38 protein-coding genes and 1 rRNA gene (1 of these 39 only partly in view) are annotated in these 46,573 nt (G+C 71.0%); 9 read left to right on the plus strand and 30 right to left on the minus strand.

Annotated elements, in window-relative coordinates:
* Positions 1–400: the 5' end (the start) of a hypothetical protein gene (locus ACFV9W_RS16385; protein WP_385760812.1), read on the minus strand. The gene continues 461 nt to the left of window position 1, outside the view; the window shows 400 of its 861 coding nt (coding positions 1–400); the start codon lies at positions 398–400; its stop codon lies off the left edge, out of view.
* 102 nt (positions 401–502) lie between these two features.
* Here ACFV9W_RS16385 and ACFV9W_RS16390 point away from each other — a divergent pair, with 102 nt between their 5' ends.
* Together ACFV9W_RS16390 and ACFV9W_RS16395 are read left to right on the plus strand one after the other, a co-directional pair.
* On the plus strand, positions 503–1,297 hold the full coding sequence (locus ACFV9W_RS16390; RefSeq protein ID WP_385760815.1) for an SDR family oxidoreductase: 795 nt from the start codon (positions 503–505) through the stop codon (positions 1,295–1,297).
* Between the two features lie 211 nt (positions 1,298–1,508).
* Positions 1,509–3,077, plus strand: coding sequence for a sodium:solute symporter family protein (locus tag ACFV9W_RS16395; protein WP_385760818.1), 1,569 nt, complete (start codon positions 1,509–1,511; stop codon positions 3,075–3,077).
* Between the two features lie 88 nt (positions 3,078–3,165).
* On the opposite strand, the gene ACFV9W_RS16400 is transcribed toward ACFV9W_RS16395, so the two are convergent.
* From ACFV9W_RS16400 to ACFV9W_RS16415, 4 genes are all read right to left on the minus strand, one after another.
* A complete protein-coding gene (locus ACFV9W_RS16400; protein WP_385760821.1) occupies positions 3,166–4,287 on the minus strand; it encodes an ADP-ribosylglycohydrolase family protein in 1,122 nt (373 codons plus the stop codon).
* Positions 4,288–4,411: 124 nt separating this feature from the next.
* Positions 4,412–4,849, minus strand: a complete 438-nt coding sequence (locus ACFV9W_RS16405; protein WP_385760824.1) for a type II toxin-antitoxin system VapC family toxin — start codon at positions 4,847–4,849, stop codon at positions 4,412–4,414.
* Entirely contained in the window at positions 4,846–5,118 is a 273-nt protein-coding gene (locus ACFV9W_RS16410; RefSeq protein WP_385760827.1) for a CopG family transcriptional regulator, read from the minus strand. Before ACFV9W_RS16410 ends, ACFV9W_RS16405 begins: the two co-directional genes overlap by 4 nt.
* 50 nt (positions 5,119–5,168) lie before the next feature.
* Positions 5,169–5,966, minus strand: coding sequence for a helix-turn-helix domain-containing protein (locus ACFV9W_RS16415; protein ID WP_385760830.1), 798 nt, complete (start codon positions 5,964–5,966; stop codon positions 5,169–5,171).
* Between the two features lie 460 nt (positions 5,967–6,426).
* Between ACFV9W_RS16415 and ACFV9W_RS16420 the strand changes: the two genes are divergently transcribed.
* Complete coding sequence (locus ACFV9W_RS16420; RefSeq protein WP_385760833.1) at positions 6,427–7,425, plus strand: AraC family transcriptional regulator; 999 nt, start codon at positions 6,427–6,429, stop codon at positions 7,423–7,425.
* A gap of 235 nt (positions 7,426–7,660) precedes the next feature.
* Here ACFV9W_RS16420 and ACFV9W_RS16425 read toward each other — a convergent pair whose 3' ends face one another.
* Positions 7,661–10,252: a bifunctional FO biosynthesis protein CofGH gene (locus tag ACFV9W_RS16425; RefSeq protein ID WP_385760836.1), complete on the minus strand. Its 2,592-nt coding sequence runs from the start codon at positions 10,250–10,252 to the stop codon at positions 7,661–7,663.
* A gap of 127 nt (positions 10,253–10,379) precedes the next feature.
* Here ACFV9W_RS16425 and ACFV9W_RS16430 point away from each other — a divergent pair, with 127 nt between their 5' ends.
* Positions 10,380–11,882 carry a CehA/McbA family metallohydrolase gene (locus ACFV9W_RS16430; protein WP_385760839.1) on the plus strand — a complete coding sequence of 501 codons (1,503 nt, stop codon included), beginning with the start codon at positions 10,380–10,382 and terminating at the stop codon, positions 11,880–11,882.
* Positions 11,883–11,898: 16 nt separating this feature from the next.
* On the opposite strand, the gene ACFV9W_RS16435 is transcribed toward ACFV9W_RS16430, so the two are convergent.
* The 8 genes from ACFV9W_RS16435 to ACFV9W_RS16470 form a co-directional block, all read right to left on the minus strand.
* On the minus strand, positions 11,899–13,455 hold the full coding sequence (locus ACFV9W_RS16435) for an APC family permease (protein WP_385760842.1): 1,557 nt from the start codon (positions 13,453–13,455) through the stop codon (positions 11,899–11,901).
* A 219-nt stretch (positions 13,456–13,674) separates the two neighbouring features.
* Complete coding sequence (locus tag ACFV9W_RS16440) at positions 13,675–15,222, minus strand: serine/threonine-protein kinase (RefSeq protein WP_385760845.1); 1,548 nt, start codon at positions 15,220–15,222, stop codon at positions 13,675–13,677.
* 150 nt (positions 15,223–15,372) lie between these two features.
* Entirely contained in the window at positions 15,373–16,833 is a 1,461-nt protein-coding gene (locus ACFV9W_RS16445) for an aldehyde dehydrogenase family protein (RefSeq protein WP_385760848.1), read from the minus strand.
* Entirely contained in the window at positions 16,830–18,569 is a 1,740-nt protein-coding gene (locus ACFV9W_RS16450) for an amidohydrolase family protein (protein ID WP_385760851.1), read from the minus strand. The genes ACFV9W_RS16445 and ACFV9W_RS16450 overlap by 4 nt, the downstream gene beginning before the upstream one ends.
* 121 nt (positions 18,570–18,690) lie before the next feature.
* The gene (locus ACFV9W_RS16455) at positions 18,691–19,809 is read right to left on the minus strand and encodes an LLM class flavin-dependent oxidoreductase (protein ID WP_385760854.1); all 1,119 of its coding nucleotides are present in this window, start codon (positions 19,807–19,809) and stop codon (positions 18,691–18,693) included.
* 119 nt (positions 19,810–19,928) lie between these two features.
* Positions 19,929–20,717, minus strand: a complete 789-nt coding sequence (locus ACFV9W_RS16460; protein WP_385760857.1) for an SDR family NAD(P)-dependent oxidoreductase — start codon at positions 20,715–20,717, stop codon at positions 19,929–19,931.
* 3 nt (positions 20,718–20,720) lie between these two features.
* Complete coding sequence (locus ACFV9W_RS16465; protein ID WP_385760860.1) at positions 20,721–21,677, minus strand: LLM class F420-dependent oxidoreductase; 957 nt, start codon at positions 21,675–21,677, stop codon at positions 20,721–20,723.
* A gap of 131 nt (positions 21,678–21,808) precedes the next feature.
* Entirely contained in the window at positions 21,809–23,077 is a 1,269-nt protein-coding gene (locus ACFV9W_RS16470; RefSeq protein ID WP_385760863.1) for an amidohydrolase family protein, read from the minus strand.
* Between the two features lie 241 nt (positions 23,078–23,318).
* On the opposite strand from ACFV9W_RS16470, the gene ACFV9W_RS16475 reads away from it, so the two are divergent.
* Together ACFV9W_RS16475 and ACFV9W_RS16480 are read left to right on the plus strand one after the other, a co-directional pair.
* A complete protein-coding gene (locus ACFV9W_RS16475; protein WP_385760866.1) occupies positions 23,319–26,297 on the plus strand; it encodes a BTAD domain-containing putative transcriptional regulator in 2,979 nt (992 codons plus the stop codon).
* 214 nt (positions 26,298–26,511) lie between these two features.
* Positions 26,512–26,691, plus strand: coding sequence for a hypothetical protein (locus tag ACFV9W_RS16480; RefSeq protein ID WP_385760869.1), 180 nt, complete (start codon positions 26,512–26,514; stop codon positions 26,689–26,691).
* Between the two features lie 94 nt (positions 26,692–26,785).
* On the opposite strand, the gene ACFV9W_RS16485 is transcribed toward ACFV9W_RS16480, so the two are convergent.
* The 7 genes from ACFV9W_RS16485 to ACFV9W_RS16515 all read right to left on the minus strand — a co-directional run bounded on the left by ACFV9W_RS16485 (position 26,786) and on the right by ACFV9W_RS16515 (position 35,022).
* On the minus strand, positions 26,786–27,958 hold the full coding sequence (locus tag ACFV9W_RS16485; RefSeq protein WP_385760871.1) for a winged helix DNA-binding domain-containing protein: 1,173 nt from the start codon (positions 27,956–27,958) through the stop codon (positions 26,786–26,788).
* Between the two features lie 45 nt (positions 27,959–28,003).
* Positions 28,004–28,996 carry a porphobilinogen synthase gene (gene hemB / locus ACFV9W_RS16490; RefSeq protein WP_385760873.1) on the minus strand — a complete coding sequence of 331 codons (993 nt, stop codon included), beginning with the start codon at positions 28,994–28,996 and terminating at the stop codon, positions 28,004–28,006.
* 310 nt (positions 28,997–29,306) lie between these two features.
* Positions 29,307–30,986, minus strand: coding sequence for a uroporphyrinogen-III synthase (locus tag ACFV9W_RS16495; protein WP_385760875.1), 1,680 nt, complete (start codon positions 30,984–30,986; stop codon positions 29,307–29,309).
* Complete coding sequence (gene hemC / locus ACFV9W_RS16500; RefSeq protein ID WP_385760878.1) at positions 30,983–31,945, minus strand: hydroxymethylbilane synthase; 963 nt, start codon at positions 31,943–31,945, stop codon at positions 30,983–30,985. Before hemC ends, ACFV9W_RS16495 begins: the two co-directional genes overlap by 4 nt.
* Positions 31,942–33,579 carry a glutamyl-tRNA reductase gene (locus tag ACFV9W_RS16505; protein WP_385760880.1) on the minus strand — a complete coding sequence of 546 codons (1,638 nt, stop codon included), beginning with the start codon at positions 33,577–33,579 and terminating at the stop codon, positions 31,942–31,944. Before ACFV9W_RS16505 ends, hemC begins: the two co-directional genes overlap by 4 nt.
* The gene (locus tag ACFV9W_RS16510) at positions 33,576–34,382 is read right to left on the minus strand and encodes a redox-sensing transcriptional repressor Rex (RefSeq protein WP_385760882.1); all 807 of its coding nucleotides are present in this window, start codon (positions 34,380–34,382) and stop codon (positions 33,576–33,578) included. The genes ACFV9W_RS16505 and ACFV9W_RS16510 overlap by 4 nt, the downstream gene beginning before the upstream one ends.
* Positions 34,383–34,734: 352 nt before the next feature.
* Entirely contained in the window at positions 34,735–35,022 is a 288-nt protein-coding gene (locus ACFV9W_RS16515) for a glutaredoxin family protein (protein WP_385760884.1), read from the minus strand.
* 106 nt (positions 35,023–35,128) lie between these two features.
* Here ACFV9W_RS16515 and ACFV9W_RS16520 point away from each other — a divergent pair, with 106 nt between their 5' ends.
* From ACFV9W_RS16520 to ACFV9W_RS16530, 3 genes are all read left to right on the plus strand, one after another.
* Positions 35,129–36,067: an HAD family hydrolase gene (locus ACFV9W_RS16520; protein WP_385760887.1), complete on the plus strand. Its 939-nt coding sequence runs from the start codon at positions 35,129–35,131 to the stop codon at positions 36,065–36,067.
* 358 nt (positions 36,068–36,425) lie between these two features.
* On the plus strand, positions 36,426–37,250 hold the full coding sequence (locus ACFV9W_RS16525) for an ECF subfamily RNA polymerase sigma factor, BldN family (RefSeq protein ID WP_385760890.1): 825 nt from the start codon (positions 36,426–36,428) through the stop codon (positions 37,248–37,250).
* A 262-nt stretch (positions 37,251–37,512) separates the two neighbouring features.
* Positions 37,513–38,742 (plus strand): DUF5667 domain-containing protein, encoded by a 1,230-nt coding sequence (locus ACFV9W_RS16530; protein WP_385760893.1) that lies wholly within the window; start codon positions 37,513–37,515, stop codon positions 38,740–38,742.
* Between the two features lie 57 nt (positions 38,743–38,799).
* Here the strand turns inward: ACFV9W_RS16530 and ACFV9W_RS16535 are convergent, their stop codons facing one another.
* The 9 genes from ACFV9W_RS16535 to rrf form a co-directional block, all read right to left on the minus strand.
* The gene (locus ACFV9W_RS16535) at positions 38,800–39,837 is read right to left on the minus strand and encodes a lysophospholipid acyltransferase family protein (protein WP_385760896.1); all 1,038 of its coding nucleotides are present in this window, start codon (positions 39,835–39,837) and stop codon (positions 38,800–38,802) included.
* A gap of 14 nt (positions 39,838–39,851) precedes the next feature.
* The gene (locus tag ACFV9W_RS16540; protein ID WP_385760899.1) at positions 39,852–40,931 is read right to left on the minus strand and encodes an NAD-dependent epimerase/dehydratase family protein; all 1,080 of its coding nucleotides are present in this window, start codon (positions 40,929–40,931) and stop codon (positions 39,852–39,854) included.
* Between the two features lie 260 nt (positions 40,932–41,191).
* Positions 41,192–41,290: a 30S ribosomal protein bS22 gene (locus tag ACFV9W_RS16545; protein WP_003948845.1), complete on the minus strand. Its 99-nt coding sequence runs from the start codon at positions 41,288–41,290 to the stop codon at positions 41,192–41,194.
* Positions 41,291–41,440: 150 nt separating this feature from the next.
* Positions 41,441–41,650: a helix-turn-helix domain-containing protein gene (locus tag ACFV9W_RS16550; protein ID WP_266711274.1), complete on the minus strand. Its 210-nt coding sequence runs from the start codon at positions 41,648–41,650 to the stop codon at positions 41,441–41,443.
* Positions 41,651–41,779: 129 nt separating this feature from the next.
* Positions 41,780–42,595 (minus strand): phosphatase, encoded by an 816-nt coding sequence (locus ACFV9W_RS16555; protein ID WP_385760903.1) that lies wholly within the window; start codon positions 42,593–42,595, stop codon positions 41,780–41,782.
* 514 nt (positions 42,596–43,109) lie between these two features.
* On the minus strand, positions 43,110–44,285 hold the full coding sequence (locus tag ACFV9W_RS16560) for an acetoin utilization protein AcuC (protein WP_385760906.1): 1,176 nt from the start codon (positions 44,283–44,285) through the stop codon (positions 43,110–43,112).
* Positions 44,236–45,498, minus strand: a complete 1,263-nt coding sequence (locus tag ACFV9W_RS16565; RefSeq protein WP_385760908.1) for an MFS transporter — start codon at positions 45,496–45,498, stop codon at positions 44,236–44,238. The genes ACFV9W_RS16560 and ACFV9W_RS16565 overlap by 50 nt, the downstream gene beginning before the upstream one ends.
* A gap of 79 nt (positions 45,499–45,577) precedes the next feature.
* Positions 45,578–46,222: an HAD family hydrolase gene (locus tag ACFV9W_RS16570; RefSeq protein WP_385760922.1), complete on the minus strand. Its 645-nt coding sequence runs from the start codon at positions 46,220–46,222 to the stop codon at positions 45,578–45,580.
* Positions 46,223–46,296: 74 nt separating this feature from the next.
* Positions 46,297–46,413: ribosomal RNA gene (rrf, locus tag ACFV9W_RS16575) — 5S ribosomal RNA — on the minus strand.
* Positions 46,414–46,573: the final 160 nt, after the last annotated feature.

A 46,573-nucleotide genomic window follows, 5' to 3' on the forward strand; every position in this document is an offset into this window, starting at 1 on the left:
GGTCCTGGTGGACGCGGTCGTCCCGGTTGAGCCGCTTGTTGATGCCGACGGTCCACTTCATGTGGTCGGCGTAGCGGCCCTCGGTGATCCAGTACGTGGAGATGTAGCAGCCCGCGGTGACCGGCTCGGCGACGGCCGACTTCTCGGGGTAGCGCAGGAGCTGGAGGTCGCGGGTGGCGACCCAGCGGCGTCCGGCGTACATCCACGGCATGGCCATGGCACCGGCGTAGTAGTGGTCGTCCTCGTACCAGCGGTTGTACGCGTGCTCATGGCCCGGGTGCGGTTCGACCATGGTGATCAGGGCGTGCCCCGGACGCACCCCGTACGGCCCGACGGCCGCCAGTTCCGCGTACGTCCCGCTGTGCGTGTCCTCGTGTGTTTCCTCGCGTGCTTCCTCCATGCCGCTCACCTTCCGGCCTCCCTCGTGGGCCTTCCATCTCCCGTACGACGCCCATACTCTGACGCCCCGTCAGACAAAGCGCCAGAGCCGGGAGGCGAACCGATGGTGAATGCGGAACTGCTAGTGGGAAAGACCGTGATCGTCTCCGGCGTGGGCGCGGGGCTCGGCCGCCAGGTGGCCGAGGCCGTGCTGCGCGACGGCGGGAACGCGGTGCTCGGGGCGCGCACCGAGGCCCATCTCGCGGCCTGCGCGAAGGAGTTGGACCCGGAGGGCACCCGGACCGCGTTCCGCTCCACCGACATCGGCGACGAGGCGCAGTGCGAGGCGCTCGCGGACCTCGCGCGCGAGCGGTTCGGGGCCGTGGACGCGGTCGTCCATGTCGCGGCCTGGGACAGCTACTTCGGGGGTCTGGAGGACGCCGACTTCGAGACCTGGAGCAAGGTCGTCGACGTGAATCTGCTCGGCACACTGCGGATGACCCGGGCCTGCCTGCCCGCCCTCAAGGAGCGCGGCGGCTCCGTCGTCTTCATCGGGACGCAGTCGGCGATCGCGGCGCCCTCGCAGGTCCGGCAGGCGGCGTACGCGGCGTCGAAGGGCGCCCTGACGAGCGCGATGTACTCGCTGGCGCGGGAGGTCGGCCCGCACCGGGTCCGGGTGAACACCGTGCTGCCCGGCTGGATGTGGGGCCCGCCCGTGCAGGCCTACGTCCAGATCACGGCGCAGACCGAGGGCGTGCCCGAGGACGAGGTGCTCGGGCGGCTCACCGAGCGGATGGCGCTGCCGGACCTCGCGACGGACGGGGACGTGGCGGACGCGGCGGTGTTCCTCGCGTCCGACCGGGCGCGCGCGATCACCGGCCAGCAGCTCCTGGTGAACGCGGGAGAACTCATGCGGTAGCCGCCCCACTCGGCGAAACCAGCGACATCGCAGGTCAACTGTGGTGCGCCCGCTCCTCCCCGAGTTTCGCGACGTTCTGAATTCTGTCCGGGGTTCATATCCATGACTGTAGAACCCTTGACCGGCACTTGGCGCGGAGGTTCAATCCCCCACGTCCCCAACACCCTTGCCGGGGGCAACCGTTGTGCAGCGGAACCCCTGGAGGGGGCACATGAACAGTCTCGACTGGGTCGTGCTCATCGCCTACTTCGGCGTGATGGTCGCGATCGGTGTCTGGTCCCACAAGCGCGTCGACAACGTTTCCGACTTCTTCACCGCGGGCGGCAAGATGCCGTGGTGGCTGTCCGGCATCTCGCACCACATGTCGGGCTACAGCGCGGTGATGTTCACCGGGTACGCCGGCATCGCGTACACGTACGGCGTGACGTCCTTCGTCACCTGGTCCTTCCCGATCGCGCTCGGCATCGCCATCGGCGCCCGGCTCTTCGCGCCGCGCATCAACCGGCTGCGCTCGCGGCTGCACGTGGCCTCGCCGCTCGAATACCTCAAGAACCGCTACAACCTGGGCACCCAGCAGGCGCTCGCCTGGTCCGGGATGCTGCTGAAGATCGTCGACGTGGGCGCGAAGTGGGCGGCCATCGCCACCCTGCTGTCCGTGTTCACGGGTGTGTCCCTGAACCAGGGCATCCTGATCACCGGCGCGATCACGGCCGTCTACTGCACCATCGGCGGCCTGTGGGCGGACGCGCTCACCGAACTCGGCCAGTTCGTCATCCAGTTGCTGGCCGGTGTCGCGATGTTCGTCGCGGTCCTGATGGAGCTGGCGAACAAGAACATCGGCTTCCTGGAGGCATGGAGCAGGCCCGAGCTGGAGGGGCACGGGAAGCCGCTGGTCGGACCGTACGGCACGGTGTTCCTGCTCGCGTTCCTCTTCATCAAGCTCTTCGAGTACAACGGCGGCATGCTCAACCAGGCCCAGCGCTACATGGCGACGAGCAGCGGCCACGAGGCCAAGCGCTCCGCGTACCTGTCGGCGGCGCTGTGGCTGATCTGGCCGGTCGTTCTCTTCTTCCCGATGTGGATGTCGCCGCTCCTGGTGGACGCGCAGAAGCCGGACGGCTCCGACAGCTACGGCCTGATGACCGAACAGCTGCTGCCGCACGGGCTGTTGGGCCTGGTCATCGTCGGCTTCTTCTCGCACACGATGGCCATGTGCTCCTCCGACGCCAACGCCATCGCGGCCGTCTTCACGCGGGACGTGGCGCCCGCGCTCTCCTCGAAGGCGCGTCAGTGGGGTCCGCGCGCGGGCCTGGTCGCGGCCCGCCTCACGACGGTGATCTTCCTGGCGCTGTCCATGGCGGTCGCCACTCAGGTCAACTCGCCCACGTTCAAGGACATCATCACGGTCGTCATCAAGTGGGTGGCCGGGCTGATGGGCCCGATCGCGATCCCGATGATGCTGGGCCTGCTGCGGCAGTTCCGCAGGTCGGGGCCGACGGCCGCGCTCACCAGCTGGGGCATGGGCCTGCTCGCGTTCTGGCTGGTGAACTACCCGATCAGCTGGAGCATCGAGGGCGGCGTGCCGCTCCAGTACCAGGTGTCGATCCCGCTCGCCGTCTCGCTCGTGCTCTACATCCTCATCGGCTTCATCAAGCCGGAGGACACCCCGGAGCGGGACGCGATCATCGCCCGCATCAACTCCGACGACGACGGAGCGGCGGCGGCGGTTCCGGCACCGGCATCGGCACCGGCGGGCCAGTCGAGCGCCACAGGCAATTGAGCGTCTCAAGCCCTCGGCGGCGGGTGAGCAATTCAAGCCCCTGCGGCGATTGAGGCGCGGGGTCCGGGGCAGAGCCCCGGGGTGTGGCCTAGGCCCGCGGATAGCGGGCCAACCACCCCGGGGAAGCGGCCGCAGGCCCATGCAGTGCGGCGCCCTGCGTCATCTCCATCGCGAAGTCGTCCGCGAGCTCCAGGATCGTGGGGCGTCCCTCCAGCTCCGCGACCCACGCGGGCGGCAGCGCCGTCTCCCCGTGCAGCGCCCCGAGCAGGCCCCCGCACAACGCGCCGACCTGTGCGGACGGCCCGTCGTGGTGCACGGCGAGGCCGAGGCCGTGCCGGATGTCGTCGCTGACGAGCGCGCAGTACACGGCGGCGGCGAGCACACCGGGCGCGTCGCCCTCCCCGACCAGCTCGCCGACCCGCGCGGCGGTCGGCATGCCCTGGCGTACGGCGCCGAGCGCGTGCTTGAGCGCGTCCGCGACGGGCGGGTGCCCGGGGCGCGCGGCGAGCAGGGCGAGCGCCCGCTGCACGGCGGTGTCGAGGGAGTCGCCGCGGGCGAGCGCGTGCACGAGGACCGCGTACGCGCCGGCCGCCAGGTAGGCCTCCGCCGCGCCGTGCGTGTGCACGGCGCACTCGACGGAGAGCTGGAGGACGAGCTGCGGCTCCCAGCCCACGAGGAGCCCGAACGGCGCGGAGCGGGTCGCCGCCTCGGCGCCGTTCGCGTCCAGGTTCTTGGGCCGGTCGAGGGTGCCCATGACGTCGTTGCCGAGCCCCAGCAGGCAGGCCTGCGCGGCGCCCCGCCGGGAGTACAGCCACTCCTCGCGGGCCAGCCAGCCGTCCTCCTTGCGGCGCAGGTCGGGACCCCAGTCCCGCTGCGTCGCCACCCACCGCAGGTAGGCGCGGTGCACATCGGTCGGCGGGTGCCAGGCGCCGGTGTCCCGGCGCACCTGGGCACGGATCAGCCCGTCCACGGTGAAAAGGGTCAGCTGGGTCGCGGCGGTGATGGCGCCGGTCCGCCCGTACACGGGCACGAGCTGCTTGAGCCCCTCGTCCCCGTGCTCGGCGTGGATCCCGTCGAGGGTGAGGCCGTCGAGCGGGGCGCCGAGGGTGTCACCGAGTGCGCCGCCGAGCAGGGTCCCGCGCACCCTGCTGCGGAAGTCCTGCTGTTCGGCGCGGCCCCAGACCGCCGCCGCATTGGGCGCTGCGCCCATGGGGCACTCCTCCTGTCACGACCCTCGACCCTTCGGCTTGGAGCACTGTAATCGACCGGCGTCGACCAGGAATGTTCACGAAGTGATGGGACTGTGGACGAGCGTGCGCACCTCGCTCGCACGCCTAGAGGTCGTCGGGCAGGATCCGGAAGCAGCCCGCGCTGCGGCCCAGCGGTCGCACCGTTCGGAAGTCGCGGAGATCCCGCGTGAGCACCGCGTCGGTGTCGTACTCCGCCGCGAGGGCGACGCTCATGGCGTCCACGAGATCGAGGTCGAGGGAGTCGTAGCGGGCCCGCACGGTCAGGGCCATGTCGAGCAGCGCCGGAGTCACCTCGGCCAGAGCCAGCCGCGTCTCCGCCAGGCGCCCCATCAGCACACGCATGACGCCGTCGGCGGCCCGCCTGCCCGCCCTGATGGTGGCCACCTGATGAACCTCGGTGAGCGCCATCGGGCTCGCGACCAGCAGTCCGCACTGGTCGACCGCTTTCCGTGCGGCCAGGTGATCGGGGTCCGACCTGTTGCAGAGCGTGAGGAGCCCCGAAGTGTCGGCGATCACGATCACGCCGCGCGACCCCTGTGCCGCCGCGAGCCCGCACCCGACCCGCCACCGGACCTCGCCTCGCGCACATCGTCGTGCGTCACGGGTCCGCCCAGGTCGACGGTCTCCTCGTCGGCGATGAAGGGCTCGTCCCAGACCCTGCGGGCCATCGCGATGCGATGGATGCCCTCCCGGATCATCTCGGCCTCGGACACTCCGAGGCGCGCGGCGGCCTCTTTGATCAGCGCCAGATCCGCGTCGTCCGCGTAGACGTTCGTACGCTTCAGTGCCATGACATCGATGGTACACAACCTGTACCACGAGGCCGAGGGCCTCATCCGGTTCACGCGGCGCACGCTGTCGCCGCACACGCCCGGCACGCCCCCGGCCCCGCCGCCCGGAACGCCCGGTCGCAGCCGTCGCAGTTCTGGAGTGGCAGGCGACGGGGGGCGGGTGGTCCCGGCAGGGGCTCGGGCTTCGGTGGGAGTTCGGGTGGGAGGAACGCGGTCAGGCGGTGGGCCATGAGGGCCGCGGGGTAGCGGATGGGATCCGTCGGCAGGCCTGCCGTCAGGGCCCGTTTCACGTCGCCCGGGGTCATGCCCCGCGCCAGCCACACCGCCGCGGCGGGCGCGAGGCGGCGCACGTCTCGTTCGCTGAGCAGCAGGCGGGGGTCGTACGTACGCAGACCGATGAGGAGGTCGACGGCCGGGGTGCGGGTGGCCGGGCCTGGTTCAGGGTCCTGGGGGTCGGGCTGCGGCGCCCGGAGGGGTCGGCGCTGCGGGCGCGGGGTGCGGGGCTTCGGCTCGGTGCGGGGCGCCTCCGGCGGAACGGCGACCTCTGGAGGCTCCGGCGGCGGCGCCTGGCCGCGCAGGTGCGGTGGCTTGTCGTACGAGATCGTGCGCGTGACGATCCGCCCGGACGGGAGCCGTTCCTTGATCCGCTCCAGGTAGCCGTGCGCCTCCAGCTCCCGCAGCGCGGCGGCGATCCTGACCTCACCCTCGGGGAACTTCGCGGCCAGGCTCTTGATGCCGACCTTCGAGCCTTCCGGCAGCGACTGGATGTGCGTGGCCAGGCCGATCGCGGTGAGGGAGAGATCGGCGTGCTGGGCCAGGTGATGCCCGACCACGGTGAACTCGGACATGTGGCGCTCCCGGGAGCGGTGAAGACCGCGTGATGGAGTGGCCGAACGGCCGGAAAGGGCGCGCGACGGCGCGCTAATCTGTTGCCCAGACATCGGGAAGGTCTCGCTTCCTTGGTGGTCAGGCCCTCGTCCGGGATGCCAGTCCCGGCGGGGGCCGCTTTGCATATGCGGCAGAGAGTGCACCACGAACTCGCTTGTTCGCCAGTCGAGTTGGCGATCGTCACTCTCGCGGGTGACGCCCCTCCGGCGGCTTACGTCCGGAGGTGAGGTGGGGGGGTTGGTTTTCCCAACCCTTCTTTTACGGGGTGGTGTACCGGATCGCCGGGTCACGCCAACTCGCGTCCTGGTACGTCGAGTTCGGCAGGTCATCCGCGAAACCCACCCCGCCGCCCCGCCCGACGGAGGACCATGAAGGCACACGTCTTCTGGTGCTGAGGGGCGCCGGGAAGGGCGGGACGTCATGGACGCGGGCAAGGGACAGGGCCTTGCGGGCGCGGCCAGCCGCTTCACCACGCGGTCCGTGGACGAGGCGCGCGCCGTGCTGTCGCAGCAGTTCTACGACATGAAACTGGACACCCCCACGGCGGACGACTTCGAGCTCGAAGCCGATGTCGTGGTGCTGGGAGGCGTGACGATCGGGCGCATGTCGTTCGGCGCCTCCATCCGGGCCTACATCCCTGACCTGGACTGCTACCACGTCGTGGCGCCGTCGACGGGCTCCTTCAGCATCGGTCAGGGCCGGGAGCCCGACACCCCCGTGTCGGACCGCACGGGCGGCATGCTGAACCCCACGAAGAGTTTCCGGGTCGGCGACTTCTCGCCCGACTGCGACACCCTCACCATCAAGGTCGAGAAGCTGGCGGTGCACCGGCAGCTGGAGGTCATGCTCGGCGGGCCCGTGCACCGCAATGCCGACTTCAGGCCGGCGTTCGACATCTGCCGGGGCGCGGGGCGCAGTTGGGCCGGGCTCGCCCGCTGGATCGCGCTGGACGCGAACAATCCAGGCGGGCTGCTACAGAGCCCCATGATCTGCGGGCGACTCGAACAGACCTTGCTGGAAGGCCTGTTGCTCGCCACCGATCACCGCTACCGCGACGCCCTCGACGCTCCCCCGCCCGCGATGCCGGCCACCGCCGTCAAGCGCGTCATGGACGCCGTCCGCGACAACCCGGCCGAGCCCTGGGACGCGAACCGGCTGGCCGCGGTCGCCAACGTCAGCCTGCGCACACTCCAGGAGGCGTTCCGGTCGCAGGTGCGTATGACGCCCATGGGGTACGTGCACGAGGTGCGACTGCAACACGTGCGGATGGCGCTGCGCCTCGCCGCGCCCGGCGGGACCACCGTCACCGAGGTCGCCTACCGCTGGGGCTTCGCCCACCTGGGCCGGTTCGCCCGGCGCTATCGGGCCCGGTTCGGCGAGCCGCCCTCCCGTACGCTCGGCGGCGCGCGAACCGGATAGCGGCCGCGCGCGAACCGGCGAGCCGCGACCCCCGCGCGGGCCGTACGGTCCTCGTACCGCCCCGCGCACGGGATGACGCGGACGATGGACGGCGTCGGCGCCGCCCACCCGCCGCTCCCCTCGGTCCCGCGCCCGGCAGCGGACCTGGCGCAGGCAACGCGGGAGCGCCTGCACGCCCTCGGGCCCGGCCGCCCACCCTGTCAGCGGCGCCGGGCCCGGGACCTCCAGGACGCCCCTACGGCTCCAGCACCGGCAGCAGCTCCGGCAGGTGGCCGTCGGACGCCTGCGCCGCGTGGACGCGCTCCTCCGGGACGGACCCGTACAGCGTGGTGCGCGGCTTGGACGGGCGGCCCGCCGCGTCCGCGACGGCGATCAGGTCCTTGACCGACTTGTACGAGCCGTAGGAGGAGCCCGCCATGCGGGAGATGGTCTCCTCCATGAGTGTGCCGCCCAGGTCGTTCGCGCCCGAGCGCAGCATCTCGGCCGCGCCCTCCGTGCCGAGCTTCACCCAGCTCGTCTGGATGTTGGGGATGTGCGGGTGGAGGAGGACGCGTGCCATGGCCGTGACCGCGCGGTTGTCGCGGGTCGTCGGGCCGGGGCGGGCGATGCCCGCGAGGTAGACCGGCGCGTTGGTGTGGATGAACGGGAGCGTCACGAACTCCGTGAAACCGCCCGTCTCCTGCTGGATCGAGGCCAGGGTGCGCAGGTGGCCGAGCCAGTGGCGGGGCTGGTCCACATGCCCGTACATCATCGTCGAGGACGAGCGGATGCCCAGCTCGTGGGCGGTCTTGATGACCTCGATCCAGTCGGCCGCCGGCAGCTTGCCCTTCGTGAGGATCCAGCGGACCTCGTCGTCGAGGATCTCGGCCGCCGTGCCGGGGATGGAGTCGAGGCCCGCCTCCTTCGCGGCCGTGAGCCACTCGCGGATGGACATGCCGGTGCGGGTCGCGCCGTTCACGACCTCCATCGGCGAGAAGGCGTGCACATGCATGCCGGGCACCCGCTCCTTGACCGCCTTCGCGATGTCGAAGTAGGCCGTGCCGGGCAGGTCCGGGTGGATGCCGCCCTGCATGCAGACCTCGACCGCGCCGACGTCCCAGGCCTGCTGCGCCCGGTCGGCGACCTGGTCGAGCGAGAGCGTGTACGCGTCGGCGTCCGTGCGGCGCTGGGCGAACGCACAGAAGCGGCAGCCGGTGTAGCAGACGTTCGTGAAGTTGATGTTCCGCGTGACGATGTACGTGACGTCGTCACCGACCACCGACTTGCGGATGTCGTCGGCGATGCCGCACAGGGCGTCGAGGGCAGGGCCTTCGGCGTGCAGGAGGGCGAGGGCCTCGTCGTCGGTGAGCTTCGTCGGGTCGTCGGCCGCCTGCTTCAGAGCCGCGCGCACGTCGCCGTCGATGCGGGACGGCTCCATGCCGGGGGCCGCCTGCTCGCGCAGCGCCTCCCAGTCGCCGTAGACCACGTCGAAGTCGTCGCGGCGGTCGCTGGTGCGGCCCTCGGTGTCGATGGTGCGGTGCAGGTCGGTGCGGCCGGACGCCGCCACGTATCCCTCGTCCGGCTCCTGCCAGGGGCGGCCGACGACGGGCGCGTCGGGGACCGCGAGACCGTCCGCGTCGGACAGCGCCTGCACGTGCGGGAGGAGGCGCGGGTCCAGCCACGGCTCGCCGCGCGTGACGAACTCCGGGTAGACGCAGAGACGTTCCCGCAGCTCGAAGCCGACCTCCGCGGACTGGCGGGCCAACTCCTCCAGCTTCGGCCACGGCTTCTCGGGGTTCACATGGTCGATGGTCACCGGGGAGACGCCGCCCCAGTCGTCGATCCCGGCGTCGATGAGGCGGGCGTACTCGCCGTCGACGAGGTTCGGCGGGGCCTGGATGTTCCCCGCCGGGCCCATGATGTGCCGGGCGACCGCCACGGTGGCGACCAGGTCGTCGAGTTCGGCGTCCGGCATGCCGCGCATCGCCGTGTCCGGCTTGGCGCGGAAGTTCTGGATGATCAGTTCCTGGATGGCGTGGTACGAGCGGGCGGTGCGGCGCAGCGCGAAGAGGGATTCCGCGCGCTCCTCGTAGGTCTCGCCGATCCCGATGAGCAGCCCGCTGGTGAACGGGACGGACGAGCGGCCCGCGTCCTCCAACACCCGCAGCCGCACGGCCGGTTCCTTGTCGGGCGAGCCGTAGTGCGGCATCCCCGGCTCGGACCACAGCCGCTCGGCGGTCGTCTCCAGCATCATGCCCATGGAGGGCGCGACGGGCTTCAGCCGCTGGAAGTCCGTCCAGGACAGGACGCCCGGGTTGAGGTGCGGCAGCAGCCCCGTCTCCTCCAGGATCCGGATCGAGATGGCCCGCACGTACGCGATGGTGTCGTCGTAGCCGTGCGCGTCCAGCCACTCGCGGGCCTCGGGCCAGCGGTCCTCCGGCTTGTCGCCGAGGGTGATCAGGGCTTCCTTGCAGCCCAGTTCGGCGCCCTTGCGCGCGATGTCGAGAACCTCGTCGGGCGACATGAACATTCCGTGACCCTCGCGGCGCAGTTTGCCGGGGACCGTCACGAACGTGCAGTAGTGGCACTTGTCACGGCACAGCCTGGTGAGCGGGATGAACACGCTCTTGCTGTACGTGATGACACCCGGCCGGCCGGCCGCCTCCAGGCCCGCGTCGCGCACGCGGGCGGCGGACGTGGTGAGGTCGGTCAGGTCGTCGCCGCGCGCCTGGAGGAGGACCGCGGCCTCGGTGACGTCGAGAGCGACACCGTCCCTGGCCCGTTTGAGCGCGCGGCGCATCGAGTTGGCAGTGGGCTGGCTCTGCTGTACGGCGTCCTGATCACTCATGAACCGAGCATACGAGCGCCATCCGGACACTTCGAGGGCGCCTGTCGGAGCCCTTCCCTTGCGCCGTGGTTCACGGCTCAATACGAGGGTTGCACGCGTCACGCCAGCCACCCTTGGGAGCCGCCACATGTGCACTGACGCCGAACACGGAATCGGCAGACGAGCCTTGCTCGTGACCGGCGCCGCAGGCGCGCTTACGCTCACCACCATGAGCTTCGCCAGCGCCGCCGACGGCTCGACCTCCACGAAGACGCTCAAGGGCACCCTGCCGCCCGGCTCCCCCGACTACGTCTACCTCCCGGTCGACGTCCCTGCGGGGGTGCGCGAGATCAAGGTGTCCTACACGTACGAGAAGGCCACGGGCCTCCCCGCCGGACCCCAGAACAACGCCCTGGACATCGGCCTGTTCGACGAGCGCGGCACCGAGCTCGGCGGCGCGGGCTTCCGCGGCTGGTCGGGCGGCGCCCGCACCGAGTTCTTCGTCCGCGCCGACGACGCGACGCCCGGCTACCTCCCGGGCCCGGTCCGCCCCGGCCGGTGGAACGTCGTGCTCGGCCCGTACACGGTGGCGCCGGAGGGCCTCCCGTACGAGGTGACGGTGACGCTCACGCACGGGAAGCCGGACCCGGCGCCCCGCCCGGCGTACCCGCCGCAGCGGGCCCGCGGCCGGGGCCGCGCCTGGTACCGGGGCGACTGCCACCTGCACTCCTGGTACTCGGACGGCCGCCGCACCCCCGCCGAGATCGGCGCGCTCGCCCGCGCCGCCGGACTCGACTTCATCAACACCTCCGACCACAACACGCACGCCGCGCACGCCCACTGGTCGGACGTGGCGGGCGACGACCTGCTGGTGATGCTCGGCGAGGAGGTCACCACCCGCAACGGCCACGTGCTCGCCCTCGGCACCGAGCCCGGCACGTTCGTCGACTGGCGCTACCGGGCCCGCGACAACCGCTGGGCGAAGTACGCGCAGCAGATCCGCCGCGCGGGCGGCCTGGTCGTCCCGGCGCACCCGCACGCGACGTGCATCGGCTGCGGCTGGAAGTTCGGCTTCGGCGAGGCGGACGCGGTCGAGGTGTGGAACGGCCCGTACACGCCGGACGACGAGGTGTCCCTGTCGGACTGGAACAACACCCTGGTCGCGCACGCCCGTTCCAAGGGCCGCACGGGCTGGCTCCCCGCGATGGGCAACAGCGACGCGCACCGCGACCCGGACCGCGTCGGCGGCCCGCAGACCGTGGTCCTCGCGGACGACCTGAGCCGCGAGGCCGTCCAGGCGGGCATCAAGGCGGGCCGCTCGTACGTCGCGGAGTCCAAGGACGTCGAGCTCACCTTCACGGCGACCGGCGGCAAGGGCGGGACGGCGGGCATCGGCGAACGCCTCACGGTGGACCTCGACGCGCCGGTCACGGTGACCCTGAAGGCGAAGGCGCCCGCCGACTGCACGCTGCACATCGTCACCGACCAGGGCACCCTCTTCACGTCGGCGGCGGGCGCGGCCTCGGCGACCTGGCGGACGACGGCGGCCTACGCGGCGTACGTACGGGCGGAGGTCAGGCACGCTCCGACGGTGACCGGTTTCCCCGGGGCCCTGGCCGCGTTCACGAACCCGATCTTCCTGGGCCCGTAAGGCCCGGAGGCATGGGCTAGTCCTCGACGACCAGCACCGGCGTCCGCCGGTTCAGCACCTCGCCGCGGAAGAACGCCGGGCTGCGGCGTCCCATCACCAGCATGATGACCACGCCGACGAGCAGCAGGCCGACACCGATCACGAAGACCGAGCCGACCCCGAACACCGAGGAACCGCTGCCGTACGCCGGGTTCCACATGTCCACGAGGGTCTTGACGAAGACGGCGGACAGCAGGACGCCGCCGAGCAGCGGGAAGAGGCCCTTGAAGGTGAAGTCGCGCACGGAGGAGCGCAGTTCCGCCTTGAAGTACCAGGCGCAGGCGAAGGCCGTCAGCGCGTAGTAGAAGCAGATCATGAGGCCGAGCGCGTAGATCGTGTCGACGAGGACGTGCTCGGAGACCAGCGTCATGACCGTGTAGAAGACGGCCGTCGCGACACCCGCCGTGACGGTCGCGCGGCCCGGCGTGCGGAACTTCGGGTGCACGCGCGCGTACGAGGCCGGCAGCGCCTCGTACGCCGACATGGCGAGGACCGTGCGGGCGACCGGGATGAAGGTCGTCTGGAGGCTCGCGGCAGCGGAGGCGAGGACGGCGACGAACAGGAGGATGCCGAGGGTGGGGCCCATCACCGGGCCCGCGAGCGCCGCGAAGACGTTGTCGGAGGTCTCCGGGTTGGCGAGGCCGAGGCCCTTGTCGCCGGAGCCGACGATCATCTGTGCGGCGATGCCCGTCGCCAGGTAGGAGCCGACGAGGACGACCATCGCGATGAGCGCGGCGCGGCCCGGCGTCTTCTCGCTGCCGACGGTCTCCTCGTTGGCGGTCAGGCAGGCGTCCCAGCCCCAGTACATGAAGATCGACAGGGACAGACCGGCCGTGAACGCGCCGAAGGACTGCACCGAGAACGGGTTCAGCCACGACCAGGAGAAGTCCACCGAGGTCCCGGCGAAGTCCGCGGAGCCGGCCTTGGAGACGGCCATCACGACGAAGACGGCGAGCACCACGAGCTGGAGTCCGACCAGCGCGTACTGCACGCCCTTCGTCGCGGTCATGCCCCGGTAGCTGATCGCCGTGGCGGCCGCGATGAGGACGAGGCACGTGACGATGTGGACGGCCTTGTTGTCGTCGAGCGCCGCCACCGACGTGCTGTTGGTGATCTCGCCCGCGAGCAGCCAGAAGTACGAGGTCGCGACCCCGGCGAGGTTCGAGAGCACGATGATCGTCGCGATCACCAGGCCCCAGCCGCACATCCACCCGACGCGCGGCCCGAACGCCTTCACGGTCCAGGTGAAGGACGTGCCGCAGTCCGGCATGACCTTGTTGAGCTCCCGGTACGCGAAGGCCACGAGCAGCATCGGCAGGAAGCCCGCGAGGAACACCGCGGGCATCTGGAGGCCGACCTCGCCGGCCGTGGAGCCGAGCGTGGAGGTCAGGCAGTAGACGGGGGCGACGGTGGAGACGCCGATGACGGCGCTGCCGAGCAGCCCGACGGAGTTCCCGCCGAGGCCCTTGCCGCCGCCGCCCGCGGTGCTGTCTGCGGCCCGCCCCGTCGAGGGCCCTGCGTCCAACTGAGTCATGAACAGGACGTTAAATCCTGCGGTTTCCACATCTGGCGGGTTTTATCGCGACCCTGGCGGCTGTCAATCCATGGGGAATCCGGGTGGATGCCCGGTGCATCCCAGGGAGACGAGTCGAGTCTACCGGCAGATCGCAGGCCAATGGCCCGACGTTCGATATTCGGTAATCGAAGCCGGGTCCGTTTTCGCCCGTTTCAAAATTTTCCCGTGCCTACTGCGTCACGTGCGTCCCGCCGGGCGGCGCGCGCCACGGAAACGGCCGACGGCGGTGGGCACCGCGTAGATCAGGGCGAGCGTCAGGAGCGCGAGGATCGCCATCAGCGCGGGCGTCCCGGTCGAGATGCAGAGGGCGAGCACGACCGCGGCCGCGAGACCGATCCAGAACAGCAGGTACTCGCGGTCGCCGCCGCCCTGCCGGGACAGCTTCGCCGCCGTGTAGATCAGCACGACGACGGCGGCGCCGACGATCAGCGCCGACACGTTGGGGAACTTCACCAGCGCGGCGAGCCCCGCGGGCACCAGCCACAGCAGGCCCAGCAGGGGACGCCCCGGCAGCCCGGGACCCCCGTCGTGCCGGGCGGCGGTCCCGCGCGGCGCGGGCCCCGACGAGGGTCGCGGAGTCCCGGCCGGGTGCGGCTGCTGCCCGTACGCGGGCCAGGCCGGGGCCGTCGGCTGCTGGGCGAAGTGCGCGCCACCGGGCGGCGTCGAGGACGGGGTGGAGGGCGGGGTGGAGTACGGCGCCGGGGGCGGCGTCGAAGGCGGCGGCGGGGACGCGGGGCCGGCTCCCGGCCCCCTCGTGACCGCGTCGTGGAAGTCTCCGCCGCTCGGCCCGAACACGCCGCCCGCGTCCGGCTGCGTGGCTCCGGGACCGGCCTCGGCCCCGTGCATCACCGTGTCGGCATGCGCCTCCAGGTTGAGCAGCTGCCCGGACTTGCGGGCGATCAGCGAGATGACCTGTCCGGGCAGCCACGCGTCACCCGTCGCGTCGTGCGTGCGCGCCCGGGCCACGAGCTGCCCCACGTCGGGCCGCCGCTCCGGCTCCGGGTCGAGGCACTGCCGGATGAGGTCCCGCAGCTCGTCCCCCACGCCCGGGAGCTGCGCGTCGAGGCTGCCCCGGTGCGGCTGGACGCCGGTGGCGGCGAAGGCGAGGGTGAGCCCGTAGCTGTAGACGTCGGTCGCGGCGGTGACCTTCTCGCCGTACGCCTGCTCGGGGGACATGTAGGCCGGGGTGCCGATCCGGGCCCCGGTCGAGGTCAGTCCCGCCGAGGAGAGCCCGGCGTCGAGCGCGGCGTGCACGATCCCGAAGTCGATGAGGCGCGGCCCGTCGGCGGACAGCAGCACGTTGGACGGCTTGAGGTCGCGGTGCACGAGTTTCGCGCGGTGCACGTGCTCCAGGGTCTGCGCGAGATCGGCCGCGAGCCGCCACAGCGATTCGGCGGGCAGCGGCCCGAACCGGTCGACCGAGTCCTGGAGGGAGGGCCCCGACACGTACTCCGACGCGTACCAGGGGTGCCGCTCGTCGAGGCCCGTGTCGACGACCGGCACCGTGCCCGGCGCGCCGACCCTGCGGACGACGTCCGCCTCGCGCCGGAAGCGTTCACGGAAGCCGGGCTGCGCCGCCATGTCGGAGTGGATGAACTTCAGCGCGACGTTCCGGCCGCCCGTGTTGCGGGCCAGGTAGACCCGCCCCATGCCGCCTTCACCGATCCGCCCGAGCACCCGGTACGTGCCGACCGTGCGCGGATCCCGCGCCTCCAGCGCCTCCATGGAACCCCCGGTTCCGACGTAGTGGTCATCTACAACTGCGCATTTTCACATGTCCAGTTGTAGACACGCAGAAAGGAGGTGCGTGGGTTCCGTGGGGCTGATGATGCAGTCGAGACCGTCCGCCCGTATCTGGCGCGGCCTATCCCGGGCCTATCCCGGCCAGACGATCGACTGCCACTCGCTGTACGCGTGCAGAGCGTACGAACCGACGTCCCTGCCGACGCCGCTCTTCTTGAAGCCGCCGAACGGCGCCTCCATGTTCCGCCCGATGGTGTTCACGCCGACCCCGCCGGCCCGCAGCCGCCGCGCGACCCGGAAGGCCCGCGCGACATCGCCCGACCACACATAGTCGATGAGGCCGTAGTCGGAGTCGTTGGCGAGGGCGACCGCCTCGTCCTCGTCGCCGTCGAAGGGCACCACGGCGACGACGGGCCCGAAGATCTCCTCCCGCACCACCCGCATGTCGTTGGTGCAGTCGGCGAGCAGCGTGGGCGCGACGTAGAAGCCGTTCTCAAAAGCGGGTCGCTCGCCACCGGCGACGACCGTCGCCCCCTCCTTGCGCCCCAGCTCGACGTACGACTCGACCCGCTCGCGGTGGGCCGCCGAGATGACGGGCCCGACGACGGTGCCCTTCGCGCGCGGGTCGCCGACCTTCATGTAGCCGATGTACGCGGTCAGCTTGGCCACGAACTCGTCGTACACGGACCGGTGCACGATCGCCCGCGTGGGAGCCGTGCAGATCTGCCCGCTGTAGAAGGCGTACGTCGTCCCGATCCCGGCGACGGCCGAGTCCAGGTCGGCGTCGTCGAGGACGACCGCGGCGCCCTTGCCGCCCAGCTCCATCAGCTGCCGCTTCATGGACCGGCCGCACACCTCGCCGATGCGCTGCCCGACGGCGGTGGAGCCGGTGAAGGACACCATGTCGACGTCCGGCGAATCGACGGCGGCCTCGCCGACACCGACCCCGGTCCCGCTGACGACGTTCACGACACCGGCCGGGACTCCCGCCTCCTCCAAGGCCGCCGCCATCCGGAACACGGACAGCGGGTCCTGCGGCGCGGGCTTCACGACGACGGTGTTGCCCATCGCGAGCGCCGGGGCGACCTTGCCGGCCGGGTTGGCCCACGGGTTGTTGTACGAGGTGATGCAGGTGACGACGCCGACCGGCTGCCGCACGGCGAGCGCGCCCGTGACACCCGCCTTGCCCATCGGACCGGCCTCGTTGATCTGCGGCGTCATCGCCTCCTCGACCGGTTCCAGGGCCCCCTTCGCGTACCGCCGGAACCGCGCGACGCCGACACCGACCTGCATGCCGCGCGCGGTCCCGGTCGTCGCCCCGCTCTCGGCCTGCGCCAGCTCGGCGTTGGCGGCGAAGTCCCGCTGGATGAGGTCGGCGGCCCGGTCGAGGATCGCGGCCCGCTCCTCCGGCTTCGTGCGCGACCAGGACCCGAAGGCGTCGCGGGCCGCGCGCGCGGCGTCGTGCACCTGCTGCCGCGAGGCCTCGGGGGCGTGCCCGACGACGGTCCCGCTCGCCGGGTCGACGACGTCGTAGTGCCCGCCATCGGGCTCGACCCACTCGCCCCCGACGAACAGCCGCTGGGATTCGGTCACTTGGTGCTCACCGTCCGCGTGTCGGCGCCCGAGCGCAGCACCTTGCCCGGCACGGCGCCGCTCACGACGTCGCCGCGCATGGCCTCAACACCATTGACCCACACGGCGTTTATGCCGATGGCCTTCGAGTCGAGCCGCGGGCTGTCGCCGGGCAGGTCGTGCACGAGGGTCGCCTTGCCCGCGTCGATGGTCTCGGGGTCGAACAGCACCAGGTCGGCGTGCCACCCCTCCTGGATCCGCCCGCGCTCGCGCAGCCCGAACAGCTGGGCCGGGTCGTCGGTGAGCATCTTCACGGCCTGCTCGAGCCCCATCAGCTTCCGCCCGCGCAGACAGTCCCCGATGAACCGGGTCGTGTACGGCGCCCCGCACATCCGGTCCAGGTGCGCGCCCGCGTCGGACCCGCCGAGCATGACGTCCTCGTGGTTCCAGGTCTCGGCCCGCAGCGCCCAGGAGTCGGGGTCGTTGTCGGTCGGCATCGGCCACAGCACGGTCCGCAGCCCGTCGTTGGCGCAGATCTCGACGAGGCACTCGAAGGGCTCCTGCCCCCGCTCGGCGGCGATGTCCCGCACCACGCGCCCGCTCAGGCCCTCGTTGGCCTCGGAGTACGTGTCCCCGATGACGTAGCGCCCAAAGTTCGCGAGCCGCCTGAAGACGCCGGCCTCCTTGCTGTCGGCGCGCCGCAGCATCTCGCCGCGCACCTCGGGGTCCCGCAGCTTGGCGATCCGTTCGTCGACGGGCAGCCCGAGGATATCGCCCCAGCCGGGTATCAGATTGAGCGCGCAGAACGTCCCGAGGCTCATGTTCATCGGCGTCAGGATCGGCATCGTCAGGGCGACGATCCGGCCGCCGGACTTGCGGGCCCGCTCGCTCGCCTCCAGCTGCCGCGGCACCCGCTCGGGGACGGCGGCGTCGATGGTCAGGACGTTCCAGTTGAGCGGCCGTCCGGCAGCGGCCGTCATGTCCACGAACAGCTCGATCTCGTCGTCACTGAACTGGTCGAGGCACCCGGCGACGATGGCCTCGATCTGCGTGCCCTCGTGCTCGCCGACCGCCTTGCTGAGCGCGATCATCTCGGCGGGCTTCGCGTGCCGGGAGGCGACGGGTTCGCCGTCCCCGTCGGAGTGCGAGGACGACTGGGTGGTGGAGAGCCCCCAGGCCCCGGCGTCCATGGCGTCCTTCAACAGCGCGACCATCCGGTCGAGTTGCTCAGGAGTCGGCTGCCCGCCGACGGCATCGGCGCCCATCACGTACCGCCGCAGGGCGCAGTGCCCCACCATGAACCCGGCGTTGACGGCGATCCGCCCGTCGAGCGCGCCCAGGTAGTCCCCGAACGAGTTCCAGGTCCACGGAGCGCCCTCCTCCAGGGCGACCAGCGACATGCCCTCCACCCTGGACATCATCCGCCGCGTGTAGTCGGCGTCACCGGGCTGATCGGGGTTCAACGGGGCGAGCGTGAACCCGCAGTTGCCTCCGGCCACGGTCGTCACGCCGTGATTGAGCGAGGGCGTGGCGTACGGGTCCCAGAACAGCTGGGCGTCGTAGTGCGTGTGCGGGTCGACGAACCCGGGCGCGAGCACGAGCCCCGAGGCGTCCTCGGTACTCCGCGCCTCCTCGGCGACCTTCCCGGGCTCGGCGACGACGGCGATCCGCCCGCCCCGAATCCCGACGTCGGCGACAAAGGCAGGCGCACCGGTCCCGTCGACAACGGTGGCGCCCTTGATGAGGTGGTCGAGCATACGAGTCCGTCTCCCTTCACTCTTCACGTCTCTGCGGCACCCGGGCCCGCATGTGCGGCGCGACGACTGGGCCCCGGCCCTCCCGTCCGGGAGGAGGAGGGCCGGGGCCGGCCCAACCGGACTACACGGCCGACCGGAACCTGGTCGTCCGGTGCACCGGGTCCGTGTCGATCTTCGGAATCACGTGCTCCCCGATCAGCTTGATCGAGTTCAGCGTGTCCTCGTGCGACACCCCGATGGGCAGCCCGAAGGACAACTGGTCCGCCCCCGCCTGCTCCCACCGCTTGCACTGCTGGAGCACCTCGTCCGGGTCCCCGCAGATCATCAGCTCCTCGGCGATGAGCAGCTCGATGATCTCCTCGGAGTAGTCCGGAAGCAGCTCCGGCCACTCGGGGATGCCCTCGGGCCGCGGGAACGTGTCGTGGTACCGGAACAGCAGCGACTGCAGGTAGTTGAGCCCGCCGCCGACGGCTATCTGCACCGCCTTCTCGTGCGTCTCGGCACAGATCGCCGTGGAGGTCACCATGACGTTGTCGTTGACGAAGTCGCCGATGGGGTCCGGGTCCTGGATGGCGGTCTTGTACTGCTCGAGGACCCACTCCATGTCGGAGACCTTCTGCACGCTGAAGCCCAGCACACCGAGCCCCTTCTTGGCCGCCATCGCGTACGAGGGCGGGGACCCGGCCGCGTACCACATGCCGGGGTGCGACTTCCCGTACGGCTTGGGCAGCACCTTGCGGGGCGGCAGCTCCCAGTGCTTGCCCTTGAACCCGACGTACTCGTCCTGGAGCCACATCTTCGGGAACTCGCGGATGGTCTCTTCCCAGATCTCCTTGGTGTAGTTCATGTCGGTCACGCCCGGCATGAACCCAAGAATCTCGTGGGAGCCGGCGCCGCGCCCGCTGCCGAACTCGAACCGCCCCTCGCTGAGATGGTCGAGCATGGCGACCTTCTCGGCGACCTTCACGGGGTGATTGACCGGCGCCAGCGGGTTGAAGATGCCTGACCCGAGGTGGATCCGGTCCGTCGCGTGCGCGAGGTACCCCAGGAAGACGTCGTTCGCGGAAAGGTGCGAGTACTCCTCCAGGAAGTGGTGCTCGGACGCCCAGGCGTACTTGAAGCCGGACTTGTCCGCCTGGATGACGTACTCGGTCTCGTTCATGAGCGCGCGGTGCTCGGCCGTCGGGTCGGTCAGCGCCTGCTTGCCCAAGTATCCCTGCACAAAGAGCCCGAATTCCAAGGAGGTTCACCGTCCTCGTCAGTTTCTGACGCATCGTCAGATTGGATGGGTCGACTGTTCCACTGCGGTGGTTGAGCGTCAATACCTGACGCAGCGTCAGATAGGGTCGAGGGCTCTGCTCAGAGCACACTGACCCCCGCCAGCCACCCGCCGTCCACCACGAACGGCTGGCCCGTGATGTACGCCGAGTCCTCCTCGGCGCTGAGGAAGAGCGCGAGCCGCGCGACCTCCTCCGGCTTCCCGACCCGGCCGAGCGGCACGAGCTTCTGGTACAGCGCGTCGAGGGCCTGCGCGGCCTCCTCACTGTCCGCCTCGGGGTCGAGCTGGGACGGATTGCTCATGGCGGTGTCGATGGCGCCGGGGCAGACGGCGTTGACCCGGATCTTCTGCGCGGCCAGTTCAAGCGCGGCGACGCGGGTGAGCCCCACGATGGCGTGCTTGGTGGCGGTGTACGCGCCGACGTACGCCATCCCCGTCACGCCGGTGTACGAGGAGGTGTTGACGATCGACCCGCCACCCGCCGCACCGATCTCGGGCGCGACGGTCTTGATCCCCAGAAACGCCCCCACCTGATTGACCTGGATGATCTGCTGAAACTCGTCCAGCGGCGTCGAGACCAGCTCGTTGAAGCGCAGGATGCCCGCGTTGTTGACGAGCCCGTCGATCTTCCCGAAGGCGGCCTTCGCGGTGCCGACGGCGGCGACCCAGTCCTCCTCCTTGCTCACGTCCAGGTGCACGTAGACGGCGTTGCCGTTGCCGAGATCCTTGGCGACGGCCTCACCCTGGTCGTCGAGCACATCGGCGACAACCACCTTCGCCCCCTCCGAGGCGAACAGCCGCGCCTCCTGCTCCCCCTGCCCGCGCGCCGCACCGGTGATGAGGACCACGCGTCCGTCGAGCTTACCCATGCGTCAAACCCCTTGCCTTGTCGGTCGGTTGAGGTCGTTCAGGTGCGGAGCCACTTCGGCGGCGAAGGCCGCCATCTGGTCGGTGAGTTCCTTGCGGGTCCGGCTGCGGAACCGGATCTGGATCTGCTGCACGCCCATCGCGGCGTAGGCCCGCAGCGACTCGGCGACGGCCTCGCCCGGACCGGTCAGGGTGCGCCGTCCGACGTCCCAGGCCGGCTCGCCCAGGTACAGCGGTTCGGTGATGGCGCCCACGGTGAGCGGCGCCTCGATCCCGGCCTCGGCGCGCAGCCGCCGCAACTTCTCGATCTGCGCCGGGAGCCGGTCCCGCGGGTCGCCCTGCGGCAGCCAGCCGTCGCCCTTGAGCGCGGCGCGGCGCACGGCGGGGGCGGAGGAGCCGCCGACCCAGATCGGGACGCGCGGCTGGGCGGGCCGGGGCCGCTGCCCGAGCCCCTCGAACCGGAACAGCTCCCCCTTGTGCACGGGGAACTCCTCCGGCCCGAGCGCCGCTTTCAGCGCGTCGACGCTCTCGTCGAGCACGGCGCCGCGCCGCGCGAAGTCGACGCCGAGCGCCTCGAACTCCTCCTGTACGTGCCCGGCCCCGACGCCGAGGACGAGCCGGCCGCCGCTGAGGTGGTCGAGGGTCGCGTACTGCTTGGCGGTGACGAGCGGATGCCGCAGCCCGACGATCGCGACGTGACTGAGCAGCCGCACGCGTTCCGTGACGCCCGCCAGGAAGGAGAGCGTGGCGACGGGGTCGTACCAGGTCGTCGACATGGCGTCGGCGAGGCGGCGCGGGATGGCGACGTGGTCGCAGCTCGCGATGTAGTCGAACCCGCTCCGGTCGGCGGTGCGGGCGATCTCGACGAGATCCTCGACACCCGCGCCCGCCTCCCACGGTTCGGCGTAGACGGTGCTCTGGGACTGGACCGGGAGTTGCATTCCGTACGCGAGCGACACCATGAGGTCCCCTGCCGATCATCTTCCTGACGGACCGTCACATCCTCACGCCTGACGCCCCGTCAGGCAAGGCCTCCCGCTCCCCCGCCTCGGGGCAGAGCCCCGAGGCCTCAACGCCGGTGCGGGGCAACCGATCAGGGCCTCCAGCAACCGTCCGGGTCCAGACCGAGCAGGTCGATCGCATTGCCCCGGACCAACCGGTCCACCACGTCCGGCGCCAGGTGCCCCATCTGCGCCTCACCGACCTCCTTCGACTTGGGCCACGTCGAGTCGGAGTGCGGGTAGTCCGTCTCGTAGAGGACGTTCCCGACCCCGATGGAATCGAGGTTCTTCAGCCCGAACGCGTCATCGAAGAAGCAGCCGAAGACGTGGTCGGCGAAGTACTCGGACGGCGGCTTGCGCACCTTGTCGGCGACACCGCCCCAGCCCCGGTTCTCCTCCCAGACCACGTCGGCCCGCTCAAGGATGTAGGGGATCCAGCCGATCTGCCCCTCCGCGTACATGATCCGCAGATCCGGGAAGCGTTCGAACTTGCCGCTCATCAGCCAGTCCACCATCGAGAAGCAGCAGTTGGCGAAGGTGATGGTCGACCCGACGGCCGGCGGCGCGTCCGGCGACGTCGACGGCATCTTGCTGCTGGACCCGATGTGCATGGCGATGACGGTCCCGGTCTCCGCGCACGCCGCGAGGAACGGATCCCAGTCGTCCGTGTGGATGGACGGCAGCCCGAGATGCGGCGGAATCTCGGAGAACGCGACCGCCCGCACCCCGCGCGCGGCATTGCGCCGCACCTCCGCCGCCGCCAGCTCCGCGTCCCACAGCGGCACGAGAGTGAGAGGTATGAGCCGCCCCTGCGCCTGCGGCCCGCACCACTCCTCCACCATCCAGTCGTTGTACGCCCGGACGCCGAGCAGCCCGAGCTCCCGGTCCTTGGCCTCGGTGAAGGTCTGCCCGCAAAAGCGCGGGAAGGTGGGGAAGCAGAGGGCGGACTGGACGTGGTTGACGTCCATGTCGGCGAGCCGCTCCGGGACGCTGAAGGACCCCGGCCGCATCTGCTCGTAGGTGATGACCTCCAGCTTGATCTCGTCCCTGTCGTAGCCGACCGCGGTGTCGAGCCTGGTCAGCGGCCGGTGCAGATCCTCGTACACCCACCAGTCGCCGATCGGCCCGTCGTCGCCGGGCGCTCCCATGACCGGCGCGAACTTCCCGCCCAGGAACGTCATTTCCTTCAGCGGGGCGCGGACGATCCGGGGCCCGGTGTCGCGGAACTTCTTCGGCAGCCGGTCGGACCAGACGTTCGGCGGCTCCACGGTGTGGTCGTCGACGGAGATGATGCGCGGGAAGTCGGCCGATTCCAGGGGGTTTTGAGCGTTTCGAGTGCTTTCTGTCTCCGTGGTCTCCATGGGCTCACGGTAGCGCTGATCTGACGACCCGTCAGCTAGTGGGGGCGCAGTGGTTCTCGATGGCTCACGCGTGAGGTCTCTGTGATGGGTGCCTTCCATGGCTGACGTATCCGCCGGGAACAAGGCAAACTGACGGCAGTTGTCTTTGATGTGCGCGCAACACGGCGCGCCGGTTGGACGGCGCGACAGAATGACGTGCGCGGAACGACCCGTGCGGACGTGGCGGCAGGGAGCAGTGAAGATGGTCGGTGGACCGCGGGTACCGGAGCAGCGGCGTGCCGCCCCGCCCGAGGACCCCTCGGACGCGGCCCCGGCCGCAGGCTCCGACCTGCGCTTCAGCGTGCTCGGCCCGGTCAGGGCCTGGCGCGGCGACGAGGCGCTGCCCACCGGTTCCCCGCAGCAGCGCGCGCTCCTCGCCGCCCTCCTGCTGCGTCAGGGCCGCACGGCGACGGCGGCCGAACTCATCGACTCCGTATGGGGCGAGGAGCCCCCTTCGCAGGCGCTGGCCGCGATCCGCACGTACGCCTCGCGGCTGCGCAAGATCCTCGGCCCCGGCGTCCTGGAGACCGAGGCGGGGGGCTACGCGCTGCGGATGGCGCGTCCCGACGCCCTCGACCTGGCGGCGGCCGAGGAGCTGGCCGCGCGGGCCGAGCGTGCGCGGCAGTCCGCCGACCTGTGCCAGGCCCGAGCGCTGGCGAACGAGGCCCTGGACCTGTGGGACGGCGAGCCGCTGGCCCACGTACCGGGCCCGCACGCGGAGACGGAGCGCGCCCGCCTGGAGGAGTGGCGCCTCCAACTCCTGGAAACGCGGCTCGACATGGACCTCGAGCAGGGCTGCCACGCCGAGGCGGTCTCGGCGCTCACGGCCCTGACCGCCGACCACCCGCTCCGCGAGCGCCTGCGCGAACTGCTGATGCTGGCGCTCTACCGCTCGGGCCGGCAGGCCGAGGCCCTCGCCGTCTACGCGGACACCCGCCGCCTCCTCGCCGACGAGCTGGGAGTGGACCCGCGCGCCGGCCTCTCCGAGCTCCAGCAGCGCATCCTCCAGGCGGACCCGGCCCTCTCCGAGCCCTCGGCGCAGCCGCCCGAGCCCTCGCAGACACCGCAGCGCCCGGCCCAGCTCCCGGCCACGGTCCCGGACTTCACGGGCCGCGCGTCCTTCGTGACGGAACTCGGCGAGACCCTCGCCGCCGCGTCCTCCGAATCGGGCGCGGGCTCGGTGATGGCGGTCTCGGCGGTGGCGGGCATCGGCGGGGTCGGCAAGACCACCCTCGCCGTGCACGTGGCGCACGCGGCCCGCGCCGCGTTCCCCGACGGCCAGCTCTACGTGGACCTCCAGGGCACGAGCCCGCGCCCCGCCGAACCCGAGACGGTCCTCGGCTCCTTCCTGCGCGCCCTCGGCACCCCGGACTCGGCGGTACCCGAGTCCCTGGAGGAGCGAGCGGCCCTGTTCCGTTCGACGCTCGACGGCCGCAGGACCCTGGTCCTGCTCGACAACGCGCGGGACGCGGCGCAGGTCAGACCGCTGCTGCCGGGCACGGCGGGGTGCGCGGCACTGATCACGGGCCGGGTCCGGATGGTCGACCTGGCCGGCGCGCACCTGGTCGACCTGGACGTCATGTCCCCCGACGAGGCACTGCTCCTCTTCACCCGCATCGTGGGCGAGGAGCGGATGACGTCGGAGCGCACGGCGGCCCTCGACGTCGTCGCGGCCTGCGGCTTCCTCCCCCTGGCGATCCGTATCGCTGCCTCCCGTCTCGCGGCCCGCCGCACGTGGACGGTCTCGGTCCTCGCCGCCAAGCTGGCGGACGAGCGCCGCCGCCTCGACGAGCTCCAGGCCGGCGACCTCGCCGTCAAGGCCACGTTCGAGCTCGGCTACGGGCAGCTGGAGCCCGCCCAGTCCCGCGCCTTCCGCCTCCTGGGCCTCGCGGACGGCCCCGACATCTCCCTCGCGGCGGCCTCCGCGGCCCTGGACCTCGACATCGAGTCGACGGAGGACGTCCTGGAGTCCCTGGTCGACACCTCGCTCCTGGAATCCGCCGCTCCCGGCCGCTACCGCTTCCACGACCTGGTCCGGCTCTACGCGCGTGCGTGCGCCGAGCGGGACGAGACGGCCGAGGAGCGGGAGGCCGCCCTGTCGCGGCTCCTCGACTTCTACCTGGCGACGGCGACACGGGTGTACGCGATCGAACGGCCGGGAGACCGCCTGGTGGACCACGTCGCGCCGACGAACCACCCGGGCCTCTCCTTCCAGGACCACACAGCGGCCCTGGACTGGCTGTTCGCCGAGTCCGAATGCCTCCTGTCCTGCCTCCAGCAGTCGCTTCGGGCGGACCTGTTGCAGCGGGCGGCGAGCCTCATCCTCGTGGCCAAGGACCTGTCCGAATCGGGGGCGAGCTCGCTGCGGTACGAGCGTGCCGCAGTCGCCCTGCGCGACAGGGCCCGCGAGCTGGGCGACGCCGTCGCCGAGGCGCGGGCGCAGACGACGCTGTCCCAGGTGTGGGCGTTCGCGGGCCGGTTCGACGAGGCGGAACGGGCGGCCGCCGCCGCGATGGACCTGGACGCCGCGTCGGACTCCTGGTCGAACGGCCACGCACCGCACGAGCGCGGCATCATCGCCTTCTACCGCAACGACCTCGCCCAGGCGGACACGTACCTGCGGGTGGCGCTCGAGAACTTCCGCGCGGACAAGAACACCCCGGGCGAGGCCAGCGCGCTGTGCAACCTCTCCCGCATCCACCTCGCGCAGGGCAGGCCCGACAGCGCCATAGAGCTCGCCGAGCAGGGCATCGAGATCTACGACCTGCTCGGCACGGCCCTGCGCCTGGCCAACGGACGGTACGCCCTCGGCCTGGCACTGACCGCCGCCCGCCGGTACGGCGACGCGCTCGACCAACTCACCGCCGCGCTCGGCATCTTCCGCGAGAACCGCCAGCCCCTGTGGGAGGGCGTCACACACCTCCGGCTCGCCGAGGTGCATCTCGCGGCCCAGCGCGCCCCGCTCGCCGCCGCCCACGCGGAACAGGCCATCGCCCTGCGCGGCATCGGCGGGGAGTGGCGGCGCGGCGGCATACTGACCGTTCTCGGCAGGGCGTTGGCGCTGCTCGGCCAGCCGGACCGGGCGCACGCCTGCTGGAGCGAGGCCCTCACCATCTACGAGCGCCTCGGCTCCCCCGAGGCCGCCGAGGTCCGGACGCTGATGAAGCCCGTCGCGGCCTAGAGCCCTCCTGGCCCGCCTTCGGACGGCCGTTCATCATTCGTTTATCGCGGCACGCCACTCTCTTCATTGCCGACCCGTCGCGTCGGGGGGCAGACGGATTGGCGGTCGGGCCGGCCGCTACGGTGACGGCCCGCGACGGCCGCCCGGCAACCCACGGGGGAGTTGCCGGGCGGACGTCCTCCGCACGTACGCCACCTACAGGGAGATCATCGCCATGAGCGACAAGATCAAGCCGCAGGACAGCCACATCTCCAGCGAAGAGCTCGACGAGGTGAAGCCGCTCGACAGCCACATCTCGAGCGAGGAACTCGACGAGGTGAAGCCGCAGGACAGCCACATCTCCGGCGGCACCGTCACCCCGCAGGACTCGCACATATCCAGCGAAAAGCCCTAAGACCACCACGGAGACGGGGATCGGCCGCGGCGGACCGGAGGGGGAACCGCCGCGGCCGAGGTGCGTCCGGAACCAGCGCGGCCGGAGCGGCCCGCTAGCCGCCGAGCACCCGCCCCTCCGCCACCGGCAGCCCCTTGTCCCACCAGTGGTCGTAGCGGCGATACGCCCCCGGGTCCCGCCCCATCAGCAACCGGGCCACACCCCGGGCCTCGGCCTCAAGGCCCGCCCACGCCTCCTCCGGCAGCGGCCGGAACGCGCCCACCTCCACGCCACCGCCGCCCGGAGCGAGCCGCCAGACGCCGGCCACGTATCCGTCCACGAGGACCGTCGGCAGCACGTCCCCGTTCACCCGCGTCACGTGCCGCCGGTACTCCGGCGGGAGCACCCGGCCCCGGTCCGCGTACGCGAGCAGCACGCTGTCCCACATCGCCATGAGGCGCGGCGGCGCGGGCACGTCCGGCTCGGGCAGCGGGCCGCCCGGCACGTCGTACAGCACCTCGCCGCCCGGCCCCGTGAACCGCTCCAGATCCTCGTCGAGCGCCGCCCGCACCCGCCCCTTCTGTACGAGGGCGAACTGGGCCATGTCCGCCACCGACGCGGGCCCGAACCCCGCCAAGTAGCGGCGGATCAGGGCCCGCAGCCCCGCGGCCGTCGCCTCCGGGTCCCGCAGCCGCGGCCGCACGCCCGCCTCCGCCGCGACGAACAGCTGCCGCTTGTCGGAGGCGTACGACCACGGCGACCCGTCGACCGGCGCGTGCCACAGCGGCGCGTACTGCCGCAGCATCCGGCAGGCCGTCACCAGCTTCTCGCCGTCGGGCCCGACCCGCCCCGCGAACCAGTCGGTCAACTCCCCTGCCGTACGCGGCCGTTCGGCAACCCGCAGCAGCTCCGGAAGCAGCGCGTCCGCGTCCTCCGCCACCAGACCCGACGCCCGGAACCGCGGATCCCCGAGCCGCGCACCCCGCACCGTCGGCTCCACCGCCGCCCTGAACTCCCGGTAGTCGTCGGCATGCACCACGTGCAGCGTGATCCGCATCAGCGTCGACTTCACCGCCCGGAACCCGCCGAACACCCCGTCCAGGTCCCCCGGTTCGAAGCCCGCCACCCGGTTCCACAGCGCCACATACGGCGAAGCGGGCTGCTGCGCCTGGAGCGCGACAACCCGCCGTAGTGCCTCCTCGGCCCCGACCGCCGCCCGGCCGAGCAGCAACTGCCGGGCCAGAGTCGATCTGTTGAGGCCCCGCGCGGAGATCGAGTTCGTGGTCATGCCGGAATTCTTCCGGCCCGGCCCACCCCGCGCACGCCGAAAACGTCAGCCCAGCTTGCGAGCCACTTCCGTGGCCCAGTACGTGAGGATCATGTTCGCGCCGGCCCGCTTGATGCCGAGCAGCGACTCCATGATCGACGCGTCCCGCTCGATCCAGCCGCGCTGCGCCGCCGCCTCGATCATCGCGTACTCGCCGCTGATCTGGTACGCCGCGACCGGCACGTCGGACGCGTCGGCGACGCGGGCCAGGATGTCGAGGTACGGGCCGGCCGGCTTCACCATCACCATGTCGGCGCCCTCCTCGAGGTCGAGCGCCAGCTCCCGCAGGGACTCCCGGACGTTCGCCGGGTCCTGCTGGTACGTCTTGCGGTCACCCTTGAGCGAGGAACCGACGGCCTCGCGGAACGGGCCGAAGAAGGCGGAGGAGTACTTCACCGAGTACGCGAGGATCGAGACGTCGTCGCGGCCGATCTGGTCCAACGCGTCGCGGATGACCCCGATCTGACCGTCCATCATGCCGCTCGGGCCGACGATGTGCGCGCCCGCGTCGGCCTGGACCTGCGCCATCTCCGCGTACCGCTCGAGCGTCGCGTCGTTGTCCACGCGGCCCTGCTCGTCGAGGACGCCGCAGTGGCCGTGGTCCGTGAACTCGTCCAGGCACAGGTCCGACATGACCAGCAGGTCGTCGCCGACCTCGGCACGCACGTCCCGCAGCGCGAGCTGGAGGATGCCGTCGGAGTCCGTGCCGACCGTGCCCCGGCCGTCCTTCTTCTCCTCCAGCGGCACGCCGAACAGCATGATCCCGGAGACGCCCGCCTCGGCGGCCTCGGCCGCGGCCTTCTTCAGGGAGTCACGGGTGTGCTGGTACACGCCCGGCATGGAGCCGATCTCCACCGGAGCGTCGATCCCCTCGCGCACGAACGCCGGGAGGATCAGATCGGACGGATGCAGCCGCGTCTCGGCGACCATCCGCCGCATGGTGGAAGTCGTCCGCAGCCGCCGCGGCCGCGCACCGGGAAAAGAACCGTACCGAGTCACACTGATCTCCTCGAACTACGTACACACCGCTGCAGAACGGCCAACCGCAACCGCCCTGGGCAATCTTCCACCCTCGACGGCCGGTCGGCCGCCACCGCCTCGGGCAATCTGCCGCCGGAACGGCTCCCCACCCGTGGCGGTCGGCCGCACCCGACTTGGGCAATCCGCCGCCGGAACGGCTCCCCACCCGTGGCGGTCGGCCGCCACCGCCTTGGGCAATCTGCCGCCTTGGGCGGCAGGGTGGGCAAGGCGGCCCCCGGTGCCGCGCAACGACACCAGGGGGCCCACCCCGTAAGACCTGACCTACGACCTACGGCGCCGCGCGCCGCCGCCGCGACCCCGGCCGCCGCTCGCTGGGCCGGGTGACCGGGTCCCCCGCCTCGATGGCCGCGAGCCGCCGCTTCGTACCGAAGTCCGCCAACGCCGCCGCCAGCTTCAACACCGACGGCTCGGGCGCCATCACATCGACCCGCAGCCCGTGCTCCTCGGCCGTCTTGGCCGTGGCAGGACCGATGCACGCGATCACCGTCACGTTGTGCGGCTTGCCAGCGATACCGACCAGGTTCCGCACCGTCGACGACGAGGTGAAGAGCACCGCGTCGAAGCCGCCCCCCTTGATCGCCTCACGCGTCTCCGCCGGCGGCGGCGACGCCCGCACGGTCCGGTACGCCGTGACGTCGTCGACCTCCCAGCCCAGCTCGATGAGCCCGGCCACGAGCGTCTCGGTCGCGATGTCGGCACGCGGCAGGAAGACACGGTCGATCGGGTCGAAGACCGGGTCGTACGGCGGCCAGTCCTCGAGGAGACCCGCGGCCGACTGCTCACCGCTCGGCACCAGGTCCGGCTTCACGCCGAAGGCGATGAGGGCCTGCGCCGTCTGGTCGCCCACCGCCGCGACCTTGATCCCGGCGAAGGCACGGGCGTCGAGCCCGTACTCCTCGAACTTCTCGCGCACGGCCTTGACCGCGTTCACGGACGTAAAGGCGATCCACTCGTAACGACCGGTCACGAGCCCCTTCACCGCGCGCTCCATCTGCTGCGGCGTGCGCGGCGGCTCGACCGCGATGGTCGGAACCTCGTGCGGCACGGCACCGTAGGAACGAAGCTGGTCGGAGAGCGAGGCCGCCTGCTCCTTCGTCCTCGGGACGAGCACCCGCCAGCCGAACAGCGGCTTCGACTCGAACCAGGACAGCTGGTCGCGCTGGGCGGCGGCACTGCGCTCACCGACCACGGCTATGACCGGTCGGTTGCCCTCCGGCGACGGCAGCACCTTGGCCTGCTTCAGGGTCTGCGCGATCGTGCCGAGCGTCGCCGTCCACGTCTTCTGCCGCGTCGTCGTACCGGCGACCGTCACCGACAGCGGGGTGTCGGGCTTGCGGCCCGCCGCCACCAGCTCACCGGCCGTGGAGCCGACCGCGTCGAGCGTCGTGGACACGACGACCGTGCCGTCGGACGCGCCGACCTCGGTCCAGCAGCGCTCGGAGGCGGTGGCCGCGTCCACGAACCGGACGTCGGCCCCCTGGTCGTCACGGAGCGGCACACCGGCGTACGCGGGCACGCCCACGGCCGCCGCGATGCCGGGCACGACCTCGAAGGTGATGCCGTCCGTCGCGCAGGCGAGCATCTCCTCGGCCGCGTACGTGTCGAGGCCGGGGTCGCCCGCGACCGCACGCACGACCCGCTTGCCGCCTCGCGCGGCCTCCATGACAAGATTGGCCCAGTCCCTCAGAGCCGGGACCGCGACGGCAGTTGACGAACCGTCAGTGGTCGCCGCACGCTCCGGGGCGCCCGTGGCGTCGAGGACGGTCACGCCGGCCTTGGCATGCGTCCGCACGACGTCGAGCACTTCGGGCTCGGCGATCAGCACATCCGCTCGGGACAGGGCCTCCACGGCCCTGAGGGTCAGCAGCCCCGGATCTCCGGGACCGGCACCCAGGAAGGTGACGTGCCCAGATGCCCAGGCGGTCGAAACAGCGGTGGTGGGGCTCATCGTGCTCGCTCCCCCATCAGACCGGCCGCACCCTTGGCCAGCATCTCGGCGGCGAGTTCCCGCCCGAGTGCCAGCGCCTCGTCGTCCGACGAGGGCACGGGACCGGTGGTGGACAGCTGCACCAGCTCGGAGCCGTCGGTCGAGCCGACGACGCCGCGAAGGCGCATTTCCTTGACAATCTGCCCGTCGACCAGAAGGTCGGCCAGTGCACCCACAGGTGCGCTGCAGCCGGCCTCCAGGGCGGCGAGCAGGGCTCGCTCGGCGGTCACGGCGACGCGTGTGAACGAGTCGTCCATCTCGGCGAGCGCGGCGACGAGTTCACCGTTGTTGGCGGTGCACTCGACAGCCAGTGCCCCCTGGCCGGGGGCGGGCAGAATCATGTCGGTCGGGAGGAACTCGGTGACTTCCTCGCTGCGACCGGTGCGGCTGAGGCCCGCGGCCGCGAGGACCACACCGTCCAGCTCGCCCTTCTCGACGAACCCGATCCGGGTGTCGATGTTCCCACGGATCGGCACGGTCTCGATCCGCATGCCGTGGCTGCGCGCGTACGCGTTCAGCTGCGCCATGCGACGCGGCGAACCGGTACCGACGCGGGCGCCCTCGGGCAGATCCGTGAACTTCAGGCCGTCGCGCGCGATCAGCACGTCCCGCGGGTCCTCGCGCACCGGCATGGCGGCGATGACCAGGTCGTCGGGCTGCGCGGTCGGCAGGTCCTTGAGGGAGTGCACCGCGAAGTCCACCTCGCCCCGGGCGAGCGCGTCGCGCAGCGCGGTGACGAAGACACCGGTGCCGCCGATCTGCGCGAGGTGCTCGCGGGAGGTGTCACCGTACGTGGTGATCTCCACCAGCTCGACCTCGCGGCCGGTCAACTGCTTTACGGCTTCGGCCACATGCCCGGACTGGGCCATGGCCAGCTTGCTGCGCCTGGTGCCCAGCCTCAGGGCTTTCTCGGCGGTCATGCCGGGCCTCGATTCTTGCCTTCTTCGTGGGGGGTGGCCCGGGAGACGGCCGCGACCGTCTCCTGGTCCAGGTCGAACAGGGTCCGCAGGGCGTCCGCGTACCCGGCGCCGCCGGGCTCGGCGGCGAGCTGCTTGACCCGTACGGTCGGCGCGTGCAGCAGCTTGTCCACCACGCGCCGCACGGTCTGGGTGATCTCCGCGCGCTGCTTCTCGTCGAGCCCGGGGAGCCGGCCGTCGAGCCGGGCGATCTCGCTGGCCACCACGTCCGCGGCCATCGTGCGCAGCGCGACGACGGTCGGCGTGATGTGCGCGGCCCGCTGCGCGGCGCCGAACGCGGCGACCTCGTCGGCCACGATCGTCCGCACCAGGTCGACGTCGGCGGCCATCGGCGCGTCGGCGGAGGCGTCGGCGAGCGACTCGATGTCGACGAGGCGGACCCCGTCGATCCGGTGCACCGCCGCGTCCACATCCCGCGGCATCGCCAGGTCGAGCAGGGCGAGCGCCACCTGTCGTACGGGCTCGGGGGTGCGCTCGCGGCGCATCTCCGGCACCCGTCCGGCGACGGCGAGGGCGGCGATGGTCTCGGCCTCGGAGGCCTGGACCGGGCGGACCTGCTCGCGGGGCGCGTTGTCGACCCAGGCGCCGTGCTGTTCGAGGGCGGCGGCGTCGAACCCGGCGACCGCGGCCTCGCCCTCGACGGAGAAGCCGCCGCGCACGGTCTCGACGACCGGCGCCGCCTCCCCGGCAGGCTTGCCGGAAGCGGGGGCCACAGCACCCGGCACCTCGGCGCCCGCGGTCGGCGTGCGACCGGCGACGGCGGAGCGTACGGCCTCTGCGGTGAGGACGAGACCGGTCGCGCCGGTGCAGGAGATGGCCACGTCGGCACGTGTCAGTTCGTCCGCGACGGCGTCCATCGCGACGGCCCGCGCCGCCGTACCCGCTTCTCCCAAGATCTCTACGAGCCGGTCGGCGCGCTCCATCGTCCGGTTCGCGACGACGACCTCGGCGACCCCGGCCCGCGCGAGCGTGGCCGCGGCGAGCGAGGACATCGACCCGGCGCCGATGACGAGCGCCCGCTTCCCGGCCGCCCACGCGTCCACCGGCTGCCCGGCGGCGAGCTGCTCCAGGCCGAAGGTGACGAGCGACTGCCCGGCCCCGTCGATCCCGGTCTCCGAGTGGGCGCGCTTGCCCACCCGCAGCGCCTGCTGGAAAAGGTCGTTGAGGAGCTTGCCCGCGGAGTGCAGCTCCTGGGCACGCGCGAGGGTGTCCTTGATCTGGCCGAGGATCTGGCCCTCGCCGACCACCATCGAGTCGAGCCCGCACGCCACCGAGAACAGGTGGTGCACCGCCCGGTCCTCGTAGTGCACGTAAAGATACGGAGTGAGCTCTTCGAGGCCCACGCCGCTGTGCTGCGCGAGCAGCGTCGACAGCTCGGCGACACCGGCGTGGAACTTGTCCACGTCCGCGTACAGCTCGATGCGGTTGCAGGTGGCGAGCACCGCGGCCTCGGCGGCCGGTTCGGCGGCGAGGGTGTCCTGCAGCAGCTTGGCCTGGGTGTCCGCGTTCAACGCGGCGCGCTCCAGGACGCTGACAGGTGCGCTGCGGTGGCTCAGACCTACGACGAGGAGGCTCATGCCGGCATCACGGCGGGCACGTCCCCGTCGGGTCCCTTGCGGTCGTCGTTGTTCTTCACGGCGGCGGGCTTGGTGACCTTGGCGGCCGGGCCCTCGACGCCCACCGCGCCCTCGTCCGCCGGGGCGCCGTCGTCCGGCGCCTCGCCGGCCTTGCGCTGCTCGTGGAACGCGAGGATCTGCAGCTCGATGGAGAGATCGACCTTGCGCACGTCGACGCCGTCCGGCACGGACAGGACGGTCGGCGCGAAGTTCAGGATGGAGGTGACACCGGCGGCGACGAGCCGGTCGCAGACCTGCTGCGCGGCACCGGCCGGGGTCGCGATGACGCCGATGGAGACGCCGTTCTCGTCGATGATCTTCTCGAGGTCGTCGGCGTGCTGCACGGCGATGCCCGCGACGGACTTGCCGGTCATCGCCGGGTCGGCGTCGATCAGCGCCGCGACGCGGAAGCCGCGGGAGGCGAAACCACCGTAATTGGCAAGCGCCGCACCGAGGTTACCGATACCGACCATCACGATCGGCCAGTCCTGGGTCAGGCCCAGCTCGCGTGAGATCTGGTAGACGAGGTACTCGACGTCGTAGCCCACGCCACGGGTCCCGTACGAACCGAGGTACGAGAAGTCCTTGCGCAGCTTCGCGGAGTTGACCCCCGCGGCGGCCGCGAGCTCCTCGGAGGAGACCGTGGGCACCGAGCGCTCCGACAGTGCGGTGAGGGCTCGGAGGTACAGCGGAAGCCTGGCGACGGTGGCCTCGGGAATTCCTCGGCTGCGGGTCGCCGGTCGGTGAGTTCGGCCAGTTGCCACGGTGCTCCTGCGGGTAGAGCGGGGCTGTGGGCGGCACCCTGCTACTCGACCGCCCCGTCGAATGCAGGCTATGTCTTTGTGAACGCGTGCACAAAGATGGTGTCCGATTTGCCCGGCCAACGTGACCGGGCTCACGCACGCCCCGCGCGCATCCGTGGAACCGGCGCGCAGGTAGCTTCGTTGCTCACCTGTGGGGGCCAAAACGGCACACTCTCCTCAACGTTGCCAAGATCCACGCCCCCGAGACCAAAACCGCCCCCGATCCTAAGCGACTTTTGGGACCAGTTGGACTCGTCGGTCAGTGACTTGTACGACCGGACCGGGGCCGACCTGGGGCTTCGTGCGCGGACCGTCACTGCGTGAGCGCACGCCGCAGCCGCTCCTCCTTCACGCGCCAGAAGTCGTGCTGCGCGCCGTCGACGAGAACGACCGGGATCTGTTCCCAGTACTTGCGGTACAGCTCCTCGTCCTCGGTGATGTCCTTCTTCTCCCAGGACGCTCCGACCTCGGCGCACACCTTCTCGATCACCACCTGTGCGTCGTCGCACAGATGACAGCCCGGCTTGCCGATCAGCGTGACGATCCGCGCACGCGGATCCTTCTTCTCGCGGTTGCGAAAAATGGGACTCATACCGGCCATTCTCGCCCCACACACGGCCCTCCCGTCGCCGAGAATTCACACGCGGACAGGCTCCCGAAACCCGCTCGACTCCGGAACCCCCGAACAGACTGGCTATGCTCACGACATGGCCGCTCTCGGATGGCTCACACCCCGTAGGCGCTCCGCCACCGCGCGGAGCGTGCTGGCAGGCGAGGCTTCGGCCGAGGCCGCCCGCAAGTCCTCCCAGGAGCTGGCGGACCAGTCGCCGCCGATCGACGAGGGCCCGCAGGAACCGGAGTTCCCGGTCGCGGGCGACGACAAGGCCGCCGCGTTCTTCGACCTCGACAACACCGTCATGCAGGGCGCGGCGATCTTCCACTTCGGCCGCGGCCTCTACAAGCGGAAGTTCTTCGAGCGCCGCGAGCTGACCCGATTCGCCTGGCAGCAGGCCTGGTTCAGGCTCGCGGGCGTCGAGGACCCCGAGCACATGCAGGACGCGCAGAACAGCGCCCTGTCCATCGTGAAGGGCCACCGCGTCGCCGAGCTGATGTCCATCGGCGAGGAGATCTACGACGAGTACCTGGCCGAGCGGATCTGGCCCGGCACCCGCGCCCTCGCCCAGGCCCACCTGGACGCGGGCCAGAAGGTCTGGCTGGTCACCGCCGCCCCCGTGGAGATCGCCACGGTCATCGCCCGCCGCCTCGGCCTGACCGGCGCGCTCGGCACGGTCGCCGAGTCCATCGGCGGCGTCTACACCGGCAAGCTCGTCGGCGAACCGCTGCACGGCCCCGCGAAGGCCGAGGCCGTCCGCGCGCTGGCCTCCGCCGAAGGCCTGGAGCTCGGCCGCTGCGCCGCGTACAGCGACTCGCACAACGACATCCCGATGCTCTCGCTCGTCGGGCACCCGTACGCGATCAACCCGGACACGAAGCTGCGCAAGTACGCCCGCGAGCGCGACTGGCGGCTGCGGGACTACCGCACGGGCCGCAAGGCCGCGAAGGTCGGCATCCCCGCCGCGGCCGGCGTCGGCGCGGTCGCGGGCGGCACGGCGGCGGCGATCGCGCTGCACCGGCGCCGCCGCTGACGGTCGGCCGACACGCCGCACAGCCGATCGCGGACGGTCACCGGGTGGCCCGGGACGACATTCCGTACGTCATACCCGTGTCCCGCTCCCGCCAGTCCCGCGAGTACCACTCGACCACAACACGTCACCGCCATAGCCGGAACTTGAACGTAATCGATCAACAAGTGGTCACTCTCTGGTACTTGAAACGCCCTCGAGCGACTACAGAAGTGACGTAATCGGTGATTTGAGCAACTGGGTGTAGTGCTCCCTGCACGAAGCGTTATTCTCCTCAGACGCAAACCGGTACCCACGCGTCAGCACGACGGGTGAACGGTCCCGCACTGCACGTGATGGAAGCTCTGCCTCTGGGAGTCCCGTGTACCCACACGTCGGGGTTGACGCCTCGGGCCTGGCAACGCTGCACGCGACGGTCGTGGACCGCTTGCGCGGTTTCGTCCCCACCGCGTACGCCGTCCCCGCCCTCGCCGCTGCGGCAGCGTCGGCCGTGCCCGCCCCTGCCTCGCCATGTTTCGCCATGGCCGATTCGACCGCGGCCACCGTAGGTCGGCGGGCCCGCTCCGGGTCCGCCGGCGCCTCGGGCACCGCGGCCAGGTCGGCCACACCTACGGCCCGCCGTCCCGCGGCCGACAGCGACAGTGCCCGCATGATGGACCTGGTCGAGCGCGCCCAGGGGGGCGAGGCCGACGCGTTCGGCCGGCTCTACGACCAGTACAGCGACACTGTGTACCGCTACATCTATTACCGCGTCGGCGGAAAGGCGACAGCGGAGGACCTCACCAGCGAGACCTTCCTGCGCGCGCTGCGCCGCATCAGTACGTTCACCTGGCAGGGCCGTGACTTCGGCGCCTGGCTGGTCACGATCGCGCGCAATCTGGTCGCCGACCACTTCAAGTCGAGCCGCTTCCGCCTCGAAGTGACCACGGGCGAAATGCTCGATGCGAACGAGGTGGAGCGTTCCCCCGAGGACTCCGTCCTGGAGTCGCTCTCGAACGCGGCCCTGCTCGACGCCGTGCGCCGCCTCAACCCACAGCAGCAGGAGTGCGTCACGCTGCGCTTCCTGCAGGGCCTGTCCGTCGCCGAGACCGCTCGCGCGATGGGCAAGAACGAGGGCGCGATCAAGACCCTCCAGTACCGGGCGGTGCGCACCCTGGCGCGCCTTCTGCCGGACGACGCCCGCTGAGCCGGGGCGCCCTTTCCTCATCCCTGGCGCGGTTACTGCCCGCAGTCCCCAACTCACCTACGGTGAAAGCGAGATGGGATCGCGCCCGGATCATATTTCGCGCGTAACCGAAGTACCGAGCCGCTCGTTGTGCGGGATGCAGGCTCCCTGTGGTCACTCCCGACCGGGATGCACTCACTCGTTGGTGTGCATCCGGGACCGGGGGTGCAACCCCAGGACCCCCTGGGGAGTCGACCGTCATGATTGAGAGGAGGTGCCGCCAGTGATCGCGAACGTATCGGCACACCGGCGGGCGAACGCCTTCGCCCAGGCCCTGGAGGACCAGTCCGACCAGGACCCGGCGGCGCAGCAACCGGAAGAAGAACCGGCCGTCCGGCGCAGCGACGCGGGGGCGGCGGAGGAGGGCGGGCTGCTGTCCCTGGCCGCGGCACTCGGCGAGCTGCCGAAGCCGGAGCTGGACCCGGAGGTCAAGGTGGTGCAGCGGGCGCAGCTCGTCGCCGCCATGGAGGCCATGGTCCAGGAGGGCGGCGCGGCCGCCGCCGTACCGAAGCAGCGCCAGGGCAAGGGCGCGCACCGGGCGAGTCCGCTGCGCAAGCTGCGGCCCCGTTCCCGGCTGACCAAGGGCATCGCCGCGGGCGGGCTCACGGTCGGGGTGGCCGCGGGCGCGTTCAGCGGTGTGGCCGCGGCCTCGTCCAGCGCACTGCCGGGCGACCACCTCTACGGTCTGAAGCGCGGCATGGAGGACCTCAAGCTGGGCATGGCGCACAGCGACTCCGACAAGGGCCAGGCCTACCTCGACCAGGCGTCGACGCGGCTGAGCGAGGCACGCCGGCTCATGGAGCGCGGCCGCTCGGGCCAGCTCGACCACGAGTCGGTGGGCGAGGTCAGGCGCGCGCTCTCCGGCGTGCAGTACGACGCCTCCGAGGGCCACCGGCTGCTCAGCGACGCGTACAAGCGCGACGGCGCCCTCGGCCCGATCCAGGCCCTGTCCACGTTCTCCGACGCGCACAGGCAGAGCTGGACGACCCTGAGCGACCGCCTGCCGGTCCAGCTCGGGGACGTGCGGGACCAGGTCAGCTCGGTCTTCGACGCCATAGACGAAGAGGTCGGCCCGCTGCGCTCCCTGCTGCCGCGGACCCCGGACGAGAAGGGCGCCTCGACGAGCCCCGGCACCAGCGAGGACGGTACGTCGCCGGGGACCCCGGACACCGGCAGCTCCACGCCGTCCGGCTCCGCCTCCCAGGACGACAGGTCGTCGACGAAGCCGAAGCCGTCCACGTCCGACACCGGCAAGGACGAAGAGGGCCTGCTCGGCGAGAACACGGGCGGCCTCCTCGACCCGCCGAAGGACAGGACCACCCCGAGCCCCTCGGACGACAGCCCGGACTCCAACACCGGCACGGGCGGCTCCCCGAAGCCGGACGTGACGGTGCCCCCGTTGCTCCCGGGCCTCCTGCCGGGCCTGGGCGTCGACGGCGAGGACGCGGAGTAGTACCTACGAAGGGGTGGGCGGGGCCGGACCGGTCCCGCCCACCCCTTCGTGGTGCCCTCAGAAGAACACCGACCGCCGCTGCACCAGCAGCTTGTAGAGCGTGTGCTGGATCTGTTCCCTGACCTGATCCGTCAGGTTGAACATCAGCATCGGGTCCTCCGCAGCCTCCGGCGGGTAGCCGTCCGTCGGGATCGGTTCGCCGAACTGGATGGTCCACTTCGTCGGCAGCGGCACGGCGCCGAGCGGCCCCAGCCACGGGAACGTGGGCGTGATCGGGAAGTACGGGAAGCCGAGGAGCCGGGCGAGGGTCTTGGCGTTGCCGACCATCGGGTAGATCTCCTCCGCCCCGACGATCGAGCACGGCACGATCGGGGTGCCGGCGCGCAGCGCGGTCGACACGAAGCCACCCCGCCCGAAGCGCTGCAGCTTGTACCGCTCGCTGAACGGCTTGCCGATCCCCTTGAAGCCCTCCGGCATGACGCCGACCAGCTCGCCGCTCTCGAGGAGTCGCTGCGCGTCCTCCGCGCAGGCCAGCGTGTGCCCGGCCTTGCGCGCCAGTTCGTTGACCACCGGCAGCATGAACACCAGGTCCGCCGCGAGCAGTCGCAGATGCCGGTTCGCCGGATGGTTGTCGTGCACGGCGACCTGCATCATCAGGCCGTCCAGCGGAAGCGTCCCCGAGTGGTTGGAGACGATCAGGGCCCCGCCCTCGGACGGGATGTTCTCGATGCCCTTCACCTCGACCCGGAAGTACTTCTCCGCGATCGGCCTCAGCAGCGACATCAGGACCTGGTCGGTGAGCTCCTCGTCGTAACCGAACTCGTCGATGTCGTAGTCCCCGGTGATCCGCCGCCGCAGGAACGCGAGCCCGCCCGCGATCTTCCGGTCCCAGCCGCCGCCCTGCGAAGGCTCGTCCGGCCCCTTCGGCTCCGGTTCGGACTCCGGCTGCTGCAACGGCCGCACCTCCCGTACGGCCACGGGTTCGCCCTTGCGGCGCGCGCCGCCCCCCGGGCCCCGGCCGCGGCGCGCGGCACCCTTCGCCGCCGACCCTCGCGACCTGTCGTCGTCGAACGGAATGACCTTGGCATCCGCCATCGTTGATGCGCTCCTTAGTTGGCGCTCTGCGTCGGGGGGTGGCTGGGGCCTGTGCGGCGGGCACCGCCCAGGAAGGACAACGCGGCGATCCGGTCCACGGCCCCCGCGAGGGCCTGCGGCGGCAACAGGCCCGGGCCCCGGCCGCGTACGAACTCCGCGAACGCCTCCGCGGTCGTGTACTTGGGTGCGAAGCCCAGTGTGTCGCGCATCTGGGCCGTCGACACCATGCGTCCGTGCGTGAGCAGCCGGATCTGCTCGGGCGAGAAGTCCGTCACCCCCAGCGTACGCAGCGCGCCGCCCACCCAGGTCACGGCCGGCAGGAGAACGGGGACCGTCGGCCGGCCGAGCCGCCGGGAGCACTGCGAAAGCAACAGCACGCCGTCGCCCGCGATATTGAACGTGCCGCTGTTCAACGTCCCCCGGGCCGGCTCGTGCGAGGCGATCCGCAGCACCTCGATCACGTCGTCCTCGTGCACGAACTGCAGCCGCGGGTCGTAGCCGAACACGGTCGGCAGGACCGGCAGCGAGAAGTACTCGGCGAGCGGCGAATCCGCGGTCGGCCCCAGGATGTTGGCGAAGCGCAGCACACACACCGCGACGTCGGGACGGCGCCGGGCGAACCCGCGCACATACCCCTCGACCTCGACGGTGTCCTTGGCGAAGCCCCCGCTCGGCAGCGACTTCGGCGGCGTCGTCTCGGTGAAGACGGCGGGATCGCGGGGCGCCGACCCGTACACATTGGTGCTGGACTTCACCACCAGGCGCTTCACGTGCGGCGCCTTCTGGCACGCGCCGAGCAGCTGCATGGTGCCGATGACGTTGGTCTCCTTGACCGCGCCACGGCCACCGCTGGCCAGCGGGGTGCCGGTCACGTCCATGTGCACGACCGTGTCCACGACGTACTCGGCGAGCACCCGCGCGATCGTCGGCTGCCGGATGTCGGCCTGCAGGAAGTCGGCCCCGCCCAGATGGTGCGCCGGCGGCACCGCGTCCACGCCGATGACCCGGTCCACCTCGGGGTCCCGCTGGATCCTGCGTACGAACCGGCCGCCCAGCTGTCGGGCCACCCCCGTCACGAGCACGACCTTGCCCAAGATCAGCGCCTACCTTCCGTCCCAGCCTCGCCGCGCTCCGCAATCACTGCCTGCGGGCCACGTTAGCGGTTCGATGTTGCGCTGTGATGTCTGCTCGATGCAGGAAGTGACGACGGCCACACGCCCGGGCAACGGGAGGTTCCGAAGTGAACATTTGCCTGTTCAAGGGAGCTGTCGCCGCGACCGGCCCGCACAACGCAATGTGGCCCTCCCACCGGATGGTGGAAGGGCCACAAGACGCGCTGTACAGCAGCGGTCGCTTACTTCTTGTTGCGACGCTGCACGCGGGTGCGCTTCAGCAGCTTGCGGTGCTTCTTCTTCGCCATCCGCTTGCGCCGCTTCTTAATGACAGAGCCCACGACTACCCTCGCTCACTTCTCGGACAACCCCCGCAATGCGGAGACAATCACTCGGTGCGGGGCTGCATTGGGGCCCACACGACCTACGGGGGGCTAGCCTACCCCGCCCCGAGCGCCGAGCAGAAATCGAGGTCCGCGGGATCCTGTGGATCAGCCGGCGTCCACCCCCACGTAAGAGTCACGGAGGTACTCGTGAACCGCGTTCTCCGGGACTCGGAAGGACCTCCCCACCCGGATCGCGGGCAGATGACCGCTGTGCACCAAGCGGTACACGGTCATCTTCGACACACGCATCACCGCGGCGACCTCCGCCACGGTCAGGAACGCCACCTCGGATAGAGGCCTCTGGTCAGCAGCCATGACACACCTGAACCTTCCGCACTCGACGGCCACCGGCTTCCCCTTCCGGTGACTCAACGTCGTTGCGTGCTCACTCCCCAATGTAGAGGCGGGTGATGCGAGTGGGGAAGAGGAGCAGCGATCGGCCGCCTACTGTGACAGACACGCTCGATTGAGTACATAGCGAGTAAGCGGTCGGTAGTAATCAGACCGCACAGCGTCATCAAGTGGAACGACGACGGACACCTGCCCCTCGGCCTCACCGACGAACAGGGCCGGATCGTCCGTATCGGCCAGACCGATGGCGTCGAACCCCAACTGACCTGCACCGCAGACCCATCCGTGGTCCCCGATGACCAGCTCGGGCAGCGGCTCGCCGGCCTCCGAGAGCGCGCCGAGCACCATGCGAACCGGGAGTGGGGAGTGGGTGTGCGCGCCGGTCTCACTTCGCACCGGGTACGCGCCCGGTTCGCGCACCAGCGCGACTCCCCGGTCGTAGTCGAGGTTGTACGTGCGTAGGCCGAACCGGGTCGTTATGTCGACACTCCGGCCCTGCGCGGGGGTGAGGACGGGACAGCCCACCGCCGACAGGGCGTCCGCCAACGCGGCGTAGAAACCGAGCAGCCGGTGCGGATGTCCCGTCCCGAACAGCACCGGGGAGCGAGACTCCGCGGCCCTCCCGAGCCGCTCCGCAAACGCGTCCAGAGCCGCCAACGTCCGTTCCGGATCGATGACATCGTGCCCTGTCCGGTGCCGCGGGTCCCGGGAAACCCCGCACTTGTCCGCCATCAGCGCGAGCAGATCGCGGTGCCCCCACACCCACTCGGGGTCGAGCCCGAGCATCACCCGCGGATCCCGCGCCTCGAACAGGCGGTAACTCCGCAGACTCTCCTCACGGGAGGTCGCCACGGGCCCGGCAAGCCGAGCCGCCAACAGATGCGCACGCAGGGCGCCGACGCTCAACACCCTTGTGATGTTGCTGCATTGCCCCCACCCAAACCCCGAAAACCCCGAAACACCCCACAGTCGGAGTAACCCCGGCATCCGGATCCCACGGCTCGGTCGGCCAACTCAAGCCGCTGCGGCGACCGAGCAGCGGGGCCCGGGCCGGAACCCCGAGTCATCAACACCGACGCCCTCTCGCCCATCTCCCGCTCCCCCGCCCATCTCCCACCCACCCGCCCCCTCCGGGGGCGTCGGCCGCACGGGGCGCAGCCACCACCTTGGGCAATCTGCCGCCACCACGCCTCCCCACCCGCGACGGTCGGCCGCCGCCTTGGGCAATCTGCCGCCTAATGGGGTCTCCCCTGCTCGGAGCTTGTCGGAGAGCTTGGGGAAGGCAGGGTGGGCAAGGCGGCCCCCGGTGCCGCGCAACGAGGCGATGGGCCCGGCCCCGGCCGACGCGAGGTCCCCCGTTGCCGCGTAACGAAGACAGAGGCCCGGCCCCGTCCGGCTCAGGGCCCCCGGCGCCGCCCACCCATCACGGCAACAGCCCCCGCAGGGGATACGCCGACTTACGGGTCGCCAGGATCGCCTGGTCGAGCCGGTCCGCGGGGTCGTACCCCGCCTCCCACTCCCGGTACGACACGGGCCACCGCCCATCCGTCATCCGCTGCGGAGCCAACTGCCGCGTACGCGCGAACACTTCCTGCCGCCACCCGTCGGGAATCACCGACTCGGGCGCGATCTCCCGCCCCGCCGCGATCCCCACCAGATGCGTCCACGACCGCGGCACCACATCCACCACGGCGTAGCCACCCCCACCGAGCGCGACCCACTTCCCGTCCGCGTACTCGTGCGCCCACTCGTGACACGCCACCTGCACCGCCCGCTGCGCGTCCAGCGAAACCGCCAGATGCGCCAACGGATCCTCGAAGTGCGTATCGGCCCCGTGCTGCGTCACCAGCACCTGCGGCCGGAACTCCGCCAGCAGCTCCGGCACCACCGCATGCAGCGCCCGCAGCCACCCCGCGTCCCCGGTCCCCGCCGGCAGCGCCACATTCACTGCCGTCCCCTCGCCGGCCCCGTCGGCCCCCGTCTCCTCGGGCCACCCGGTCTGCGGGAACAACGTCCGCGGATGCTCGTGCAGCGAGATCGTCAGAACCCGCGGGTCCTCCCAGAACGCCGCCTGCACCCCGTCCCCGTGATGCACGTCCACATCCACGTACACGACCCGCTCGGCCCCGAGCTCCAGCAGCCGCGCGATCGCCAGCGCCGCGTCGTTGTAGACGCAGAACCCGGACGCCGCCCCCGGCATCGCATGGTGCAGGCCGCCCGAGAAGTTCACGGCGTGCAGCGCGTCCCCCCGCCACACGTTCTCCGCCGCCCCCACCGACTGCCCGGCGATCAGCGCGGACACCTCGTGCATCCCCGCGAAGGCCGGATCGTCCATGGTCCCGAGCCCGTACGCCGGATCGGCGGAATCCGGATCGGCCGAGGCCGCCTTGACCGCCTCCACGTAGTCCTCGCGATGCACGAGCCGCAGGGTCGATTCCCCCGCCGCCTTGGCCGCGACGACCTCCAGCTCCCGCTCAAGCCCGAACGCGTCCACGAGTCTCCGGGTCAGATCAAGCCTGACCGGATCCATCGGGTGTCCGGGCCCGAAGTCATACCCCGCTACCGCCGGGTCCCACATCAATTGCGCGCGGCCGCTCATGCCCGCCACCGTATCTGTCCCCCCGCTCCCGGAACGACGGGGCGTACACGAGCGTCAGCAGCACCAACACCATCGGCACGAGCATCGCCCCGCGATAGCTCCACGCATCCCCGATCGCCCCGACAAGCGGCGAACCGATCAAAAATCCCACGTAGTTGAAGATATTGAGCCGCGCGACCGCCGCATCCGAAGCGTTCGGAAACAGCCGCCCCGCCGCGGCGAAGGTCTGCGGCACGATCACGCACAACCCGAGCCCCAGCAACGTAAAGCCCAGCATCCCCACCCACGCCCCCGGCGCCACAGCCACCACACCGAACCCGCCGGCCGCCACAACAGCCCCCAGCCGCACCACGGCCACGGCCCCGAACCTCCGCACCCCCACATCCCCGACGGCCCGCCCCACCAGCGTCATCACCATGTAGACGTTGTACGGAACCGTGGACAGCTGCTCCGAACTCCCCAGCACGTCCTGGAGGTACTTGGCGCTCCAGTTCGAGACCGTCGAGTCCCCGATGTACGCGAAGGACATCACCAGGCACAGCGGCAACAACACCTTGAAGGCGACCCCACTGCCGCCCTGCCCCTGCTGCGCGCCGTCCGCCTCCGCCTCCTGCGCGACCGCCCGCCCGTCCACGTACCACCGGCTCGCCACGAGACAGAGCGGCAGCAGCACGCACACCACGGGCAGATACGACACGAACAGCGTCAGATCCCAGTGCGCCCCGGCCCACGCGAGCGAGGCCCCGACGATGCCGCCGAAGCTGTAGGCGGCGTGGAAGCCGAGCATGATGCTGCGCCCGTACGCCCGCTGCAGGCTGACCCCGAGCATGTTCATCGAGGCGTCGAGCGCCCCCACGGCCAGCCCGAACGCGGCGAGCGCGACGGCCACTTCGGCCATCGACTCCCCGGCCCCGACCCCGAGCAGCGCCAGGAGCACGACGGGCTGCGACCACCTCAGCACCCGGCTGGGCCGCACCTTCTTCACCAACTGCTCGGTGCCTACGCTCCCGACCCCGGCGAGGACCGGCACGGCGGCCAGGAACACGGGCAGCAGCGCGTCGGATATCCCGTACTGGTCCTGGATGGCGGGGATCCGGGTCACGAGGAGCGCGAAGGCGGCGCCCTGCGCGAAGAAGCTGAACCCCAGAGTCCCGCGGCCCCACCGCAGCCGCCCACCCGCCGTGCCGGCCGTCCCGGCTGTGCCATCGGTCATGGCGGCACAGCGTATGCCTCGGCCTTACCAGTGGGTAGATGGATCACGAAACCATGGGCCGACCGTGACCTCGGCGCCCTCAGCCGAGCAGCCGGGGCAACTCCCGCATGTCGCCGAAGAGTTCGTTCGCCCCGTCGAGCCGCTCGGCGGGCGTCATCGCGGTGAACCCGTACACATCCATCCCGGCGGCGACGGCGGCCTGCACACCGAGCGGACTGTCCTCGACGACCAGGCACTTCTCCGGCGGAACACCCATCCGCTCGGCGGCATACAGAAACAGGTCGGGCGCCGGCTTCCCCCGCCCCACATCCTGCGAGCTGAAGATCCGCTCGTCGCCGAACCATTTGTCGAGCCCGGTCTTCCGGTGCCCGACCCGAATCCGCTCATGGCTCCCGGAGGACGCGACGCAGTACGGCACCTCGTCGGCCGTCAGCTTCTCCAGCACCTCGACGATCCCGTCGACCGGCTCAAGCTCCCGCTCGAACGCCGCGAACACCCGCGCGTGGAAAGCATCGTCGAAATCCTCGGGAAGCCGCTTCCCGGTCCGCTCGAGCACCACATCGTGCACCCGGTGCATGGCGGCGCCCATGTAGTCCCGCAGCGATTCCTCGTACGTGGTCGGGTGTCCGAGCTCGGTGAGATATCCGGCCAGGAGCGTATTGGAGATCGGCTCACTGTCGACGAGTACGCCGTCGTTGTCGAAGATGACGAGGTCATAGCGCATACCCATGTATTCGACCCTACCTAAACGCAGAAAAGCCCGGACCGTATCCCGGTCCGGGCTTTTCTTCAAAAATAGTTCGGCGGCGTCCTACTCTCCCACAGGGTCCCCCCTGCAGTACCATCGGCGCTGTGAGGCTTAGCTTCCGGGTTCGGAATGTAACCGGGCGTTTCCCTCACGCTATGACCACCGAAACACTATGAAACTGTCAACCGGAGCCGTGGCACATGGCTACGACGGTTGTTCGTGGTTTCAGAACCAACACAGTGGACGCGAGCAACTGAGGACAAGCCCTCGGCCTATTAGTACCAGTCACCTCCACACCTTGCGGTGCTTCCAGATCTGGCCTATCAA

This window comes from Streptomyces sp. NPDC059897 (assembly GCF_042730865.1).
Lineage (GTDB): Bacteria > Actinomycetota > Actinomycetes > Streptomycetales > Streptomycetaceae > Streptomyces.

What these genes read in the sequence shown, in the direction of transcription:
- ACFV9W_RS16390 (WP_385760815.1), top strand. Translation starts at nt 503, where the DNA reads ATGGTGAATGCGGAACTGCTAGTGGGAAAGACCGTGATCGTCTCCGGC.
- ACFV9W_RS16395 (WP_385760818.1), top strand. Translation starts at nt 1,509, where the DNA reads ATGAACAGTCTCGACTGGGTCGTGCTCATCGCCTACTTCGGCGTGATG.
- ACFV9W_RS16400 (WP_385760821.1), bottom strand. Translation starts at nt 4,287, where the DNA reads ATGGGCGCAGCGCCCAATGCGGCGGCGGTCTGGGGCCGCGCCGAACAG.
- ACFV9W_RS16410 (WP_385760827.1), bottom strand. Translation starts at nt 5,118, where the DNA reads ATGGCACTGAAGCGTACGAACGTCTACGCGGACGACGCGGATCTGGCG.
- ACFV9W_RS16415 (WP_385760830.1), bottom strand. Translation starts at nt 5,966, where the DNA reads ATGTCCGAGTTCACCGTGGTCGGGCATCACCTGGCCCAGCACGCCGAT.
- ACFV9W_RS16420 (WP_385760833.1), top strand. Translation starts at nt 6,427, where the DNA reads ATGGACGCGGGCAAGGGACAGGGCCTTGCGGGCGCGGCCAGCCGCTTC.
- ACFV9W_RS16425 (WP_385760836.1), bottom strand. Translation starts at nt 10,252, where the DNA reads ATGAGTGATCAGGACGCCGTACAGCAGAGCCAGCCCACTGCCAACTCG.
- ACFV9W_RS16430 (WP_385760839.1), top strand. Translation starts at nt 10,380, where the DNA reads ATGTGCACTGACGCCGAACACGGAATCGGCAGACGAGCCTTGCTCGTG.
- ACFV9W_RS16435 (WP_385760842.1), bottom strand. Translation starts at nt 13,455, where the DNA reads ATGACTCAGTTGGACGCAGGGCCCTCGACGGGGCGGGCCGCAGACAGC.
- ACFV9W_RS16440 (WP_385760845.1), bottom strand. Translation starts at nt 15,222, where the DNA reads ATGGAGGCGCTGGAGGCGCGGGATCCGCGCACGGTCGGCACGTACCGG.
- ACFV9W_RS16450 (WP_385760851.1), bottom strand. Translation starts at nt 18,569, where the DNA reads ATGCTCGACCACCTCATCAAGGGCGCCACCGTTGTCGACGGGACCGGT.
- ACFV9W_RS16460 (WP_385760857.1), bottom strand. Translation starts at nt 20,717, where the DNA reads ATGGGTAAGCTCGACGGACGCGTGGTCCTCATCACCGGTGCGGCGCGC.
- ACFV9W_RS16465 (WP_385760860.1), bottom strand. Translation starts at nt 21,677, where the DNA reads ATGGTGTCGCTCGCGTACGGAATGCAACTCCCGGTCCAGTCCCAGAGC.
- ACFV9W_RS16470 (WP_385760863.1), bottom strand. Translation starts at nt 23,077, where the DNA reads ATGGAGACCACGGAGACAGAAAGCACTCGAAACGCTCAAAACCCCCTG.
- ACFV9W_RS16475 (WP_385760866.1), top strand. Translation starts at nt 23,319, where the DNA reads ATGGTCGGTGGACCGCGGGTACCGGAGCAGCGGCGTGCCGCCCCGCCC.
- ACFV9W_RS16480 (WP_385760869.1), top strand. Translation starts at nt 26,512, where the DNA reads ATGAGCGACAAGATCAAGCCGCAGGACAGCCACATCTCCAGCGAAGAG.
- ACFV9W_RS16485 (WP_385760871.1), bottom strand. Translation starts at nt 27,958, where the DNA reads ATGACCACGAACTCGATCTCCGCGCGGGGCCTCAACAGATCGACTCTG.
- ACFV9W_RS16495 (WP_385760875.1), bottom strand. Translation starts at nt 30,986, where the DNA reads ATGAGCCCCACCACCGCTGTTTCGACCGCCTGGGCATCTGGGCACGTC.
- hemC (WP_385760878.1), bottom strand. Translation starts at nt 31,945, where the DNA reads ATGACCGCCGAGAAAGCCCTGAGGCTGGGCACCAGGCGCAGCAAGCTG.
- ACFV9W_RS16505 (WP_385760880.1), bottom strand. Translation starts at nt 33,579, where the DNA reads ATGAGCCTCCTCGTCGTAGGTCTGAGCCACCGCAGCGCACCTGTCAGC.
- ACFV9W_RS16515 (WP_385760884.1), bottom strand. Translation starts at nt 35,022, where the DNA reads ATGGCCGGTATGAGTCCCATTTTTCGCAACCGCGAGAAGAAGGATCCG.
- ACFV9W_RS16520 (WP_385760887.1), top strand. Translation starts at nt 35,129, where the DNA reads ATGGCCGCTCTCGGATGGCTCACACCCCGTAGGCGCTCCGCCACCGCG.
- ACFV9W_RS16535 (WP_385760896.1), bottom strand. Translation starts at nt 39,837, where the DNA reads ATGGCGGATGCCAAGGTCATTCCGTTCGACGACGACAGGTCGCGAGGG.
- ACFV9W_RS16550 (WP_266711274.1), bottom strand. Translation starts at nt 41,650, where the DNA reads ATGGCTGCTGACCAGAGGCCTCTATCCGAGGTGGCGTTCCTGACCGTG.
- ACFV9W_RS16560 (WP_385760906.1), bottom strand. Translation starts at nt 44,285, where the DNA reads ATGAGCGGCCGCGCGCAATTGATGTGGGACCCGGCGGTAGCGGGGTAT.
- ACFV9W_RS16565 (WP_385760908.1), bottom strand. Translation starts at nt 45,498, where the DNA reads ATGACCGATGGCACAGCCGGGACGGCCGGCACGGCGGGTGGGCGGCTG.
- ACFV9W_RS16570 (WP_385760922.1), bottom strand. Translation starts at nt 46,222, where the DNA reads ATGCGCTATGACCTCGTCATCTTCGACAACGACGGCGTACTCGTCGAC.